Below are 55,756 nucleotides of genomic sequence, written 5' to 3' on the forward strand. Positions count from 1 at the left end.
ATGAAGGCTTTGTGTGAAAGGTAAGGGATCTTTAAGGATTTTCCGAGGTGGGAGATGTCACGCACGGGACAAGGTGTCACGTCGCACCGATATGCGGACATCCTGATCTTCAACACTTTGACAAGATCGCAAACGGCAGGCAAATGTGCGCCTGACTTCTGTTCATTTCTGCCGACAGCGAGGCCCTCGCCCATGAGGCCAGCCATCCATTCATCCCATTCCGGCCCCGGGGTCCGACACAGACGGCGAGCCACCGGCTCGCTCACGCTCCCCGTAGCCGGGGCCGTGTTGCTCGCCCTCGGTGGCACGCTGCTCGCAGGTCCGCCTGCGTATGCCGAAGACGTCCGCGGACACGGCCCCGCCGACAGTGCGTGGCCCGTTCCCGGCTCGAACCCCAACGCCGCCCAGGCAGCAGCTGTCGACGCCGCGAAAGCGCAGGCGAAGAGCAGCGGCAAGCCCGTGCTCATCGAGTACCTAACGACGGCCAACTCACAGACCTTCGCCACGCCGGGCGGCTCGCTCAGCACCGACACCTCGCCGGTGCCGCAGCGCGTCAAGACAGCCTCGGGCCAGTGGCAGGCGGTTGACGCCACCCTCCGGGCCAACGCGGACGGCACCGTGTCGCCGGTGGCCGTCCCCTCCGGGCTCAGCCTCTCCGGCGGCGGCTCCGGCCCCATGGCCACCATGACCACGGTGGACGGCAAGAAGCTGTCCCTCAAGGCGCCGTTCTCGCTGCCGAAGCCGTCGCTCAACGGCGACAGCGCCCTGTACGCCTCCGTCCTGCCGGGCGTCGACCTCGAGCTCAGCGCCACCGCCCTGGGCGGCTGGCGCCAGGTTCTGGTCGTGCGCACTCCGGAGGCGGCTGCCAACCCCGCCGTCAAGAAGCTCCAGCTTGCGGTCGAGGCCGAGGGCCTCACCGTGAGCGCGGACGGCGCGGGCAACCTGAAGGCCGCCGACGGCCAGGGCAAGACGCGATTCTCGGCCCCGACCCCGCTCATGTGGGACTCCGCCGGCGCGGCCGCCCCGGCGCCTGCTCCGCTCGCGAAGTCGGCGCAGACCCAGGCCGCCCGATCCGCCTCGAGCGAGACCTCCGCGACGCCGTCGAGCACCGACGGTCCCGGCACCGGGGCCACGGTCCAGAGCATCGCCACGACGGTGGACGCCAAGGGCATCCAGCTCGTCCCCGACGCCGGCCTCCTCGGCCAGGGCACCGGCCCGTGGTACATCGACCCGGGCTGGAACCCCACGCTCGACAACGCCAACCAGGCCTGGGCCCAGGTCCAGGAGGCCTACCCGGACACGAACGAGTACAACGGCACCCAGTACGGGCAGGACAAGCCGGCCGCCGGCTACTGCGGCTACATCGTGGGCAACCCGCCGTGCGACAGGGAGGGCCGCTCCCGCGCCTACTTCCAGATCGGCGTGGACTCCCGCCTCCACGGCGCCGAGGTCATCAACGCGACGTTCTACGCGGACGTCGTGTCCTCCTCCAGCCCCAGCACGGTCACCCCGATGGGCCTGTACTCCACCGGCTACATCAGCAACCCGACCAGCTGGAACCGCCAGCCCTGCGACAAGAACTCACGCATGGGCGGCTGCGGCAAGATCGGCACCGTCAACATGTCCGGCTCGGGCGACATCCAGTTCGGCGTCAAGGACCTGGTGAAGACCGCGGTCGCGAACAAGTGGCCAACCATCACGCTCGGCCTCGCGCCCGACGACGAGTACAACAAGTACTACCGTCAGCGGTTCACCAACACCCCGCACATCGTGGTCGAGTACGACATCCAGCCCACCGTGTGGTGGCCCCGGACCAGCCCCACCCCCGGCTTCGCGGACACGGCTTCCTACGCCGACTGCCGCACCCCCGGCACCGCCAACCCCTGGGACAGCCCGGGCTGGGTCGGTGCCAACAACAACATCACCCTCACCACCTCCACCTACTCGGCCACCGGCCAGCAGCTCTGGACGGCGTTCCAGTACTGGGACGACGACAAGGGGGGTGAGACGAAGTACGCAGAGACCGGATGGCAGAGCAGCTACGGCGCCGTCACGGTCGACGTCGGGCCGCTGACCGACGGCCACCAGTACGGCTGGCAGGCCCGCACCACGGACGGCACGCTCACCAGCGCCAACACCGAGATGTGCTTCTTCCGCGTCGACCGCACCCCGCCGACCGCGACCGTCACCTCCACCGACTTCCCCGCCTCCGGCACCATCGGCGCCCACCCCAAGCGTGCCGGAGAACCGGGCACCTTCACGCTTACCGGCACCGACACCGCCCCGACAGGCGGCGGCCGGACCTCGGGCCTGGCCTGCGCCCGCTGGACCACCGACCCGATCAAGGCGGCCGCCACCGGCTGGAAGTGCACCGACACCGCGGCCGGCATCGTCAAGCTGACAAGCGGCAAGGCCACCATCACCACCACGCCCCCGCACTGGGGCACGAACTTCGTCTACCTGCAGACCCAGGACAACGCGGGCAACATGTCCCAGCCGTTCGTCTACAGCTACTACGCGCCCTCCAACCCCGACACCGGTACCTCCGTCTTCGGTGACATCAGTGGAGACAACAAGCCGGACATCCTGCTGCCTGACACGGCTGGCGACCTCCGCAAGATCGGTGGCGGCGAAGACCCCTACGGCGCGCCCCGCGCCAAGATGGTCACCGCCCCGGGCAACAGCGGGAACTGGAACGGAATCCAGATAAGTCACCGTGGCAGCCTGGGGTACAAGACCGTCGACGACCTCTTCGCCCACCAGGCCAACAGCCCCTACCTGTACGTCTACGACAATGACGGCAACGGCGGCTGGTTCGACGGCCAGGCGGCCACCAACATCACCAAGCCCACAACTTGCCTGAAGTCCGACAGGACGACGGTCATTCCCTGCGCCACCAACGGCTACGGAACCGACTGGGCCAAGGTGACGCAGATCGCGGCGTTCGGCGGAGTCGCCGGCGAAGCCGGCGGCTCTCTCCCCCAGACGTCCCTGCTGTTCGTCGAGAACGGACGCCTGTGGCTCGCCACCGCCGGCACCGGCAGCAAGCTGGCACCGCAGGCGATCCTGCTGTCCGGGAACGACACCAAGTGGGACGGGTACGACCTGATCGCGCCGGGTCGCGCCCAGGGCACGGCATTCCCGACCCTGTGGGCCCGCTCCAAGACCGATGGCGGAACCCTGCACGCCTTCACCGTCAAGAGCGCCACTGATCTCACCGGGTTCACCGACCCAGCGACCGGCCTGATCGCGGGCACCATCGATCCAAAGACCTACCCCCGTATCGGCTCCAACGGAGACATCGATGGGGATAAGTTGCCGGACGTCTGGGCCGTCGACACCAACCAGCAGCTCGTCTCCTTCCAGGGCGCAGGAACCGCCCCGAACGGCGGAAGCATCCAGCACCCCACGGTCAGCGGGGTCAATGCCTCACCCGTCGTCCTGACCGATTTGAACCGGGCATCCGCCCAGTGGGGTCTCACCGGCCTGGTCGGCACCAAGGCCCGCGACGAAGTTGGATTCGACGCCGCCACGGCGCCTGCCGGTAGCAATCCCGCCACCCCGGCGGGCATCACCTTCGCCAAGGAATCAGTCGACGGTCGTGAGACCACTCACGCGGCGTTCAACGGCAAGGCTTCCAGCATCGTCAGCACGACCAAGGCCGTCGACACCCGCAGCAGCTTCACCATCACCACCTGGGCCAAGGCCGCAACGGCCAACGGCGGCATCATCGCCAGCCAGGACGGCACCCGCAGCAGCGCCTTCCTCCTCTACGCCGACCCCAACGGCCAGGCATGGCGCTTCGCCATCGCCCGCGGTGATGTCGACGGCCTGATGTACGACTGGACCGACCTCGCCATCAACAGCGCGGCCCGCTTCACCCCCGGCCAGTGGACCCGCATCTCCGCCGTCTACAACGCTGCGACTGGCGAGATGCGCCTGTACGTCAACGGCACTCTCGCCAGCACCGGCCACCACACCGCCACCACCAGCCAGGCCCCGACCGGTCCGCTGGTCATGGGCCGCTACAAGAAGGACGGCCAGCCCGCGCACCTGACCGATAGCGGGTTCGTCGGCGGCATCAGCAACCTGGCCGTCTACCCGTACGCCGCACCGGTCACCGCCCCCGACGCATCCAGCCCCATCCACCTGGCCGGCGCGGCGGCCAACTGCGTCGACAACGACTACGACCGCGACACCGACGGCAACAAGATCCAGATCGCCGGCTGCAACGGCACGAACGCCCAGCAGTTCCAGATCCGCAACGACGGCACGATCCAGACCCACGGCAAGTGCCTCAACGCCGCGGCAGCCGGCACCGTGAACACGACGCTCATCGAACTGCGTACGTGTGACGCGAGCGCCAAGAGCCAGCAGTTCCTCCCCCGCGCCAACGGCGCGATCTACAACCCCGTATCCGGACGCTGCATCGACCTGGGCAACTACGACACGACGCCCGGCCGGCAGCTCTGGCTCTTCGACTGCAACGGCTCCCCCGCCCAGACCTGGACCATTCCCAGCCTGGGTACGGCTCCGCTGCCCCTGCCGGTCCCGGTGCCGAACATTCCCAACCCGTAGCCATTCCACCAACGGAGCAGGGCCCGCCACCCCACACGGGGTGGCGGGCCCCGTGCCCTCCCACCACAAGACCAGAGACAGGGAGCCCCGTGCGCAAGCACCGACTCGTCATCACCGCAGCTGCCCTCGCGACCGGCATCGGACTCATACCCGGCGGCGTGGCCCACGCCCAGCCGACAGCACCCGATCCCCACAAGGCAGCCGCTCCTGACACAGATCCCACCGCGGCCGAAGCCTCCGGGGCCGAAGTCTTCAGCAGCGCCGAAGACCGCACCGTCCGCAACCCCGTGCCCACCGCCAAGGGCGGGGTGGCGTCCGCTGCGGACGCCTTGCCTCTGTCGATCAGATTGCACAGTTGGGGCACTAGTGCGCACGGAATGTTCCTGCATTCCACCTTCACGGGTGTGGAAGGTCCCCTCAGCGTGACCATCTCCTGGGGCGACGGGACCACCGACACGGTCACGACCTCTACCGAGAGGCCGTTGGAGAGCCAGCACTCCTACGCCGAGGTCGGCGACTACACGATCACCGTCACCGCAACCGCCCCCGCGAGCAACACGCAAGCCACAAACAAGGTCGCCGTGAGGACGAACGGCTCCGACTTCACCCCGCATGCACCCCTTCGGCTCCTGGACACCCGCAACGGCACCGGCGTGGCGAAGGGCAAGGTCCCCGCGAACTGGTCCACCAGCGTCAAGGTCACCGGTCAGGGAACCATTCCCGACAATGTCACGGCCGTGGTCCTCAACGTGACCGTCACCAACACCACGGACAGCGGCCACATCATCGCCTGGGACGGCTCGGGCCGGCCCAGGCCCGAAACGTCCAGCGTCAACTACGGGCCGGGGCAGACCGTCCCCAACCTGGTCATCATGCCGGTCGGCAGCGACGGACGCGTCAACCTCGACAACGTCGGTTGGGGTTCCGTCGACCTCATCGCCGACGTGACCGGCTACTTCACCCCCGCCGCGTCGAGCGGCTACAAGGCGCTGTCCCCGACGCGGTTCGTCGACACCCGCGAGGGCAAGGGCGCGCCCAAGGGCCAGGTGGCGGGTCAGAGCTCATTCGGCGTACAGATCGCCGGGGTGGGCGGGGTACCCAAGGGTGCCACCGCCGTCTCCCTCAACCTGACGGTCACCAACCCGCGCGAGGCAGGGCACCTGACCGTCCACCCCAGCGGGCAGGCCACGCCGACCGCGTCCAACCTGAACTTCACCACCGGCCAGACCGTCGCCAACTCGGTCATCGTCCCCGTAGGCCCCGACGGCCGGATCATCGTCCGCAACGGCTCCTGGCAGCCCGCCGACGTCGTCATCGACGTCAACGGCTACTACACCCCCGACAGCAACGCGGCCTACGTACCTGCTCACGCAATCCCGACACGCCACTTCGACACCCGCAAGGACGGCAAGCCTCTCGCGGCTCGCGCTTACGTCCCCCTGTTGGGTCGCCCTGGTGTCGAGGCGTACGTCCTGAACACCACCGTGACCAACACCACCGGCAGCGGCTTCCTGTCCGTGGCACCCGACCCCAACAGCCGCGAGCAGTACGAGAACGGCACCGCCACCCCGCCGGCGCGGCCGGTCGCGTCCAACCTGAACTGGACCACGGGCAAAACGGTCGCGAACCTCGTCCAGGCTCCCCCCGCGCAGGGCGGCATGGTGGCCTTCTGGAACCAGGGCTGGGAGGACGTCGATCTGATCGTCGACTTCTTCGGCCACTACGGCACCGACTGATGGACTTGCTGTGGGGTGGCTGCCGGCACACGGCACCACCCCGTCGGCTTCCGGATGCGGTAACCGCGAACGGCCGCCCCGTCTACCAATAGGTCCCCCGACCTGGCGCGGTCACCTCCGCCTACCGGACCAGCCCCACCCCCTTCATCCTCGCCCGGGACACCCTCTACCGGCGCTGGCCGGCCGTCGGAAGCCTCGCGGAGGAGTAGCGACAGTGGTTCCGCCACTTCGACCAGCGACTCGATGTCTGCATCGCCCTGGGCCTGCCCGCCCCGGCCCCCGTCTACAAACACGCCGTCTGCGGCCTGTACGTCCCGTTCACCGCACACCGCCCGCCCGACCAGGCCCTCCTCGACCGCCTACTCCCCCACAGTCTCGCCTCCTGGCCGGGTGGCACAGTGCCGAGGGGACCGCTCGCCGCTGGCCTGCCGGCTGCGGTGCGGCCCGGTCGGTCGGTCGGTCGGGGCCAGCACCGAACAGGGGGTCGAGCGGCTGGCCCTCGTACCCGACGACGAGGCAGGCCGCCGCAAGCGGCCCCTGGGAGACCTCCACCAGCCGGGCCAGGACCACCACCTCGGACGGCAGTCCGGCCGGATCGAGACCGAGCACCCGGGCCGCGCGGTCGCGTCGCCGGTCGAGGTCGGGCAGGTCCTCCCGGTACTCGTCAGCGACCGCACGGAGTTCTTCGGCCGTCCGACCAGGAGCGTCCCGCCACCACGGCGCCACGAGGCACAGCCGCACCAGCTCCGGCAGCCCGAGTGCGAGTGGGCCAGCCTCGCCGTGTACGGCGCGAAGGGCTTGTCGTTCACGACGAAGCCGGCCCAGGTCACGAGGCTGCCCCCGGACCCTGCTCGATGCGGTCCAGCAGGGGCTCCGCCCACTTCGGGAGGGCGGACGCCGCCGGGCGGGGCGGGCGGGGGTCGGAGGTGATGCCGATGCCTCCCGCCGGGTCGCCGTACACGAACCGCTGGGACCACCCCAGCCAGGAGCGGACGAACAGGTTCGCGCTCCACGCCAGGGCCAGCGCGCCGCGCAGCCCGGGGACCTCGTACCAGTAGCTGGTGAGCACCACGGCGCGGGAGACCGCCTCGTCCGGGTCCCCCGGCCGGGAATCGGCGGTGAGCCCGGCGGCCAGCACCGATGCCGCGAACCGATTGTCGGCGAGCAGCCCGCCGCTGTCGCAGACGATCGCGTCCAGCAGGTCCGCCGGGAGGCCGGCGGCGGCATGCTCCAGCCTCGCCAGCAGCGCGGGCAGGCCCGGATCGCCGACCGCCTCCGGGTCGGGAACCACCCTCAGGTCGGCCGGCAGCCGCTCGTCCCCCGTGCGGGCGGCCAGCAGGTGCACGTACGCCAGCGCGCGCAGGGTCTGCCAGCGGCAGAGCGTGTCGAGCAGCTCGGTCCGGGAGTTGCGGAAGGCGAGCCGCACCGGCCAGTCGGCCGCCCGGACGTCGTTGCCGAGCGCCCGCAGCTCCGCCGGCAGCGGGGCCGGGAAGACCCGGCTCTGGCCGGGGTCGTAGGACGGCTCGGCGCGGTAGCCCGGCCAGCCGGGTGCAGGATCGCGGGGATACCGCTGCGGCTACTCATTCACTTCGTCCCTTTTCGGGGTCCGCCACTTCGCGGTGTCCTTGCCGTCCCGCGGAGTGATGTAGTTGGAGAGGTCCTCCGGCTCGATGTGGTACGCGTGGATCATATGGTCCTGGCGGATGATGGCCACCGGCCTGGGCCTAGGAAGCCAGGGCGGCCTTCGCCGCCTCGTATAGGGCGTCGGGTGCGCCAGCGACCACGGTGCGGAGCGGCCGCCTGCTGCTCCTGGACGTCGGCGGTGACGTCCGGCACGGGGGCCTCAAGAACGGGTTCGTTCTCGAAGTGGCCGGGAGTAAACGGGTCCTCCTCGGCCGGGAAGGCGTCGGCCTCGGGGTCGGAGGGGTCCTGGTCGTGGGCGGCATGGAGGGGGGCAGGGACAACCGGCCGGGCCGCGGCGGCATCCAGTGCGGCGGTCTCCTCAGCCTCGGCGGCCGCGGCGGCCTCCCGAGCTGCCTGGCGGGCAGCGGCCTCCTCGCGGCGCGCGTTCTCCTCCAGGGCCTCCCCGTGCGCCTGCTCCCGCTCGTCCGCTTCCCCCGTCTCCGTTGCTGCTGACTCCGAGGAGCCGGCGGCGAAGCCGCCCGCAGCGGTCGGACTTTCAGGCGCCGCGCTGCCGGGCGCCGGAAGGGGGTCCTGCCTGGGGGCATGCCGAGCGGGCCGGCCGGTCCGGCAGGTACGCCGCCAATTCCTCCGGGGTGAGGTCGCGGCCGACGGCCCGGCAGATCCTCTCGATCTCCGCGGCGGGTTCGGGCAGCACCACGTTCCAGAGCCTCGCGGTCTTGTCGTCGCTGCCCGTGGCGAGGATGCGTCCGTCGGGGCTGAACGCCACCGACCACACCTCGTCGGTGTGACCGGTCAGAGTGATGCGCGTGGCGCCTTCACCCACGTCCCACAGGCGCGCGGTGTAGTCGTCGCTGCCGGTGGCGACCGTACGCCCGTCGGGGCTGAACGCGACGGCGTTGATTTCGTCGGTGTGACCGGTCAGCGTGCTGCGCGTTCTGCCCTCCCGGACGTCCCACAGGCGCGCGGTGCTGTCGTCGCTGCCGGTGGCGAGGGTGCGCCCGTCGGGGCTGAACGCGACCGACCACACCGGAGCGGTGTGCCCGCGCAGCACGGTGCGCTCCCTACCCGTTGTCACGTCCCACAGGCGGGCTGTCTTGTCGGGGCTGCTGGTGGCGACCGTACGTCCATCGGGGCTGAACGCCACCGCGTACACCTTGTCGTCGTGCCCGCGCAGCACGGTGCGCTCCCTACCCGTCGTCACGTCCCACAGGCGGGCTGTCTTGTCGTCGCTGCCGGTGGCGACCGTACGTCCATCGGGACTGAACGCCACCCCGTTCATCTCGCCGGTGTGCCCGCGCAGCACGGTGCGCTCCCTACCCGTCGTCACGTCCCACAGGCGGGCTGTCTTGTCGTCGCTGCTGGTGGCGAGGGTGCGCCCGTCGGGGCTGAACGCGATCGACCACACCGGGGCCGTGTGCCCGCGCAGCACGCTGCGCTCCCTACCCGCTGTGACGTCCCACAGGCGCACGGTCTTGTCGTCGGCGGCCGTGGCAAGCGTACGGCCGTCGCGGCTGAAGGCCACCGCGTTCACCTCGTCGGTGTGGCCGCTCAGCGTTCTGCGCGTCCGACCCGCGGCCACCTCCCACAGGCGCACGGTCTTGTCGGTCCCGCTGGTCGCGAGCGTGCGGCCGTCGGGGCTGAACGCGAGCGAATGCACTTCGTCGGTGTGCCCGCTCAGGGTGCTGCGTGTGATGCCTGCTGCCGCGTCCCACAGCCGGGCGGTCTTGTCGACGCTGCCGGTGGCGACCGTACGGCCGTCAGGGCTGAACGCCACCGCGTACACGGGCCCGGTGTGGCCGCTCAGAGTGGTGCGGGTCGCCCCGGACGCGACGTCCCACAGCCGAGCGGTCCTGTCCGTGCTGCCGGTGACGAGGGTGCGGCCATCGGGACCGAAGGCCACTGCGTTCACCTCGTCGGTGTGTCCACGCAGCGCGGTGCGCTCCGTACCCGCGGTGACGTCCCACAGGCGGGCGGTCTTGTCGTCGCTCGCCGTGGCGAGGGTGCGGCCGTCAGGGCTGAACGCCACCCCCCACAGCTTGTCGGTGTGTCCGCGCAGCACGGTGCGCTCCGTACCCGTGGTGACGTCCCACAGGCGGGCGGTCTTGTCGTCGCTCGCCGTGGCGAGGGTGTGGCCGTCAGGGCTGAACGCCACCGCCCACACGGGACCGGTGTGCCCGCGCAGGATGGTCCGCGTCGCGCCGGTGGCCGTGTCCCACAGCCGGGCGGTTCCGTCGGTGCTGCCGGTGAGCAGGGTGCGACCGTCGGGACTGTACGCCACCGCCCACACCTCGTCGGTGTGCCCGTGCAGCACGGCACGTGTCCGGCCTGCGGCCAGATCCCACAGGCGGGCGGTCTTGTCAGCGCTGGCGGTGGCGAGGGTGCGTCCGTCAGGACTGAACGCCACCGATGCGACGGTGCTGGCGTGGTCGGAGAGGCGTCGGTGCAGGGGGAGCGCTGCGGCGGTGTGCAGGGCGGCCGCGGACTCGGGGGTGTCGTCGGTGCGGTATGCCTGAACGGCGAGGAGGGAGGCGAGTTCCGGGTTGGTGCGGATGAGCGTGCTGGACTCCGCGGCGAGTTGCCTGGAAAGGGCCTGTCGCTGCTGGGCGACGGCGGTCCGGCGCTGCAGGAATGCGAACCCTCCCGCCAGGACGGCCACGACGAGCAAGGCGGCCAGGATCGCGTTGAGGCGTCTGCTGCGCCGGATCCCGGCCTGCTGGCGTTGCCTGCTGGCCGTGAGGTAGGCCGCGATGTCTCCCGGTAGGCGTCGCTGATGCGACCATTCCATGCCTTCGGCGAGGGCGGTTCCGCCGAGCAGGTCTCCCGGATCGTTTCCCTCGGTATAACGGGACTTGCGTTCGCGGGTACGGTCGAGCCACTGCTGGAACCGGTGGTCTTGGCCGACCCAGTCGCGCAGCGCGCCCCAGTCACGGATGAGGGCGTCGTGGATCAGCTCGGCCACCGGGCGGCCGGGCGGTGCGTCGTGCGCGTCGGGATGCTCGGGCGCCTGGAGCGTCTGGGTGGTGATGATGCGGTGCTGCGTGAGGGTGGCGATGACGGCGTCGGCGGCCCCGCCCTCGGGGTCGGATGCCAGGTCGCGCAGTTCGTCGAGCGGGATCTGCGCGCGGATCGCGGGAACGTTGTGGGCCCGGTCGGCGGGTCGTACCAGGGAGGTCAGGACGCGCTGCGCGATGGGTCGCTGCTCAGGGGACAGTTGGCCGAGGGCGGTGTCGCACCAGGTGGTCAGGCTTCCTGTCACCGCTCCGATCCGCTGGTAGGCGTCGTGCGTGAGGTACCCGTCCGCGCGCCGCTGCCACAGCTGACTGAGCGTGAGTTCTACCAGCGGGAGTACGGTGACGGGTGCCTGGCGGGCTGATGCCCCTTCGGGGGTGGTGGCCAGGACGTCGGAGATGATTTGCTCGGGCAGCCCGGTCTGGAAGTGGAGTCCCACGTCCTGGGCGGGCAGGGTGATGATGTCGTGCAGGTCCTGTCTGCTCAGGGTGCCCGGCACGTTGAGAAGTCCCGGCATGGCGGCTTCCAGCAGTCCCGGGGCCGAGGCGGCCAGCTGTGGGTAGAAATCGTCGCGCATGATCAGGATCACGTGGAGCTCGGTGTTCGAGGTGACCGCCGCGGTGATCTGGTCCGCGACGCCAAGGGGGGTGGCCGACTGGGTGAGGAGCTCTTCGAACTGGTCGATGACCAGCACGACGCGCTGACGGCTGGGTTCGGCCGCGAGTCGGCGGCTGACTGCCGCGGTGATCCCGTCGGTGGCGGCCCCGGCCAGGCCGGCGCGTTCCAGCTCTGCCGGCAGGTCCTGCCGCGGCCGGACGAGGACGGGTAGCCAGTGGTCGCTGCCCGCCAGCGCGCCGGCGGCCAGCGCCCGCAGCACACCTGCCTGGATCAGCGACGATTTACCCGAACCTGATGGTCCGAGCAGCAGGGTCAGGCCGTGCTGCCGGGCCAGGTTTGCGAGCACCTGTTCCACCGCGTCCTGCCGCCCCTCGAACCACTGGGCGTACTCCGCCGTGAACGGCTCCAGCCCCCGGTACGGGCACACCTCCCGCTCCGCGAGTTCCGGCCAGGTCTCCCGCAGCACCTGGGTGGGCGTGACGTAGGCGATGCCCTGCCCCCGTTTGTGCTCGTCGGGAGCGGTGATCTCGGTGAGCATGCCGATGACCAGGCCGGTCACCTCGTCCAGGACCGGCCCTCCGCTGAACCCTGTGGTGAGGTCGTTCGCCCCGGTCAGCTGAAGATGCGCACCCCTGTGCGCGGTGGCGGGCAGCAGGTCACCGGATACGCCGAAGCCGAAGTGCCCCTCCCGTGGGGCCTGGGTGGGGAATCCGAACGAGCGCACCTGATGGCCCTGGGACCCTGCCGCGGTGCCCAGCGGGAGCGGGGCCGTCCCCGGCGGTACGGCGGGAAGCCGGATGAGGGCCACGTCCTCCTCCCCCGGCTCGCGCCACGCTTCCGCCATGACCCGGCCCTCGGACCGAGCAGCGCCTGCCGCATGCGGGAAGACGAGCGTCACACTGTCGCCGGGGCTGCCTCCTGCGGCCCGGACCACATGCGCGCAGGTGACCAGGACGTCCGCGGTGACAAGGAAACCGGCCCCCGCGACCTCCCCGTCCGGGCCGAGGATCTGTGCGACGGCCAGGGGCAGTCTCGACGTACGGTCAGCTTCCACCGGATCAGCCCTCCCTCTCGCCCGGGCCGCGCCGGACGGACCCGGTCTGCTCCCATCTGACCGTCACGATCAGGTGGCAGTGGGCGCCCGTCTTGGTGATCACGGCCCCGGCCTCGACCGCGAGGTCGACTCCGAACTCGACGGTGATCTCGTCGGGCCCCGCCTTGCGCAGTTGTTCGAGTGCGGCGCGCGCGGCCCGGGTGACCGGTTCGAGGGCGTCTTCGAGGCTCCCCGGCAGATCGCGAATGGCGTCGCTGATGCGACCGGCCTTGACAGGTCCGTCCGGGGCGGCCGGGGCCTCGATCAGCACGAAGCCCCCGCCGTCCAGAGGAATCCGGGCCAGAGGTGCCACGGCTCCTCCTGCAACGCTGAAAGGCCCACGATGGGATCCCCATAAGCCTCGTCCGCCCCGCCGGGGAGCGCATCCGGGATTAGGCTGTACGCCTCCGGACATCTGGGCGCACCGTGCGGCTGCTGTGCCCCGTCGGAACCCCCTCACCCGCCGAACTCCACGCACTCACCCGCATCGCAGCCAGCGGCTGGCGCATCGCGGTGCGCGCCGACATCGACAACGCCGGAATCCAGCACGTACGCGCTGTCCTCGACACTGTTCCCAGTGCACGCCCCTCGCGATGAACGCGGAGGCGTACGCCAAGAGCCTTCACGCCGGCCCGCTCTGCCCCACCGTGCCGGACATCGCGCGCCTGCCCGACACCGAGTCCACGAACCAGGTGACCCACGGCCGACGCGCGGTGCCCTCTACATCGACCAGGACCGGGACCTGGACGTGATCGGCCTCCCAGACCTGGTTCCGCCATCCCCGCGGCCGGGCCAGGAACACATCATGCTTGCGGGCCTCACGCTCACCACCGGCAAGCCCCCGCCCGCTCCCCCGGCGTCAGATCACGCCGGATCGCGCGATGCAGCGTCGGAACCGACGGAGGGAAATCACCCTCCCCCCGGGCCGCGCGGGCGGTCAACTCACGATGGACAGCGGCGACGTTCCCCTTCCACAGCCCGAGCAGAGCCCGCACCTCCGCAGTGACCGTGAACCGCCCGTGATACCACTCCCCCGGCGCCGCAGCCGCAGCTGCGTCCTGTTCAGCCGCGGCCAGCCACCGCCACACCGCCCGCTCCCGCACCCCCAAAGCGTCCGCCGCCATCCGACATGCCGGGTGGTGAGCTTCCCTTCCCGGCGCAGAGCCAACAGACGACGTACTGCCGGCCCCCGCAACGCCCGGACCGATACGGCCGGCAAAGCAGCCCCCGTATCCCCGCCCGACCACGCCGGCGGCTGCATTCCTTCATCCACCCGCCGATCACACCAACCACCCGCCAGCCGGTGGATCAGAACTCACGAAACTGAGACAGCGTCATACCTGCCGCGATAAAGGCCCCCGACAGCGATCCCCCACCGATCTCTCACCTCCAAGACAGTGCCCCCACCCCCCGAAACAGCCCCCTACCAGCAACAACACACCCACACTCCACTGTCTCTCACACCACTGCCACCAAACCGAGAGATCGCACGGGCAGCGGGCCCTGATCTGGAGCACTCGATGGGGTGCACCTGGCTCACGAGCGAAACCGCTTCCACGGCAGGCCGGTTGCCGAGGACATGAACGCCGAGAACGTCATCACGATCGAGATCCAAGGCCACGAGTCGGCCGCAGTCGCAGCTGCGCAGCGGATCTCCGAGCTGTTCCTCTCCAGCGGCCCGTGCCGGCTGCGCCGCACCCCGGGCGAGGCCGAGGTGCAGGTGCTGGTGTACGCGGACGTCAGCCGGAAACCGGACGAGGGCGGCTACCCCTGCACCGAGGAGGATTTGGAGGAAGGAGCCAGGGCCCTGTGGTGACGTCCCGCCCCGTCCCTGGCGAGACTGGGTACCGGCCACGGCCGCCCCGCTCGCACCTCGGGGCCTGGCGATGGGGCTGCCACCCCGACCGACAGGGTGGCAGCCTTCAGTCCGTCGACATCGCTACGGGGCGGGGGTGAACTCCACGTCGGTGCCGCCGCAGCCGGCTGCGATCTCCAGCCGGTCCCGCTCCAGCTCATCGACAGCGAGACCCCAGCGGAGCTTCGTCGCGGTCCACTCGGCCCCGTACCGGCACACCGCGTCTGCGGACGGAGGCAGCCACTGCGCCGGGTCCTGGTCCGCCTTCGACCGGTTCAAACGGGCCGGTTATCCGGATGATCCGGGAAAGCGGCCCTTCGGCTTCAGTCCCGGCTACCATTTCCCGAAAGGCGTTCTCATCGCGAGCTCGGGAGCGGCACGTCGCAGCGCGGACCCAAAATCGGCGGCCAAGCCGGCGAGAAGTTCGAGCGCTGCCGCCCGCGACAGGACCTCCACCTCCGGATCCGGGCGCCACGCGGTGCCCGAGACGCAGCGGATCTCCGTGGTATCCCCGGTGGGCGTGAAGGTCAGGCGCCGTTCGATGCCCTGCCCGTAGAGGTCGATCTCGGCGGAACGGCCCGACTGCAGATTGTCGATCGCCTGGGGGAGCTGCTCGATAACCGATGAGAGGTCGTACGAAACACTCACCGGCCATTCTTCTTGGCCGAACCCCGAAACGAGGAAGCGTGCATCGGTTTCCGAGAGCAGCTGGCATGCATCCATCGCGAGCGACTCGTAGTCGCTATCGGAGAATTCGATTTCCACCAGGTCGGGAGCCAATTCCACCGAGGGGGACGTGAGGGACATCTTCATGCTCATTTCACCATCACTTCACTATGGGGAAGGCTGTTTTATAGGTTCCGTCAGGTTTGGGAACCATGCGGACGTGGGTCGGTTCCACGATCGAACCATCGGGTTTGATGACCTGCCCCATTCCCGGTGGGATCGGTACTTCGCGTACGCCGCCATCCGGATCGTGATGCGCCTTCAGAAACTCTACGGCCTTGGAGTTGTCCAGCCACTGCCCTTGGTCAGTGCCTGTGGAGCGGGCACGGTCCGTGAGGCTCTGTGTCATCTTCGTTCCCGCTCCGTGCTCACTGAATGTATGCCCGAAGGTGGGTCGACTCTTCTCGTTCCAGTTGAGATCCTCGGTCTTCTTCTTGCACGGTTTGAGGCCGAGCGGATCGGACCAGGTGTGAGGGTTGGACACGTAGGACCGAGGTGTGGGTGCAGGAGCCAGGCCCAAAGGATCCGGTGTCAGGTATTGCGCCACCTCCGGGTCGTAGTGCCGGAAATAGTTGTAATGCAGGCCCGTCTCCGGGTCGAAGTACTGGCCCGGGAACCGGAGAGGGGTATAGGTCGCACTGGTCGCGGCCCACGTGGTCGTGCCCCACAAGGTGCTGCGCATGCGCCAGGCCAGATTGCCCTCATCGTCGATCAGTTCACTCGGCGTGCCGATCAGGTCGGTGACAATGGAGAAGAACCGCTCGGCAACCAGTTCCCGTGGTGCGTCAGGTCCGAGGATGCGCTCCGTCTGGGCGAGCGGATGCAAGCCGTCGTGGTCCCACGTGAGCGCCACAGGGTGCGGCAGGGCCGCGCTCGTGGTCGTCTGTTCGCACAGCAGGCTGTCGTCCCAGACGAACGACACCCGCTCGACGATCGAGGGGCCGCTGTCGGCCAGGCGCTGCTTGGACACACGGCGGCCCAGGGCGTCGTACCAGTAACACCACACGGAGCCGTCCGGTGTGGTGACGGAGGTCAGCCGGTCCTCGGCGTCCCATGTGTAGTGCCAGGTATCGGCTTTCCGTGACAGGCGGGTCTTCTGCCGGAGGACGATCCGGCCTTGGGCGTCGCGCTCGTAGCGGACATTCCCAGCGCGGGTGATCTGCGTGCCGCTGTAGGAGCGGGGGCCTGCCGCGTCCTGCTGCGCGTGCGTTTCTGGCCATGAGGCATCGGTCTGGTTGCCGACCGCGTCGTAGGTGTACCGCTCGGTCCAGCCCTCGGCCCGAACCGCCGTGACCCGGCCGGCCGCGTCGAGGTCAAAGCGACGACGCCCGGCGAGTTCGTCGTCGATGCCGATCAGGTTACCGTCCGCCCGGTAGGCGTAGCCGCGGCGCTGGAGCGAGCGTCCGTGGCTGCTGACGCCCTGCTCGGTCAGGCGGCCCATCACGTCGTAGCCGTGTGACAGCGTGACCGCTTCCCCGACGCGGCGCATCACCTCCTGGCCGAGCGCGTCGCGTTCGAAGGTCATCGTGCGGCCAGCGGCAGTGAGCGATTCCGGTCGTCCGGCCGGGTCGTAGGTCCAGGAGCTGACGGCGCCGCTCGGTGTCTTCCTGCCGGTTCGGCGGCCGAGGAGGTCGTATTCGAAGGCGAGCGTCCGGCCGTCGACGGTCTCGGCCACGAGACGTCCGTGGCGGTCGCGCAGGCGCGTGAGGGTGACCTCAGGGGTCGTCGCCACGGCGAGTTCGTCGAAGACGTCGTACTCGAACGTGGTAACGGCCCCCGCGGCGTCCTTGCGGACGACCTGCCCGAGAGGGTTGTACTCGAACCCGATGCTCTGGCCCATGCCGTTCGTACGCGCGATCAGCCTGCCCGCCGGGTCGTAGCCGTAGGAGATGGTCCGCTGGTCGAAATCGGTCTCGGTGACGAGCCGCCCGACAGGGTCGTACTCGTACTGCCAGACGAGACCCTGTGGGTTAGTGACCTGCGTCAGCCGGAGGTTGGTGTCGTGGGTGAACCGGTACGCGAGCCCGTCCGGGCCGGTGCGAGAAGCGGGAAGGTCGAAGTCGGCGTACTCGTAGGTGGTGATCCCGCCCAGCGCATCAGTGTGGCTGGTGCAGTTGCCCTCGCCGTCGTATGTCCAGGAGTGTTCGGTGCCGTCCGCCTCGACGCGACGGGCGAGATGCCCCTCCACCGTCCACTGGAACCGGGCCGAATAGCCCAACGCGTCCGTGAAGGAGACCGGCCGACCGAATCCGTCGCGTGCGATCCGTGTCGTCGCGCCGAGGGGGTCGGTCAGCTCGACCTCCAGGCCGGCCCCGTCACTGCGGACGACGGTGACATGGCCGAAAGCGTCCGTGACGGAGACGAGGTTGCCCGACTCCTCGTAGTTGAAGTGGGTCGTGGCGCCGGACGGGGTGGTGACGGAGGTGCGGTTGCCGCGGTCGTCGAAGGTCTGGCGGGTCACCGCTCCATCGGCGCTCACCGTGCGCACGGGCCGTCCGGACGTGTCGTACTCCGCGCTCAGGGTCCGTCCGTCCGGCCTGACCACGGTGGTGAGACGGCCGGCCTCGTCGAAGGTGAATCGTTCCACGTTGCCGAGTGGATCGGTACGGGAGAGAAAACGGTTGTGGCGGTCGTACTCGAAGCGGGTGGTCCCGCCCAGGGCATCGATCTCGGCGACGATCCGGGAGCGCCCGTCGACAACGAACTGCTTCGTGTGCCCGAGGCCATCGGTGATGGACGTCGTCCTCAAGCCGGTGTCGGGATCGGTCTCGCCCCAAGTGAACCGGGATTCGACGTGGCCGTTGACGCCGGACTGGTAGGTGCAGCGATCGTGGTCGTCGTAGACGTAGTCGTAGTGGTTGCCGTTGGTGTCGGTCCACGCGGTGATACGGCCGTGCACGTCGCAGTCGAAGCGCAGCGGGCGGCCGGAGGAATTGGTGACCGCGGTCAGGTGCCCGTCGGTGTAGCCGTAGCGGAGGATCTCCTGGTCGCTGCCGTCCGCGGCCGCTCCCGCGAGGTGGAGGGCCGTCACCCGCCCCTCGCTCGTGGTGAGCTTCAGGTGGTAGCCGCCGTGGTGGACGATCGACGTCGGGGCGCCCGCTTCGTCGTGTTCGAAGCTGATCCAGCGGCCGTTGCGGTCTTCGATCTGGGCCAGGAGCGCGAGCTCGTCGCTGTGATCGACGAAGTGCCAGACCCTGCCGGTGTTGGGATCTGTCAGGGTGTAGCCGCCCTGGACCCGGTCCAGCGGCCACTGTCGGCCGTGCATCGGCAGAACCGGGATGCCGGGGGCCGGGTGGGGGTACGCCAGCAGGCTGCCCTCGTCGCAGCTGAAGACCACGCCTTTCGCGTCGATCTCCAGCCGCTGGTCCACCGTGCTCGACCAGGTCGGACCGAACCAGCGACCCGAGCGGCGTGAGGAGTCGAAGTTGCGCTGGAAAACGAGGGGCATCGATCCGGGAAGGGTGATGTCCGTCTGCGGCAGCAGCATACGGCCGGTCGCCATGTCCACCGGGTCGCCGTCGCAGACGTTGTCGCCACACTGGTTGCTGTTGTGGTTCGGATCCTTCTCGTGATCCTCGCGGCTGCCGCCCGGCTTCGTGTCGTCCAGGTGCTTCGCCTCTGAGCCGAGCCTTCGCCCGGCACCCATTCCCTTGCCGCCGAGGAAGTCCGGAATCATCCTGCCCACGCCCTCGTTCGAGTCCTTCATGAACTCGTCGAGCATCTGCTTGCCCGCGCCCCACGGGTCGTTGGCCATGGTGATCAGCCCTGCGGCCGTCGAGTTCAGGTTGGTCCGAAATTCGGCGGGGTGCGTGATGTTGTAGAGGTCGAGCGGGTTGAGCCCGCGGGCGAAGTTGAGTGTGCCGGCCGTGCCCTTGAGGACACCACCCACAAGGTGCGTCTTCGCGAGGTCGAAGTAGTCCATGCCGTCACTGAGCTGCTCCGCGTACGAGGGCTTCCTCGGGGCCTTGTCGCGGGCCGCGCAAACGGCCGTACGGACCGTCTCCGCGACTTCGTTGCGCTGCTTGCGGGCGCTGGTGAGTTTGTCCTGGGCTGCGGCGATCAGGGGCTTTCCGGGGTCGTCGAAGTCTTCGGGGTCGACCGGCCTCGGTGGCAGGTGGTCCTTCTTCGCCTTCACCGCATCGTTGTAGGCCTCGGCCTGCTTGCTGTAGGCGTCGCGAGCGTCTGCTGAGACCTTCTTCGCGTGGTTGTAGTCCGCCAGGGCCTCCTTCGCCTGCCCCTGCGCCCACTCCACCGTCTCGGCGAAGCGGCCCATGGCGTCGGCGGCCTTGCCGAAGGCTTCAGCGGCCTGGAACCAGCGCGGCGGCTCCTTGGCCACCGCCGTCCGGAAAGCATCCGCCGACTTGCCCTTGAGACCGTCGGGCTCCCCGATGCCCTTCAGACCGTTGCCGACCTGCTCGAAGGATGCCGTGAAGTCGTTCAGGTGCGATACCTGAGCCCGTATCTTGGCCACGCTGCCGTAGACCAGCTTCTTCGGGTCCTCTGTCTGGCCCAGCTCGAGTTCCTCCACGTCCGCGCCGAGCCGGTTGGCGGCGGATCGGCTCTTGTCCCGGATCCAGTCGCCGGCGTCGTCGAGGCCTACCTTCTCCGCCAGGCCGGCCGTCTTCTTTCCGATCCGCTCGATGGAGTCGCCGGCTTCCTCGACAAAGTCCTCGGCAAAGTCCTCGACCGGGTCGGGTATGAAGTCACTCCAGCCCATCAGTTACCGATCCCGTTGCCGTCCACCTGGTCCAGCAGATCCCTCAAGGAACGCACCCTGCCGGTGGAGGTCACCGTGTCCTTGGTCTCCGACCAGGTCTCCTTGATGTCCTTGTCGCTCTTCTCGAACGACTCGTCGCTGTAGTCCGGCTTGTAGACGTCCCACCGGAAGAGGTCTCCCCAGGCCTTCTTCTCGATGTCGTCCTCACTGGCATAGGGATTGCCGTACGCGGAGTTCACGACCACCTTGAAGGCACCCTGCATGTACTGGTCCTCCTCCCAGACCGTGCCCGCGGCGATCCCGAGGGACTGGGCGAGCGTGCTCGCATCCTGCACGAGGCTGCGTACACCCCACTCCCAGCGCTCGCAGAAGTCTTCGAAGTCGGTGGCCAGCCCGGCGTGCCCGGCTTCCATTCCTGTCATCGACAGGTCGCTGAAGCCAGCGCCCTGCGAGGCGCCGGCGGCATCCGAGGACTCACGCAGCTCCGAGATCGCCGCGCGCAGCCCGTTCTGGATGTTCTTGACCGCTGTCGGTGAGACCTCAAGGTCCCCGTCGCCCGCCATCAGGCCACGTCCACGGCGTCGACGGCGCACGCGTCAGGGACGATCCCCGCAACCGGCGGGAAGAAGATCGAGCCGACCTGGTCGGCGACGTTGACGGCTATGCCCGCAGGGCCGTCGACCATCGGGACCACGGCATCAACGAGTCGCGCGCCCAGAATGGAGAGGTACGGCCACTCCCGGTCGGCGGCGCCACGCGCCTCGGCGAACCGGGCCAGTGCCTCCTCGTCCGTGAACGCGTACAGCCAGCGAATACCGCCCCGGACGGCGGACATCAGGCCGCCATGGGAATCGGCGGAGGCGGCGGAACCGTCAGCAGGGACGGCGAGGGGCACAATCAATACAGCCCGGCGGAACTCACCCATCAGCCGCGCCGGATCACCCCTGCCATCCCGGACGGCTGCTATCTCCACGCTCAATTCCATGTTCCTCATCCCCCAAGTGCTGTTCAGCGCCCTGGAAGGAACCTTAACTTGGGTGTTTGCTCCGCCTTCAGGGGGATCTCTGCCATGTCTCCAACAGTCGGCCGAATATCAGTCAGGGCCAGCCCTCGCCCCCTCACCACCTGGCCCAGGAACCGGTTTACGCGCAGGGAGAGCCGCCCCCGGCTCGGGCGGGACGCACCGTTTCACAGCTCGTTCGGTGTTCTCACACTCGCTCCTGCGCGCTGTCATCTACCGCCCCCTGGCCTGCTCTGTCTGTCGAACGACCGTGGCAAGGGTTGCGGTCAGGTTTGACGGCTCGCGGGCCTGCGGCGAATCCCTGGCACGGCCCGCGAAGGGCCGTGCCAGAGGTCCGGGCAGGACGGGCAAGGTCACGCAGGGCATACCTCGTTCATGGGTGCCATCGCGACCAGGGGCCTCGCTTCCGGAGCGTCGGGTCCTGTCGGTGGCGACACAAGGTCCGATGGCGCAGGACACCTGACCTCGGTGTCCGTTGTCATCCAATCGAGGCGTTTTGACAGCGAACTCAGTCGTTGCGGCTTTTTGGCCAGCGAACCTAGGCCGTTCTGCACCAAGGAGACAGGTTGATCACCGAGTACCAGCAGCGCCTACGCGATCGCTACCTTGCTGCCCCCGTCATGCCGGTTCCAGCGCCCTGGCAGCCAGTCCTGGACCGCAGGACCCCCGGCGGCCTGCTCGGCATCGGCTTCGCGGTCCATCCGGACACCAGACACGACCTCGTCATGGTCGTATCCAGCGACGGCCACGGACTCTTCGATGCGGTCACCGGCGAGAAGATCGCACGCGACCGGGATCCCGATCCCGCCACCAGCACCCCCGACGCACACCGGGACCTCGCCTGCCCCGGCCTCGGTCCAGTCGCAGGGACCCCGGTCCGCATCGCCGGCCTCTTCGGCGGCGGTCTGCACAGCACCACCCCGGACGGTTGGACGCTGGACATCGTCAGTCCCGAATGGCCCCATGACCGCGTCATCCTCTCTGCCGACGGCGGAGCACACAAAGGACCGGCTGGAGGCACCTGGTGGCACGTCTTCCATTCCGAATACTCAGAGCTGCGCGCTGCCGGTTTTTCCCCGTCCGGTCTCACCCTGCAGTCGCCACCAGCAGCGACCTCACCCTCTGGACCCGCCCGGTGCTCCATATCGAGGACTGAGCGGACGCCGGGATGGCAGACTCGCGCATATTGCCACCGCACCTAGTCCACCCAGGTCAGGCAGTACTTTAAACGACTTGGATGTCAAAGGACACACGGCCCGCGAGTGTTCAACTTGGCCGCGGTGAGGTCACGCGCCGACCTCCTGCGGGCCCAAGCCGGCACACCAACCCTCGCCGCGTGGGTGTGGCGGCATTCGTATGCTCCGGGCATGAAACTCTTTCGGTGGCGCAGCCACAACGAAGCCGGTCGCACGACGAGAACCCCTTTGACCCAGGCCACGGCCCTGTACGGGGCGGGGCGTTATGCGGAGGCTGAGGCCGAGGCACGCTCCGTGGCTGCGTCCCGGTCCCGATCGCGCAATGACGCGTTCGCGCCGTTGGCACTGGGTATCGCCGCGCTCGCTGCGGGCGCTCAAGGCCGCCATGCCGATGCCGTCACCACATACGACGCACTGCTGCCGGTCGCCGGCAGGATCTTCGGCGCCGAACACCCGCAGACCCTCAAACTGCGCTCGGACCGCGCCCAGGCGCTGAGCTCACTCGCCCGGTACGCCGAATGCGAGGCAGAGTGCGCGGCCGTCGCCCAGATCGCAGCCCGCGGCACAGGGCCGGACATGCCGCTCATAGCAACGGCCGCCCGCAACGGGCAGATCTACGCCCTTACCGCGCTGGGCCGTCATTCGGAGGCAGAGTTGCTGGCACGCGAAGCACTGGCCGCCCATCGCATACCGGACCGCTTCACCCTGGTCCTGCGTCTCGCTCTGGCCCGTAGCCTCAATGGCCAGGACCGCCACGAGGAGGCTCTCGCCGAGGCGGAGCGCGCCGAGGAACTGGCCCGTCGTCTGCCCCAGGAGCAGCGCCGCCCGGAAACCGGCGCTGTCGAGCTGGCCACGGCCACCGCCCTTCTCGGCCTGGGGCGTGGCACCGAGGCCCGGTTGCTGGTCACAGCCGCCCAAGACGCCTGCCTGGCCGCCTTCGGACCGGACCACCGCCGGACCACCGAGGCCCACACCTTGCTCGCTCGCATCGACGACAGCGCCTGAGCAGCCGCGCCGCCCTGCATCGCCCCATGCGGGCGAGCGGCCACAACGACCTGGCGAAGGCCTCAACCGCCGGGTGAGGTTGCGCTACCCACCACGGGGTGTATGCAGGCGGTGGTACCACCACACACCGTTCCAGGGCCGCCGATCGGCAAAGGGGTCAGGCAGAGTGCGCTTGAGGAACACCCGGTCCAGGGCCATTATTCGGTGCCTCAGCTCAGCGCGAGCCCGAGGTGGCAGGTGGGCAAGGACCGCTTCGAGGAGATCGCGGGCGTGCCTGACATCGTCGAGGGCGTGGCTCGGGCAGCCACACTCTTCGGCCTGCGGGTAGAGGGGGCGACGGCCTGGAGGCCCCAGGAAGGCTTTATACCGTCGCAGTGCCAGGTCGATGGCACCCGGGTAGAGGAAGCTGGAGCCGAGCTCTTCGACGCGGTGGATCGCGGTGCTCGTGCGGGCAGAGAGCCCGTGGATCCGTGCCGGTGGCGGCTTGTCCCACCTTCGCGGCCGCCCAAGGTGTTGGGTGCGAAGCGCACCTGGCCGTCTACGCGGCATAGGCCTTTCGGTATGCAGTCATGACCAGCATTCTGCCAGCAGCCGTCAAGCTGGCCGAAGTAGGGCGCTGCGGACAGGAGTAACGGGACAGCTCCTTCGTGGGGGTGCAGGTTTCGGTGCCACAACGGCCCGGCTCGACAGGCCCACCCCGACCAGGTCCGCCTCCCGGACGCCCCGTACTCTCCTCCCGATCCACTCCCCATTTGAAGAGAGTCCCGATGCGCACCGCTCACCGCCTGACCGCCGCCGCCCTCGCCGGCGCCGCGGCACTCGGGCTCACGGGATGCCTGCCCAAGTCGTCCGACCCGTTTCCCGGCCGACCGGCATCCAAGGTGCTGGACGAGTCCTTGACCGCGCTGCGCGGCGCGTCCTCGTTCACCGTCAGCGGGAAGTCACCCGGCCCGGGCCTGCCCACGCAGGTGAACCTGTCGATCAGCGGGACCGGCGAATGCAAGGGCACGCTGTCGGCCCAGAGCGGCGGCAACATCGAAGTGATCCGCACCCGGGATCACGTGTTCGTCCGGGGGGACGAGGCCTTCATCCACACCCAGACGCAGGGAATGTCCGAGGATCAGGCGGGCCAGGTCCGCAAGGAGATGTCGGGCCGCTGGATGCGCATGGAGGCCTCGGCCCCCTCCATGAAGGGACTGGCCAGCCTGTGCGACCGGGACGGCCTGCTCAGGGATTTGTACGGCATCCCGGGCGCGGAGAAGGGCGGGCTGACCCGGATCGACGGGCAGGAGGCGGTCACGGTCAACACGGCCGCCGGGGTCTTCCTCGTGGCTACCCAGGGCGAGCCGTATCTGCTCAAGGCGACCACCAGCGGCCCGAACGCGCTCGATCTCGCCTTCACCGGCATCAACCAGCCGGTACATGTGGACGTTCCGGCCGACAAGGACGTCTACGACCCGGGCGCTACTGGCTGACGTGCCCGGCCCCACCCTGGCGACGCGCCCTTGCCGGTGCGGCAGAACATCTGGCCGAACCGGAGTGGAGGGGCCGGGTAACATCGCCGCCCTCGGCCGCGGCAGGGCGCGGCAATGACGTCGGGAACCGAGGTCCGGTCCACCCCAGAGGCGGTAACCGGGGGTAGGGAAGGCTGCACAGATCGACCCCTAGGGACGCAATCAGTAGCGGACTTGCGGCGGTGGTGAAACTTCGCGGCCCTTGGCAGGAGCCCGCCGGGGTGGGCCTACCTGCCGTCGTCGCGGACGGCGGCGCCCTTGATGGGTTGGACGGACTTGAGGCCCTTCTCCACAGTCTCCATAAGAGCGAAAGAGGGCATTGACCTCACCGCCCGAATCAGCCGGACCCTCCGCTGCCCCGGCCGGCAGCACTTGCTAGCCTCCGGACGTTCATCACCACATGCGGAGGCACCTTGAGCACGGCCCTCGTCCTGCTGACCGTCGGACTCACTCTCTTCGCCGCGGGCGGCTGGGTCTCACTGAACATCCGCGGCTCCGCCGCCTCGCTGGAACGCTGGGCTGCGGCCAACGCCGAACTCGCGATGCACGCCCGCGGGGATCTGGGTCCGGCCAGGCGGGTGGCATCCGCCGGGTTCTACCGGCTCGTGGGCACGGTGATCGCTCTGGGCGGGACCGTCCTCACCCTGGGCGGCCTGCTCGAAGCCCTCTGACGGGCACAGGTCGGAGCGCCCCTCCCGGACGGCGGGTCCTACCTGACCCGGGTGAGCCGCCCACCGGCGAGAACCGGTTCTACGCGGTGGCGTGCAGGGCGGGAAGACCGTCGTACTCGGTGTACGGGTCGGCGACGCCGCGGTGCTCGGTGGTCATCAGGTACTCGTCTCCCTCGCGCGGTGGTCGGCGACGAGCTCGTGCTCCTGGTTCTCGTCCGCACTCACCCAGCTCCAGTGGATGTACCACCGGGCAGGAAACACCGTGGTTCCCCTCCGGTGAGTCAGGCGCTCCGGCGCGGCTTCCCCTTCGCGGTGGCCTTCTTCGAGGCGGCAGCGCTGGTCTTCTTCCTGGCCGTCGTCGCCTTTTCGGCGGGCATCGGGTGCACGGTGGCGGGTTCACCGCGGGTGGGTTTCGCGTCCTGGACGGACTGCTCGAGCATGGCCATGAGGTCGACGACCTCCGCCGAGGCGGGCGCCGGCTGCTTGGCGGGCGCCGGCTGGTTCCCTGCGGTCTTCAGGGCGATGACTTCCTCCAGCGCATCCCGGTATTCGTCGCGCAGTTCCCCGATGTCGCCGCCGGTGAGGGTTTCGGCGAGCTGGACGGCCGCGTCCACCTCGTCGTCGGTGACGGCCACCTCGGGGACGGGCACCTGGGAGGCGGATCTGATCTCGTCGGGCCAGCGCAGCGGGGCCATCCCTGCCGTGATGACGTCTCTGAGGGCGGCCAGTCCTGACCTCACCTGGCTGGGGGTGAGGTCGCTGGCGCGGGTGATGCGGAGCCCCTCTGTTACCCGTCTCTTGCAGTGCTAGAACGGGGATGAGAGCCCTTCCCTCACTGCCTGTGCCTGAATGACGGCTGAATCTTTCGCAGACAGGTGAGAGGACTGCGTCCTGTCCGCGCACATGATTGTGTAGTTGTATCCGCCGTCGTCTTCTTCGGCGAGCTGGACGCACATGTGCAGCGGGCAGTCCCGGCCTTGTGGTGCCTGTTCGCGGTGGAGATGTCGGCGCAGTGCGGCGAGTCGGTGGTTCGTGGGCAGAGTTCGGCGGGTGCGGCATTGTGTGCACCGCAGGAGATGTGCCGTGCTTCCCTTGAGGGTCAAGAACTCCTTGCCATGGCCTTCCATGGTGTTGCAGCTGCCGCACAGGGGGCCGCGGACCAGGCCGTGGTCGTGGCAGTGGTCCCAGGCAGCGGCCGAGCGCGGGGGGGCGCACAGCAGGCACAGGTAGTCCTCGGCCCGGGGTCCGCTCTCACGGATCCTGGAGTAGATCCTGCCCTGGAACTGCCCGCCATAGCTGAGCAGTGTGGTCTGCGCGCAGGTTGGGCACAGCGTTTGTCTGCCGCCGGTGGTTGCCGCGCGCCGGCCAGGGTCGGTGACCATGGTCCCGCAGACCTTGCAGGGGGTGGGCGCGCGGCCGAGGGCCTCCTCGGTCTCATCGCGGCCGTCGAGGATGACTGCGAGCGTCCGCGGAATCATCCATGTGTCCTTCGTCCACACCAGGGCAGGCACGGGCAGTACGCAGGCCATCGTGTACTCGCTGTACTGCTGGCGCAGGGTGTCCTCGGTCAGGCCGCACCGCAGGCTCCAGCTCTTCTCGTGCCCGTATCCCCACCGGGTGTCGCATGAGCAGCCGCTCTGATCGTGTGCGGTACGGGCGTCGACCAACCCATGAATACGGGCCCGCCACCCTGTGGGCTCGAGAAGACTTCCGCCCTGCGTGCTGGGGCCGCCTGAACGGGGGTCGACCAAGTCGTCCGGGTCCCATGACAGGGCGGCAATGGCACGCCCGGCGGCCCGGACCTCAGGCTCATGAAACATCCACCGGTTGGACTGCTTGTACGCGCGGACCGGCTGGTGACCGAAGAAGACGAAGTCATGCCTGGCGTCCCGGTTGTACCTGTACTGGAAGCGGCCGGGCGCCAGAGGAATGGGACAGCGCCTCATCTCATCGGCCAGGCATGCCGCAGCCAGCTGTGGAGTGATCACCCCGCCAGCCTTGCACCCACCACTGACAACCGGGGGCCCTGCAACCTCAGTAAGGGTTGGTTCGGAAGGAAGCTTTTTGGCATGGTCGAGCACGGGTGCCGGGTTCCTACACCGACTCGGGGCCTTCGGACGGCTCCTCGCAAGCATCCGCCATCGTCACAGCGCGCCCCACTCGCCGAACTCGGCATCGGCTGGGCCCGGTAGGTGAGGCAGCTGAAATCCCATGGAGCCCGCGGACGATCCTCTGGGAAGATCCCCACCATGCCGAGTCCCACCGCAGAAGAACTGCTCGCCTCAATCAGCGGGCTGTCCCCCGAGCCGGCACAGCAGGCAGCCGACCGCATCGATGAATGCAGAGCCCTCCTCGCGGCAGGCATCGACATGGACACCGTCCAGCAGCACCTGAAGGACCAAGGCGTCCCCCTCATGAACGCAGTGCTCATCACCACCAGACTGATCGGCGACCACCCCAGCAAACTGAAGGCCGCACGAGAAATCGTCGAATGCAGCCCAGCACGCACCCCCGACAGTGCACGAAGCACGCCACGGCACTGACCGAAACCTGCACCAGGTAGCCGCAAAACACCCCGCCGCAAACCGGATCACCACTCGCAAAAGCGCCGCTCGGACAGCCCCGGCGCGCCACCGCGCTCGCCCTCGCCAAGCCGGTGGCGTCCCGGGCCCGGGCCGTCGTCGAGCGGCTCCCCGACGACAGTGAGCACCGCACCGGCACCGACACGCGCCAAGGTGGCGTCAGGCGGGCTGCGGGGCGGGCGTTGCCGGAGCGGCCGCGGCGTTGCGGGTCTCGCGCATGATCAGCAGGCCGTTGACCACCATCAGTGTCGCGGTCAGGCCGTGGACGCCGAGTGCGGTGGCCACGGAGCCGTGGTGGGCCAGCACGTTGGTCATGTCGCCGTACGCGGCGAATGCTTCCACCAGCAGCGCCCAGCCCAGCGCCCGGCGGTGACCCGTCACCAGCAGGATGCCCAGGACCAGGGCCAGGACGACGTCGCGGATTCCCTTGATGATCAGGAAGCCGCCGCCGTCGCCGGGCGGCCAGCTCGGCAGGCCGTAGCCGGGCGCCGTTGTCTCCGGGCTCAGGATGTACTCCGTCCCGAACCAGAGGATGAAGAGAATGAAGGCGGCGGCCAGGACGGTGTTGATCTTCTTCAGCGACATTGATCTTCTCCATGCGAGTCTTCGTCAGTTTGGTGAGCTTCGTGGAGCTTGCCGAGTCGTGTGGGGCCTGATCAGGCCGCGCGGACGCGGCTGACCGACCCGGATGTCGGGAGTTCGAGGGCCCGCTGGCGGGCGGGGAGCGGGGGGCGTGCGCTGCGGTGCGGGAGTGGCGTGCGGGCTCAGGCGAGGGCTGTGACGAGCAGGGCGAAGGCGGCGATGATGACGGCGACGCGGACGTAGTGGAAGCGGTCCCAGCGGTTCATCTGCTCCTTCCAGTCGGCGGGCCGGTTCTCGGGGGTCCACGTCTTGGTCCGGTTGTTGATCGGGACGAGCAGCAGAATCGACATGACCACGCTGAGGAGCAGCAGTGCGCCGGCGGTGACGACGAGGCCGGTGGGGTGGTGGTGCCGTCCGGCGATGGCCCAGGCCGCGACGAGCGCGAGCGAGGTGATGTACCAGACGGGCATCACGGCGCCGAGCATCCGGCCCCCGTGAGCGCGGCCGAGTTGACCGCTGTCCTCCGGGAGGGCGCTGAGGATCGGGTTGATGACGAAGGCGACGGAGAACTCCACCCCCACCATCACGCCGACGACCACGGTGGTGAACACCTCGAGTGCGTTGAGCATGACGGCCTCTCTCGCATCTAGCGTTGCTAACTGATGGGGCAACGCTAGTACTACTGCCGCTTGATTGTCTAGCGGTGCTAGGATCGAATCATGTCGGTACAGGAACGCAAGCAGCGCGAACGGGCGGAACGCGAGCGCCTCATCGTGGCGACGGCCCGCGAACTCGCCGAGCAGCAGGGGTGGGACGCGGTCACCACCCGCCGGCTCGCCGAGCGCATCGAATACAGCCAGCCCGTCCTCTACAGCCATTTCCGCGGCAAACGGGAGATCATCGGCGCCGTCGCCCTGGAGGGCGCCGCCGAGCTGGCCGCGGCGGTGCGTGCCGCGACCGCCGCCGCAGGCGGCCCGCGCGAGCGGGTGTCCGCCCTCGCCCGCGCCTACCTCGACTTCGCCGCACGCAACCCGGCGGTCTACGACGCCATCTTCCAGCTCGACGGCGGCCTGGCGTACGCGCAGGAGGACACCCCGGAGCCTCTCAAGGACGCTTTCGCCGCGCTGCTGGAGTGCCTCGGCGAGGTCGCCGGGGACGGCGTCGACCCGGGGCTGTTCACCGAGACGTTCTGGGCGGCCCTGCACGGGCTGGCCACCCTGACCCGAGCCGGACGACTGCCGCCGCAGGACACCGAGCAGAGGGTGGAACTGCTGGTGGACCGGCTCTCCATGGTCTGACACACCATTGCGCCGGCAGCGCCGGCCCACCTCGCTTCGGAGTGGGCAGCGGTGTGACGCTGCCCCCTTTCCTCAAGCCCCCATAGTCGTCAGCGCGAGGAGACCCCCGTGCCGGACTGCGACGAGGAGGCCGTGTGGGAGGCCATGGCCGCGGTGGTGGGTTCGGCCGCGGGGTTGGAGCCGGGGGTGACCGGCGCGCTCCGGGCGCGGCCGGCTGCAGGGTGAGGACGGGAGCCGAGGCGCCGTGTCCGCCGCCGGTGGACTTCTCCGGTTCGATCCAGCGGTCGGCGCGGCCGTCGTCGCTTCGTGGTGCCGGCCGAGGCGGACTCGGACTCCGCGACGAAGCTCGGGGTGACGTTGCGGGCCAGAACGCGGGCATCGTCCGCCTCGACCTCCACATGCGCCGAAGCGGTGCGGCCGAGGCCGCGAAGGCCGCGATCAACGCGGCGGCGAGCACGGCGGGGCGGGCTTGGGCACGGGACATGGTGCTCCCCAGGGTGCGGTGAGGAGGCGTCGTGCACGGCCTGCGACGCTCCCTGGGCAGATCCAGGGCCGTCCGCGCGCGGGATGGGGGGCATGGTCGATCTGTCACAGGGCGGGGTGTGAATGCCTCATCCCCCGGGCGGGGCTGGTCTCGCGTACGCCCCGGGATCGGGCAGGGGCCGAGGCGGGGCTTCGGGGGCGTCAGGCGGGTTCGCGGCGCAGGGCGTTGGCCCGCCGGTAGTACTCGTGGAGGCCGTCGAAGAGGGGGTTGGCGACGGCCAGGGTGCGGGTGTCGTCGCCGGTCATGGACAGGCCCCGCAGGACGATGTCGAGGCCGGGGACTTCGGGGACGTGGAAGCGTTCGTCGTGGTCGCTGGGGCAACTCCATGGTCACGCAGCTGTTGCGGCCACCAGATCCGGGAAACGATCTTTCACCAGCGATCCGCGGCAGGTCTGCAACACCACTCGCCCGCCCGGGGAGGCGGGGGTGAACACCCGGGGGATCGCCCAGGGGATGCCGTCCGGTTCGACCGGACCATCGTGGCCGCCGGGCGCCGCTAGGGCTGCAGCCGGACCCTCCACAGGCACTGGAACAAGGAGCTCATTGCGAGCGACGCGTGCACCACCCGCAAGGGGGTCACCCGGGCTGGAGCCGTCGAGACGCCCGCGGTAGCGGCCAAGGTCGTGCGGCCTGCGTGAACCGGCCTGTGGGCTGTTGCCTGGCAGGCGCCGTGAGGGGCCCGGGAACGCATTGGCGGGCCCCTCGCAGTTCGGTGGGGCAGCGGATCGTGCGGCGCGGTGCGCGAGGGTCGGGGGCTCGTTGGTGTCCCGGCCCTCGCGTGGGTGCTACTTGAGCGCGCTCGCCCCCGTCGTCGTCGCCAGCGACGTCGGGAGGTTGCTCGCCGAGGCCTCCAGGCCCGTCGTGAGGATCGGGGTCCAGTTGACCGTGGTCTTCAAGTCCTTGGACGAGGCGGCGTTGTAGGCGGCGACGAGGTCGGTCACCGTGCCGTTGACGAGGTTGCCGGAGCCCTTGACCGAGCCGGTGCCGTCACCGCTGAGGAGCTTGGCGGCCTTCGCGCCGGACGGCAGCTTCCAGTAGTTGTTCTCCGCGACGACCTGGGCCTTGGCGCGGGAGTTGATGGTGTACTGCGGCGTGTACCCGTTGAGGGGTGTGACGTCGTAGTAGTTGTTGTAGATGTGGATCTGGCCGATGCGGGCCAGCGGGGCGCGCTGCATGATGCCCTTCCACACGTTGTGGTGGATGGAGACGCGCAGCTTGCCGACGCTGTCGGTGTCGCTGCTGCCGATCAACATCGTCTTGTCGTGGTTGGTGAACTGGTTGCGCGAGACGGTCACCAGGTCGGATCCCTTGGTGATGTCGAGGGCGCCGTCGTGGATCTGGTACTCGCGGCCGAAGTACTTCGGGTTGGCGCTGTCGAAGTGCGGCGCGTCGGTGAACGTGTTGTGGTCCGCCCACACGTGGGTCGCGCCGCGCAGGGACACCGAGTCGTAGTTGGAGTTCCAGTTGCCGTCGTCGCCGTCGGTGGGGTCCCACTGCGGGAAGCAGTCCTCGGTGGCGGCGAAGGTCAGGTTGCGGACGATGACGTTGTCCACGTTCTGCAATTGGAGCATGGCCCCGGTGAGGCCCGCGTTGGTGCCGGGGACGCCGACAATGGTCGTGTTGGCGGAGACCTTGAAGACGATGTTCTTGCCCTGCTTGGCCTGGGCGGCGGCGCGTGCCGTCTCCTGGGTGCCGGAGGGCAGCTTGGAGCGGCCGTAGGTGGCCGGGTCGTAAGCCTTGAGGTAGGCCGGCAGTGAGTAGCCGGTACCGAGGGCGTAGTCGGCGCAGGTCAGCTTCTTTCCGCTGTCGTCGGTGTTGGCGTCGATCATGCCGTTGATCTTGATGATGCGGGGCGTGGTGTCGGAGGCCGAGCCCAGCGCCTTCACGAGCTGCGCACGGGTGGAGACGGTGACGGTGTGGGCGGCGTCGGCCTTCGTGCCACCGGTGGTTCCCGTACCGGAGGCCGCCCAGCCGTCCTTCGCGGTGAGCGTCTGGTGGTACAGGTCGACGGTCCCGGCGTTGGCGTTCATCACGACAGCACCTGAGCCGACGCATGCGGCCGCGACGGCCGTGCAGATGACGGCGGCACGACGGGAGCGGAGGGACCGGCGGTGGGAGCGAGCAGCCACGGGGCTTCCTTTGCAGGGGGGAGGAACGGGGTTACGCCCTGTCAGTGGCCGCCGCTCCGTGAAAGGTTGCCGCGTGCGGGGATCTTTTTTTGCAGGCCGGGTCAGCAACCGAACCTCATTCGGGACGAAGAGGTCGTGGGTACCCATCCCGCCACCGTCAGACCCGATGAGGCAGGTGGAGGTCAGCTGCCGGAGGTGGCTACCTCTGTCTTTGCATGCGCGTCCGAGACGCCGTCCACGGTCTCGGTCCGATCGCGCATCGATGCAGCCGATCGTCTTGGCGGCTGCGGGCGCCCCTGCCCGTCCGTGCTGGGACCTGCGCCCGCCGGTCGAGGCCGGGAGTGCCGTCGGGTGGCAGGGATTGCTGACCAAGCGCTTGCTCACTGCTACTCTTGCGGATCTCGTCCGGACATCACATGTCGCACACATAACAGGCAGGCGCCCGGTTCCGGGCCCCGAGGTCGCTGCGAGGAGGCATCGCCCGTGGCCGCAGTCGTCGATGACGCCGCCTCCGTGGAGTTCCATGCCTTCTTCGAGCGGCACCACGCCGAATTGGCCCGGCTCGCGCGCCTGTTGACCGGCGAAGCGGACGCCGCCGACGACCTGGCCGCGGATGCGCTGCTCGCGCTGTGGCACCGCTGGGACCGGGTGCGGGCGAGCGAGCAGCCGGTGGCGTACGCGCGGGGCGTGGTCGCCAATCTGGCCCGGACGCGGATACGCAGAGCGGTGCGCGAGCGGCGGCGTGTCGCGCTGTTCTGGGCGCAGCGGGAGGAGAAGACAGAGAATCCGGACGTGGCCGGGGTGGTCGACGTACAAGGGGCGCTGCGCAGGCTGCCGTTCCGGAAGCGGGCGTGTGTCGTGCTGCGCCATGCGTTCGACCTGTCCGAGAAGGACACCGCGATGGCCCTGGGCGTGTCGGTCGGTACGGTGAAGAGCCAGACGTCGAAGGGGATGGCCGAGCTGCAGCGGCTGCTCGGCACGCAGGACGCTCCGCGTAAGGTGCACGCGGCGATGGCGCGTACCGGGAATGCCGGAGGAAGGAACCGATGAGCATGCGGCGGGACGTGCACGACGAGCTGCGCACCCGGCTGCACGAGGCGGCCGGGGCGCACCGGCCCGACCGCGCGCGGATCCTGGCACGCCTCGAACGCGGCATGGCGCAGGAGGACCCGCCCCGCTCCCGTGCGGGCCGCCCTCCCCGGTTCGGCTGGGTGCGCGTGGCGGGCGTCACCGCGGCGGTCGCGGGGATCCTCGCCGCCGGCGGCTACGGCGTGGCCTCCGTGGTGAACGACGAGCCTCCGCAGCAGACGGTCGCGGTCCCGCCGACGCCCGCCCCCACCTCCACGCCCACCCCGTCGACGGACGCGACGCGCCGGGCTCCTTCGCCGGTGGACCCGACGCCCGCGGAGCCGACACCGAGCGCCCCCCGCGAGCCCCGCGAGCCGAGCGTCTCCCCGCCGCGTACGCCCGATACCGGCGCGCCCGCCGCCGGCGAGCAGGACGGGCCGCTGTGGTCGGACGGCTCGGTGGACCCGCACAGCAACGACTTCTGGGCGCAGAGCAACGTCACCCTCAAGACGCGCGAGGAACTTACCGCGCTGACCGTCGAGTTGCGGATCGCCCAGACCGGCGGGGTCGCCTCCGCCGGGGCGTGGCGGTCGCTGCCCGAGGCCGACTTCACGCTGACGGTCGCCGAGAAGGACGGTTACCTCGTCCACACCTGGGTGCTCAAGCAGGGTCGTACGGTGCCGACCGGCCAGTGGATGTTCGCCGGGCAGTACCACCACGCCCGCGGCGGCCGGGACGCCCGGGACGACCGCTACGCGGCCACCGCCCGGACGCGGAGCGAACCGCTCGCCGTGTCGGGCGACTTCGCCCGGCACAACGACTGATGACGAAAATGCGGCAACGTTTTTTCCCCCCGTGGCGATCAGAAGGCGCAAGGTCTTCCCCACGCAAGGAAGGGACATGACTGCACGAGCTGACCGGTGCGGCGATCGTCACCACGCCGGAGGCCTACGGCGACTCCGATCCGGCCCCAACGGGTGGGCACGGGGCCTGACCCGCGCACCCCGCTCTCTGGGGGTCATGTGCTCCGGGGCAAGGGATCGGGCCACCTCGCGCCGGATCCTCCTGGATATATCCGGAGGCGAGGACGCTTCCCAGAGCAGGTCCTCGATCGCCATCCGTTCCACGGCAGTCGCTTGGCCGCTGGCCAGGGCGCGCTTCGCCACCGTGGGAAGGTCGCTGACAGCCAGCCGTGAGCCATGAGCCCGGTGATCGCCTTTCGCTCGCTGAATGCGGCCATCCTGACCGGGTTCAACGAGCGGCCACCGTGATCGCGGGTGATCCAACCCAGACCGTGGCGCCGTCCGAGGTGACGGTCACACCGTGCTGGCCCACGCAGGGGCCGGCCGAACTCTTCCCACCGGCTGAATGCGGCAGTGATCACCCGCGCAGCGGCCCGGGTGCCGTCGTGGACGGGAGCTTCGGCGAGGTCGGCCACCTGGGGCATGCGGCTCCGTCGGGTCGACGACGCTGCTTCACAGGAGCAGTCGTGGCGGCCAAGCACTTCCTCGTGTTGGTGCGCTCCCGGAGGGGCGGTCGGTCACCGCCCCTTATCCTTCTTGCCCTTGGCCTTTCCGGGGATCTCCTGCGTCTTCGCCGCCCCCGGAGCCTTCGACGGGCGTTCTGTGACCTGCCGCGCCGAAGAGGTACTGGTGCGTGCCTGGAGTTCTTGTGGAGTCGAGGGCGCTGCGGCCGGCGAACGCGGGGTGGACGTCTCGGCTGCGGGGAGCGACGTCGCGGGCGGCCCTGCTGGTGAGGATCCTGCCGGGGCTGCCATCTCGGTGTTCTTCGGTGCCGCGGGCTGCTCGTGCGTGGGAGCGGTGACGGGTGCGTTGTTGCCCGCTTGGATGCCGCCCATCACCAGCACGCAGGTGCCCGTGACGCTCGCCGCCGCAAGGCTCCACCAGAGCGGGCGGCGCCCTCGGGCAGCCCCAAACGGATCGGGCGTTCGCACGGCAGCAGCGGCAGAGGGCAAGAAGTGGGAGCGACGTGTGGTGGTGCCGTTGAGCGTGGCGCTGGCTGGGGTGCGGGGGCGCGGTGCTTGCGCCATGTCCTGCAGGCATTGGTGGACTGCGGCGGCGTCGGGACGTGCCGCAGGAGCCTGGTCGGTCATCTTTTCGAGCAGGCGGGCGAGGTCTTCCGGTAGTTCTTCGGGTATGTGGGGCCGGCGCAGGAGGTGGGCGGTGCCGATCTCCATAGGAGTTCCCTGGTACTCGCGCCGCCCGGTGAGAGCCTCCAGGAGAGTCACTCCCAGGGCGTAGATGTCGCTGGCCGTACTCGCGCCTTCGCCCAGGAACTGTTCCGGGGCCATGTAGGCGACGGTGCCGACGAGGGTGTCGGGCGCGCTGTGGGAGCGCTCGTGGACGGTCCGTGACAGCCCGAAGTCGGCCAGGTGGGGCGAGCCCTCTGCGCCGAGGAGAATGTTGGAGGGTTTCACATCGTGATGGATGACGCCGTGGGCGTGCACGTGGTCGATGGCCGAGGAGATGGCGGCGCCGAGCCGCATGAGCTGGACGGGGCCCAGGGGGCCCGCGTCCATTCGGGTGCGCAAGGTGACGCCGCGGATCAACTCCGTGACCATGAAAGCGCCTTGGCCGTGTCGGCCGGCGTCATAAACGGTGACGAGGGCGGGATGGGAAAGACGGGCCAGTGTGCGGGCCTCGTCGCAGAAGCGGTCGGCAGTGACGGTATCCGTGCCCACGCGGAATACCTTGACGGCCACCTCACGGCCCAGCACCTCGTCGACACCATGGAACACGTCCGCCGTACCGCCCGACCCTATGAGGCCCTGGAGCCGATAACGGCCGCCCAGGACGGTGTCGCGTAGAGGCGGTCCTCCGTACTCTGGGACGGACAGGGCCGACATGGGTCCTCCTCTACTCGCTGGCAGTGACGCGCGCCTACCCTTCGGAAGTCGCGCTACTCACCGGGCTCCGGGAGCCCCTACCCAGTACACGGGACACAGTGCCGCCAGCAGCTCACCGCCCTCGCAAAGCTGGGCGTGGACTGGGCGTGAGATGTCAAAGCCCTCGGAGAGCAGCGCTTCGCTCTCGGCCGCCGCCTCCAGGACGTGGCTCAGGACCGCCAGATCGGCGGGCCCGCGTGGGCACGCCGTTCGGCGAAGCCTGTTTACCTGCTGCCTTCGCCTCCGACCACGGCCGGCGCCCTGCCGTCATGACCCGCCAGCCCGAGTCCGCCCGGAGGCAGGCTTTGACCCCCGAGGTCAGCCCTCGACTCCTGTGGAGGTGCGCGGGCCCCGACAGGCTGGGACTCCGGGGGCCGTCAGGCGACGCCGCCCTCCATTCACCGATCGCCCTGAAACGGACATACGTGGCACCGGGCAAGGGAAACCTCCTCTCTTCCAACGACCTTGATTTCCGTGCGGCGGCCGCGGGTCATGGCGGCCGGTGTTCCCGGTGCCCAAAAGGTGGAGCGGGTGCCACCCGCTCCCTTGCAGACCGTGTGGTCGGTGATCGGTTCGCGATGGCCTCGAGCCTTCGGCGGTGCTCAACCCAGCGCCGTCCACGGACCGGATCAGCCGGCATCAGCGGCTCGATCCGGCCCCACATCGCATCAGTGATCACTCATCGGGCAGACACATCCGATCGACTGACCAACTCATCAAAGAGCCACGCGCTAGCCCGCCCGAGTTCAGAAACAGGGGTCCAGGAGCCGCCACGCGGTGAGCGCGATCCTGGCCCGTGTCAGGCCGGTAGGTTCGGTGAGTTCGATGTCGAGGGTCTTCGCGATGTGTTCGAGGCGGCGAGCGATGCTGCTGTGGTGCAGGTGGAGCACGTCGGCGGCCCGGCGCAGCGATCCGGTGGTGCAGTAGGTGTCCAGCGTCTCCAGATCCTCGGAGTTGCCGGCGATGCGTGCGATGGCGGCCACGTCGGCGTTCTCCCGTGCGGTCTGCGGGGGCACTTCGGCCAGGAGCGCCAGCGCGCCCAGGTCGGCGTGGCGGATGACGGGTTCGCGCGGGGTCGTGAAGCGGAGGGCGGTGCGGGCCTGCCGCCAGGACCGGTCGGGGCTGTCGGCGGCGCCGATGCCCGCGCGGACGTCTGCCGGGAACCGGGCCGGGTCCACGAAGGTGGCCAGGATGACGCCGACGTCGGCGAGCGGCGCTGCCTTGACGGCCCGGGCCGGGCAGATCAGGCCGCCGATCCGGTCGAGGGGCAGCTGCGAACGCACGGCGAGGACGTGGAGGGGCAGTTCGGCTGCGAATCCCAGGAGCCGGAGGGCCCGGGCTCGGGCCGCGTCGTCGCCGTCCGAGCTGATCGCCAGTTCGACGAGGGCGGGGTCGGCCATGGTGGTGCGGGCCGGGCCGTACCGCTCGGCGACGGCCGCCGCGGCGATGGCGAGCCTGTCGAGGAGCACTTCGTCGAGCGGGTTGGGCCGGCCGGGGCGTTCCAGCCACACCCTGCCGATCTCCTCCTCGTCGAGCGTGATCGGCGCCGTGGTGGACGCGGGCGCCGGCGGGGCGGACGCGGGCCTGCCGTCGGGCGCGACGCGGGTCGCCCGCCCCGCGCCGTGGAGCCGTATGCCGGCCACGCACTCGGCCAGTCCCGCCGAGGCCCGGGCGAGCGCCGGGAGATCCACCCGTCGGCGCATCAGGGTGTCGTAGAACGCGACGATGCGCATCGCCCCGTCGACATAGGGATCCAGTCCCGACAGCCGAACCGCCAGTGCCTCCATGGCAGAAGGATAGAAGGGCGGGGGTGCGCCGACCGGTGCGTGATCGGGGCGGGATGCGCGACGGATGGCGGGTGACCCCCTCGGGTGAGGACCGTGAGGATGGTCGCCATGGACGCCGAACTCGAAGCATTCATCCCGTTTCTCCCGCAACTCGACATGAACGAACCGGTCACCGCGCGCAAGGACTTCGCCGAGCGTGCGGCTGCGGCGCCGGCACCGGACACCTCGGACATGGAGGTCGAGGACCGCACGGTGTCCGCCGATCCGGACGTGGCGGTCCGGGTCTACCGCCCGCACCGGGCACAGGGCGCCGTCGTCTGGCTGCACGGCGGCGGCGGAGTCTTCGGTGACCTGGACACCGAGCATCCGTGGGCCGCCCGGGTCGCGTCCCTTTCCGGGGCGGTGGTGGTCTCGGTGGGCTACCGCCTGGCGCCGGAGGACCCGTTCCCGGCCGCCTTCGACGACGCCTACGCCGCACTGGCCTGGACGGCCGAGCACGCCGGCGAGCTCGGTATCGACCCGGCGCGGATCGCGGTCGGCGGTCACAGCGTGGGCGCGAACCTCGCGGCCGCGGTGACGTTGCGGGCGCGTGAGGAGCAGGGACCGGCGGTCCGCTTCCAACTGCTCAACCAGCCGGGGCTCGACGACCGGCAGGAGACGTGGTCGGCGCGGAACTTCACCGACACGCCCTGGTTCGACCGCGACAAGCTTTCCGCAGCGTGGCGGCACTACCTGGGCTCCCGGCCCGCCACACCGTACGCCGCCCCCGCCCGGGCCGCCGATCTGTCCGGGCTGCCACCGGCCTACATCGCCACCGCGGAGTTCTGTCCGAACCGCGACGAGGGCATCGCCTACGCGCTGCGCCTGATGCAGGCGGGCGTGTCGGTCGAGCTCCACCAGTGGCCCGGCACCTTCCACGGATCGCAGGCGCTTCTGTCCGCCGAGGTGTCGCAGCGCCAGAACGCCGAGCTCGGCGCCGCTCTGCGCCGCGCCCTGGCCTCTTGAGCCGTGGACGTCCTAAGGCACGGGGAGCGTCCCCGCCGCCTGCACTCATTGATCACGAAAGGACGACTGTCTTGAAGATTCGACTGGCGATGTGGGGAAGTGTGGCCGCGCTGGGCGTCTGCGCGGGCACGGTGGCGGCAGCTCCCGCGCCCGGCGGGCCGCATACCGTGACGGCCGGCGCGAGCCCGTCGTCCCCCTTCCGCCCCGCCGAGCTGAAGTCCGCTCTCGATGGTGTCCATCGCGCGGGTGTACCAGGGGTGTACGCCGAGGTGCGCGACGGCGGCCGGACGTGGCGGGGCGCTTCCGGGGTCGCCGATGTCACCACTGGCCGTCCCGTCACGCCCGACATGCGGCAGCGCGTCGGCAGCATCACCAAGACCTTCACGGCCGCCGCGGTCATGCAGCAGGTCGAGCAGGGCCGGATCGAACTCGATGCGCCGATCGGCGACTACCTGCCGCAGCTGGTGCCGGGAGAGCGGGGCCGGAAGATCACGGTGCGGATGCTGCTCAACAACACCAGCGGCATCCCCGATTACATCCGGTACGCCTTCCCGTCCCTCCAGGCCGGCTCGCCCCAGAGCCTGGACGACAACCGGTTCAGGCAGTTCCGCCCGGCCGAGCTGATCGAGTTGGGCCTGAGCGCGCCTCCCGCCGGCGAGCCCGGAGGCCCCACCGGTGTGTACTCCAATACCAATTACCTCCTCCTCGGCCAGCTCCTGGAGCACGTGACCGGTACCCCGGCCGAGGAGTACATCACCCGGAACGTCATCCAGCGGGCGGGCCTGCGGCACACGGGGTTCCCGACCGGGACGCGGATCCGGGGGCCGCACTCACGGATGTACGAGGCCCTGTGGGGACTGCTCGATCCGCCCCGCGACTACAGCGTCTACAACATGTCCTGGACGGGGACGGGGGCCGCCCTGGTGTCGACCACGGATGATCTCAACCGTTTCTACCGCAAGCTGCTCGACGGCGAGATCGTGAACCGGTGGTCACTGGAGCAGATGCAGCGCACGGTCCCGGTCATCGCCCTGGACGGATCGACGATCCAGTACGGCCTCGGTCTGCACAAGGTCGACATCACGGATTGCGGTGTCTTCTGGGGCCACGACGGCACGGTCTGGGGGGCCGGAACGATCTCCCTGACCCGAGCCGACGGCAAGCGTCAGATGTCGGTCGCGGTCAACCTCCAGAGGTGGAACGCGCCCGACTCCTCGGGGAAGCCGCAGCACCACCCCATCGACGACGCGCTGGAGACGCTGTACGGGCAGGCGATGTGCGGCGACGGTCAGGCCGCGCGGCAGTAGCCGTCCGGGGCGAGATCGAGGCGGCGGCCGCGGAGGCGTTCGAGGCCACGGAGGGGGCCCGCCGCGCGGGAGTTCGTCCGCGCCGGCGAGCCGGACCCGGTGCTCATGGCGAACGTGGCTTTCGCGACGTTCCCCGAGGCCTGATCAGGCGGGCTGGCAGTAGAAGTCGCCGGCGCCGGTGGGCGGGGTGGCGTCGCAGGCGTGGCTGGTGCCTGCCGAGCCCATGGCGACCAGGACGGTGAGGGCGAGTGCGGTCAGGGTCCTGCGCAGTGCGGTCATCGAGTTGTCCCCCTATGGCTGGCGTGTGCCGGACGGGACTCGGAGTCCGTCCCGGAAGGGAGGCTAAGGCTTGTCCCGTAACTGCTGGTCACGGGTGAGATGATCTTGGTGTGGCTGGTGTAATCACGGCTTCGGAGCCGTCTTGGATAGCCCCGTTCACGGGGCTGAGTCCGCGCTGTTTCGGGAAGCTGGTGACCATGTTGCGGCGCGAGGAGCCTGGCCGCTTGGCTCGCGAAGCGGCCAGGGGTCGAAGTGGTCTGCCGCGATCGGGCACCGTTCTTCGCCGAAGGTGCCACGGCCGGGGCACCGCAGGCGGTGCAGGTGGCGGACCGGTGGCATCTTTGGCACAACGTGAGCGAGGCTGCAGAGCGGTGCGTCGCGGACCACCGCGGTTGCCTGCAGGTCCTGGCGCCAGATTCGGCCCAACCTGCCCCCGAGCCGGAGAAGTTCGAAGACCCCTCCGGTTCGCCCTGGCCGAGAGGGCACCGCTTCGCTGACCGCACCCGCGTCAACCACGCGGCTGTCCACGATCTACTGGCAGCAGGGCTCAGCCGGAGGGCGATCGGCCGCCAACTCGCATGACCTCCCGGACCGTCAAACTCTTGGCCGACGCAGCCAACCCGGAGGAACTGTTCCACGGGCAGTGGCAGGGTCGGCCATCCAAACTCGACGTCTTCAAGCCCTACCTGGATGACCGCTGGAACCAGGGCTACACGAACGCCTGGAGGGTGTGGGAGGAGATCGTGCCGCTCGGCTATCAGGGCAGCTACCAGCGGGTTCGAGCCGATTTCCGGGAGAAGCGGCTTTCGTCAGGTCCCGTCACGGCTCGGCCACCGTCACCCCGCCTCGTCGCCGGATGGGTCCATCGCCGGCCGGAGACCCTCAACGAGACGGAGCACCTTCGGCTCAAAGCGGTTCTGGTCCACTGCCCGGAACTGGACGCCCTCACCGGCCACGTCCGCTCCTTCGGCCAGATGCACTGAGCGCCAGGGCGAACGGCTGCCGCAGTGGCTCGATGCCGTCCGGCGAGATGACCTCCCCGGCCTCCACACACTCGCCGCAGGCATCGACCGTGACCGCGATGCGGTCAACGCCGGCCTCACACTGCCCTGGAGCTCAGGCGCCGTCGAGGGCCACGTCAACCGAATCAAGATGCTCAAACGCCAGATGTTCGGCCGGGCCGGCTTCGCCCTTCTCCGCAAACGCGTCCTGCTCTATTCGTGAAGCACAGGTCAGACCCCATCCTCAAGGAGCCCGAAGCCTTCCGGGAACCCTTCCAGGAACTCGCGCCGCGCCGGATCGGACTCGGCGTCGGCCATCGTCCCAAGCAGTTTGATCAACTCGTTCCGCTGGTCGCTCGACAGCTCGCTGACCAAGTGGGCGACGCCCTCCATGACCTTGACGGCGTCGTCCGGATCCATCTGCTCGTCTTCACTGCCCTCGACGAACCACAGGACATCGACCAAAGCCTGGGCCAGAGCGTGGGTCAGAGACGAGTAGACAGGCATCAAGGCAGACTCCCAGCAGGTCACGGCAGCAGAGTCCGGCCATCCCACCACACACCACTGACATCACACTCAGTCAGCCCTCCACGGAAAGTGCGCCAGAACCCGAGTTCGGGAGGCGCACACCGTTGACCCGACGGATTCGCCAGGAATGCACCACCGCCAGCCGGTCGAAGCATCTGCGGCGAACGGTTGAGCCCCAGCGAGGCAGGCCGGACTCTTCAGCCGGGTGTTGATATGCCTACAGCACGTTCACGTATGAGGCGTGAGCTGTCTCACCAGGACCAGCGAAAGCAGAATTCTGTGCTGAAGAAAGCCCTTGTGGCCGCGGCGGCTGTCACGATGATGTGCGGTACGGCCGGAATCGCACACGCCGACTCGGACCTGCGCATCGTGCAGGGGCCCGAGGTCACGATTCCCCCGGCCACCGGCAGCTTCGCCGGCAACGCGTCGGCCTCCGCTAGCTGCCCTGCCGGGGAAACCCTCACGGGCGGCGGAGCCAATGTGACGTCCGGGAACTCCTACACCCAGAACTACAAGCTCGTCTCCAGCTTCCCGAACGGCAACCAGCAGTGGTGGGCCTACGCCACCAACATGGACCCCAACACCGCGGGCAAGCTCAGGGCCTACGCCATCTGCGCCAAGGTCACCAACGTGGACGTGGTCACCGCCCCGTAGGGAGCGCGTCCTGCCTCGACGTCGACCACGATGGCGGATCGCGAATCCCGTCGTCTCAGGAGTGAGTCGACGGGATTCGCTCCGCGCGTGCTGTCAGGCCGTCGGGGCAGTCGCAGCGGCCGTCCCTCCCCGGAACCACGAAACCGCTCCCCCGTCACGGCGCAGGGCGGCTTCGGGACTTCGCCCCGTGAATGGCCCTCCAGCCCTTCGCCGGGCCATGAGTGACTCCCGAACTCATCGACATTGATCAAGATGCTGGGCTACGCCGTGACTCCCGGAGCCGTCGACAAATGACTCCCGATCTCGTGTACAGAGCCATCGGCAGGTAGGCCTCGATGGCATCGCGCAGGACGTCGGCCTTCTCGTCATCCGTCATGACGGTCAGTCTGCCCGCCCAGCGACGGCCGCGAGGCGGCGTGACCGGGACAGGTCGGTGCAGCGGATCCCGCCGCCGGGGTGCCACTCCACCACCGGCGCCACCGCGTCGCCGTGCTCGGCGCACCAGGGGACGGGCACCACGCCGCCGCAGTCGTGCCGCGCGCAGACGCAGGCCTCGCCCGGACCCGCGTACGCGACGCCGTGGTGGACCACCCCGCCCGCCGGCCCCGAGGCGGCGGTGCCCCGCAGGCCGGCAGGCCACGCCAGCGTGAGGCGTAGGCCTCCCGATCCCGATCGCCTGCCGCGTCGTCGGCCAGGGCCAGCCACGGGTCATCGAGGCGGAACCGGTGCGTGGCGCCTCCGGCCCCTACAGCGGTAGGGCCATTCCGATCACACGACAGATGGGGGCCACCATGGCGGCGCCGGGCAAGATCGAAGTGGTGCAGGCGTTCTGGTACGGCTGCCCGCACACCCATCGCTTCGAGCCCCCAGTGGCCCCGTGGGCCGAGAAGCTCCCCAACGACGTGGCGTTCCGCCGGGTCCCCGGCGATGCTCGGCGCCCAGGACGCCCACGGGCAGATGTTCCTGACCCTCGAAGCCATGGGCGCGGAGGGCAAGGTCCACGCTTCCGTCTTCGACGCCATCCACAACTCCTTCGCCATCAAGGGCCAGGCGAACCAGGCCAGGGCACTGACCAAGAAGTACGAGATCGTCGCCACCCCCTCGATGGTCGTCAACGGCAAATACCGCTTCGACCTCGGAACGGCCCGCGGTTCCGAGGGCGTCCTGGAGGTGACTGACCACTTGATCTCCAAGGAGCGCACAGCGCAGGGGTAGCGATCGGATCCGCCACCGTGTGTCCAGCAGGCGTTCCACCTGACCCCTCATCGGGCACAGAGGGCCGTCAGGGGCGCCCTGCGGGGCTTGTGCGGCACGGTGGCGGCATGCGCCGCTGGCCCCTGCCCCTGCGTCTTGGCGTACTGCTCGTGGCCTGGCGGGTCAGTGACCGGCGTGTCCGTCGTGGTGTGCAGGGGCCGTGGAGGTGGGAAGGGGCCGGGGGGAGGTGTGGGGCGCGGGGTCGTCGGTCGGGGAGGAGCCGGTGGTTGGGGTGTGGTCGTCTGCGGCGGGTTCTTTGGCGTTGCCGTGGCTGTGGCCGCCGCCGGGCGTGGCCTCCATGGACGCCGCTATTTCGCGCAGGCCGAAGAAGGCGAGGGCCGCGACCGCGAGAACGGTCAGGCCCAGGACGCTGAAGATGCGGCGGGTGGAGGTGTCGGCGTCTTTGATCACGTAGGCGACGAAGGAGACGACGATGCCGGCGGGTACGAGGACGGCGCCGCGGGCGGGGAAGTCGTCGAAGTGCTGGAGCCCGCCGCTGAGCATGCCGATGCCGAAGGACAGCAGCAGCGAGGAGCCGATCACGACGAGCATGCGCGCCGGTCCGGGGCGTTCGCGGGTAAGGAGGAACTCGTTGAGGACGGTCGCGGCGAGGAAGACGAGCGCACCGTAGGCGGCTATGCGGGTGTAGCGGTCGGGGTCGAGGGGGTGGTGGACGACGGCGCCGCTGATGAGGCCGGCGCCGACGAAGTAGCCGACGTAGCCGAGGTAGCGGGCGGCCAGCGAACGCTTGCGGGAGGACTGGGCTTTGCGCCGCGCGGCCCGCCCGGCAGCGGGAGCTTCCGGCGGGGTCTGCGGGGTCTGCGGGGTGTGCGCGTCGAGGAGCTGGGCGGATGCCATGTGCGGGTTCCTTGGGGTGGGTGCGTGGCTCATCACCCGGCCGGCCGCGGTAGCGGCGGTCCGGGGCGGCGATGAGAGTCAGGGCAGATCGGGGCAAAGGGCCCGGGACTACACCTGCTGCACCACTGAACCGAGGGAACTGTGCGAGGGAGGTAGACCGCAGGGCGGGATCTGGATCCACTGCTGCGGTGTCATCGCGGCGAAGGCGGCAGTCCGCACGATGACGGCAGTCTGGTGCGGGCCGGGCAGGTCGTGGCCCTGCTGCGGGTGTCCGGTGGCGCACGCCTCCGCGGGGTGCGAGTGGCCGCCGTCGGCGTCGCCGTCGTGGCGGTCGGGCTGTTGGGTGTCGTGGGGAGGGAGGTCGCCGGCGCCGGCGGTCGCCAGATGGGGGACCGCCACGGCGCCGCCGGTGATGTGCGCGGTGGCGCTGTCGGCGCCGGCGGCGTGGGCGTAGAGGAACGCGAGCAGCAGCACGGTCAGCCACAGCAGCCGCAGCGGGCCCGCCGGATGGCGGGTCCGCGTCGTGTTGAAGGCTGGGCGGGCCGTGATCACGCCGTGACCCTATCCGGCGGCCGGGAGGCGCTCGCCGGTGACCCCGGTGTCGATCACACGAAGCGGCGGCCCGGGCGGGTTCAGGGAACCGGGCGCAGGCCGTCGAGGGTGACGGCGACCAGGCGGGTCACCGCGGTCTGGGAGCTGAGGGTGGCCGCGGCGGTCAGGGCGTGCAGGCAGTACTGGGCGAGCTCGGCGGGTGGGACGTCGCAGCGCAGGTCGCGGGCTTCGATTGCTTCGGCGATGAGGTGCTGGAGCATGCCGTGCAGGTGCCGCTCGGCATGGGTGACGTGCTCGCCCTGGTGCAGGAGGGCGGCGAGTTCACCGCCGTGCCGCTGCCGCGCGATGCCCGCGTACGCCTCCAGGACGGCGTGCAGGCGCTGCACGTGCCGGTCTGGTCGCGGATGACCGCGAGTTGCTGGAGGTGGGCAGTGACCTGGCGCTCATGCCAGGCCAGCAGCACCGCCTCGACGTCGGGGAAGTACTTGTAGAGCGTCGCGCGGCCGACCAGTCGCGATCGCGCTGATCGTGGTGTTCGTGGTCGTGCACCTGGCCGGCGGCGGCATGGCGGGGCACGGGTCATGAGCCCGTTCCCGCCTCGGCTGCGCAAGCTGGCCCTCACACTTCACGTGACCGCGTCGGTCGGCTGGCTGGGCGCGGTAGCGGCGTTCCTCGCCCTGGCCGTGGCAGGTCTGACCAGCGGCGCGCCCCAGACGGTGCGGGGCGCCTACCTGGCCATGGACGTGGTCGGCTGGTGCGTGATCGTCCCGTTCAGTGCTGCCTGCCTGCTGACCGGACTGGTGCAGTCGCTCGGCACGGTGTGGGGGCTGCTGCGCCACTACTGGGTCATCGCGAAGCTCCTGATCACTGTCGTCGCGACCGTTCTGCTGCTGGTCCACATGCAGCCGGTCGGTCACCTCGCGGACGCGGCCGCCCGGGCGGCCCTTGCGGGCGGCGAGCTGGAGGGCATGCGCGTCCAGCTGATCGCGGACGCGGCCGCGGCCCTGCTGGTCCTGCTCACGGCCGCCGCCTTGTCGGTGTTCAAGCCGCGCGGGGTGACCCGCTACGGGCGCCGCCGCCAGCGCCGGCAGATCCCGCGGCCGCGCTGACTGGCCCCCGGGTCCGTCAGCCGAGTGCGCCGAGGAGTTCGTTGCACTCCTGTTCGCAGGAGCGGCACGCTTCGGCGCGGAGGCGGCAGTGCTCGTGCATGTCCGCGTGGCGTCCGCATTCGTCGCCGCACGCCTTGCAGACCACGGAGCGCGCCTTGAGGATCGCGGCGGTGATGTGGGCGTCGTAGCCGGTGTGGCGGGAGAGGACCGCGGCGGTGGTGGTGCGGATGTCGGCGCAGTCCATGTCGGTGCGGATGCACTTGGCGCGATCGCCGACCATGCCTTCGGACAGGCAGGCGTCAGCGCACGCCGTACACGCCTGTGCGCAGGCGATGCACTCCTCGATGCAGCGAGTGAGTGTGGCCTGGTCGATGTCGCCGAGGTCGGCCGGGTAGGTGGCGAGCATGTCTTTGACGGTGCTGGACATCGTCGGCGCCTCCGTTCCCCCGCGGGGCCGGCGATCCGGGGCGGCCGCCAAGGCCCCGGTACCTCCAGCCAGCACCTCCAGACGCGTAGGCGCCCGGCCGCACCGTGAGGTGCGGCCGGACGCGGGGCCGCACGGCTGCGGTCAGTGGTAGGCGTGGACGACGGCGTGGCCCTTGCCGCGGCCGATCATCCACTTGTTCACCGGCGTCGTGATCGCGAAGGCCACGGCGAAGCCGCCCAGCAGCGCCGTCCAGAACAGCGCGTCCGACAGGTGGGCGTCCATCGCCCCGGGGACCAGGGCGATGATCCCGTTGTCGACGAGCTCCATCACCGCGATCGAGACGGTGTCAGCGGCCAGCGCCACCTTCACAGCCGTCTTGAAGTCCAGGCCGGCCTTGCGGACCGCGAACAAGGTGAACGAGTAGCCGAAGACGAACGCCAGGGTGATCGCCAGGATCATCGTCTGGACGTTGCCCCACATCAGGGCGGTGCCGATGACCATGCCGAGGATCTCACCGATCGCACAGCCGGTCAGGCAGTGCAGCGTCGCCTTCGCCGCGGCCCCCCACGTCACCTTGCCCCTCTGATGCCCGGCGTGACCGGCGTGCGCCTGGTGCGCGGCGTGGTCGTGCGCGGCGGCTGTGTGGTGTGCGCTGTGGTCCATGACCGTCATCCCCAATCCCGTCCAGTGTGACCCCGCGCCCGCGGACTCACACCCACCACCGTATACCCCCTGGGGGTATATGCAAGAGGGTTCTTGGTTCCTCCATCGGGCGGGAGCCTTGCTCCTTGCCTCTGTGCCGCTGCGTGGGGAGGGCCTTGCCCAGCTCCTTCGGGCTGTGGCCGAGGGAGCATCATCAGCAGGGTCATCGAGGCAGGGGCGATCAGCGCGCCGCCCACCCCCTGCACGGCCCGGCCTGCGACCTCCGCCCAGGCGCTTTGTGCGGCCGCGGCCACGAGGAGCCGGCGATCAGGACGCTCCAGCCGGCCACGTCCCTCAAAGGGGGTTGGCGTTCGGGCCCTCGCCTCGCCGCCCGCGGAGGGAGCCGCTTACGATGCGGGCATGGACGGTCAGGTGGTGCGAGCGGTGAAGCCCTTCGGGCTGCGCTCCTCCCTGCTCCTTGTTCTGGTCGTTCTGGCGGGGCTGGTGGCCATGCACGGCCTGGGGCCCGCCCCCATGGCGGCCGCCGCACACGCGGCGGCGATTTCGCACCACGCGTCGGCCGTCGGCCACGAGAAGGCGATCGCCGACGGTGTCGCGTGCCGGGACGGGTGCGTCCATGCCGACGATCCGGCCGGCAACGGAGGCGGCGGACACGCCGAGCACGCCGATGCGACGTGCGCCGCCACCGGCACGGCCGGCGCCCCGGTTCTGCCCGCGCCCGCGGTCCTGCCCGGCCACGCCGAGGCCCAGACGGTCCTGGCGCACGGCGTCATCCCCGGCGCCACCGCCTGCGGACGGGCACCGCCGTCCCTGAGCGAACTGCAACTCCTGCGCATATAGGGCGGCCCCTGGCATGCCCGGCCTCCCAAGGGCCGGCCAGCCTCTCGGCCCCGCCTTACTTCCGCACGCCCGCCGACGCGCGCGTGCCGCACAGCAGGAGTTGCACCATGAGCACCAAGCGTTCCCTGATCCGCCGCGCTGCCGCCGTGGCCGCGGCTGCCACCGCCGCCCTCGTCCTCGCCGCCTGCGGCGGCAACGGCGATGACAGCGGCTCGGCCCACAACGGGCACAACGCCGCCTCCCCGTCCGCCTCCGCCCCCGCGCAGCAGGGCGACCACAACTCCGCCGACACCGCCTTCGCCCAGGGGATGATTCCCCATCACCGTCAGGCCGTCGAGATGGCCGACCTCGCCGCGACGCGCGCCGAGTCGGCCGAGGTGAAGAAGCTGGCCGATGAGATCAAGAAGGCTCAGGACCCGGAGATCAAGACCCTGTCCGGCTGGCTGACCTCCTGGGGCGAGCAGGTCCCGGCAGAGGGCGCCGGCCACGAGGGGCACGACATGTCCGGGATGATGACGGGCGAGGAGATGAAGCAGCTGGAAGCCTCCTCGGGCAAGGCGTTCGACACCGCCTTCCTGACGTTGATGGTCAAGCACCACGAAGGTGCCGTGGCCATGGCCAAGACCGAACAGGCCGAGGGCGCCTACCAGCCCGCCAAGGGCATGGCCGGTCAGATCATCACGTCCCAGAGCGCGGAGATCGCCCGGATGAACGCCCTCCTCGGGAAGAGCTGAGCCGCATCAGCACACCTCGGGTGCGGGGAGCCGGCAACGGCTGCCCGCACCCGGGCCGGACAGCCTTTCTTCCCCTTCGAGCGTTCTGGACCTCAGCCATGACCATCCGGGCACCTGCACGGTCTCGGCGTCGACCCGGCCGACGGCACCCTCTACGCCGCCGGGCACCTCGGCGGCTTCCTGAGCGCGCTGGCCGCCAGCACCATCCTGACCGGCAGCGACGGCACGTCCTTGGACCGAGCGCGGCCGCCTCCCCAAAGGCGCACGGCCGGCCGTACTGACTGCGGCCAGCCCCACCCGCCTCCTGGCCTCCGACACCAGTGACGCCGTCCACGAGTCCAGCTGGAACCCCTCCCGGGTGTGCTGTGCGGCTGGCGGACGAGTCATCGCCAGCCCCACCACCGCCGCCGGCAGCGCCTCCAGCAGGCCGAGGACGACCTGCCGGCGGTTGCCGGCGACCGTGCCTTCGCCCCGCAGGAGCTGCTGCTCGCGCCGGCCGCTCACCTGCCTCGGCGCAATCCTCGACTGCCGATGAACGGGGTGTGAGCCAGGCCCCGGACGGTAAGCGATCCGCGCAGCACTCTCGTCAGGCGTGCGACGCCCGTCGCGTAGGCGATGCCGAAGAGGAGCGAGGCGAGGAACGCCAGGTGCCGGGAGAACCCGTCGATGAGTGGGAAAATCTGCCAGTGGGTCAGGTAGATGTACAGGGAGCTGGTCGCGAGGAGACCTGCCAGTTGGTTGAGGCGCTCGCGGCTGGGGACGGTGGGCACCCACACCAGAAGCGCGAAGCCGGCCATGATGATCGCTTCGCGTCCCGGGTCGCCGGGAAAGAAGCCCGGCACGGTGGCCAGGGCCGCTGCGGTGACCAGCAGGCGCTGTCGCACGGTGGTGGCCTTCGCCGCCGCCCAGCCGAGGGCGAACAACCAGAAGACGGTGATCGCGTCGGGTATCTGCTCGCGGTCCGGCAGGCCGACGAGGTCGTAGCGCGTGAGCAGCCCCAGGCCGGCGAGGGCCAGGGGCAGGGCGTACGGGAACCGGCGCTCAGCACGGTCCACGGCCGGGAGGCCGAGGACCGCGACGGCGGCGATCAGGATGTAGACGAGGGCCTCGATGAACCAGAACTGCATCCCGGTCTTGAGGTCTTGCGGCCCGAGGACACTGTCGAGCAGGAAGAGGTTGGCGAGCGTGTAGTCGTCGTTGAGGAGGAGGATCAGGCCGATCCAGGCCATGCTCGGCAGTGCGACGCGGGCGATGCCGGTCCAGACCCGGCGTACGCGTACGCGCCGTTTTGCGGCGGTGAGGTGGAAGCGGGCGAAGTTGTATCCGGCGACCGCGAGGAGGACGTGCGCCCCTCCCTTGATGCCGAAGACATGGATATGGGATCCGACGATGCAGAAGATCGCCAGGGCGCGGAGCGCGACGCTGGTCTCCAACGCCCGCTTGCGGGAGGAGGTAACCGTCTGCTCAGGCTGGCGGAGGTCCCGGATCGGTGTCGTGTGCCAGTTGGCCGGCAGGTGGCCGAGTCGCTCTTCGAGGTGGATCGACATCTCGACGTACGAGAGCGAGTCTCCGCCCAGGCTGACGAACGAGCTGTCCTCCGTCACGTCCGTGCGGTCGAGAACTCTCGCATAGAGCAGGCAGAGGCTTTCCGGGATGCCGTCCGGGGTGGCCCTGGGGCCGGTGGCGGTGTCCGGCGCCTGGCGGCACAGTTCGCGGACAGCGTGGTAATCGGGCTTGCCCGTGGGCAGGCGGGGAAGGTCCGGGAGGATACGGACGCGGACCGCACGGGCCGGCAGACCGCACTCTTTGGCCACGAGCCTGCCTGTCGTTCGGGCTTCTGAGTCGAGGGCACCGACCGCTACGACATACAGGGCCTCGTCGTCGCCGGTACACAGGGCGGTGGTGTCGTGCCGTGCGAGCATCGCCTCGACCTGCCCGGGGTCGATGCGCAGGCCGAGGATTTTCGCGAAGCGGCTGCTCCGGCCGAGGATTTCGTAGAGCCCGTCGGGGGTGCGGCGTGCGATGTCGCCGGTGTGGAGTTCGTGCACGGTCCGGCCCAGGGCGAGGTCGCCGGATGTGTGGGCGTAGCCGAGCATGACATTGGGGCCTGAATAGACCAGTTCGCCGGTGTTGTCTTCGGGGCGCTCGGGCAAGGGGTGGAGGCGGAAGGAGCCGCCGGGGATGGCGATTCCCGCTGCCTCGGGGCGGGATTCTGCGAGGTGCGGCGGCAGGTAGGCCATGCGGGCCGTCGCCTCGGTCTGGCCGTACATCACGAAGAGCTCCCAGCCGGCGGCGCGGCCGAGTGCGGCGTAGCGCCGGACCTGGTCGGGAGCCAGGCGGCCGCCGGCCTGGGTGACATAGCGCAGGTGGGGCAGTTCCATGTCGGCGAAGCCGACCCGGTCGAGCAGGTCGAAGGTGTACGGAACCCCGGCCAGGGACGTCCCCCGCGCGGCCTTGAAGAGCTCCCAGAAGCAGGTGTCCGCGACCGACAGGTCGGTCAGGATCAGTCCGGCGCCGCGCAGGAGGTGGCTGTGGACGACGGACAGGCCGTAGCAGTAGTGCAGGGGCAGGGTGGTCGCGGCGCGGTCGGTGTCCCGGATGTCCAGGTACTGCGCGATGGACTCGGTGTTGGCCTGGAGGTTCTCGTGCGACAGCCGGACGAGCTTCGGCGATCCGGTCGAACCGGAGGTGCTGAGCAGCAGAGCGAGGTCCGGATGCAACGCGTGCGCCGAGACCGCGCGCCGCTCCTCGATCAGCATGTCCCCGCCTTCGGGGCGGGCCACGACGTCCGGATCGTACGCCTCGATCAGGGACTTGACTGCTTCGGGGTGGTCGCCCGGCACCAGGAGGAGGGGGTGGCCGGCCGCGAGGGCGGCGAGGTGGACGACGAGGGCATCGAGGGTGTTGGCACCGACCAGCAGGACCAGACGGCGCTCCCTGCCGAGGCGGCGGGCCGCCCTGTCCACGCGCGCGGCCAGCTCGACGTAGCTGACCGGGCCGTCGGCCGTGATGACGGCGGTCCGGTCGCCGTGGGCGGCGAGGCCGTGGGCGAACGGGACGGACTTGGCGCCTGGAAGCTGGTCGGGGAGGACTGTCACGGGCGCATCTTAGGAAAGGCTTACCTCGCCGGACAGTCACAGGAAAGTCACAAGTGGCCCATTGAAGATCCACAGGAAAATAAGCGGTAGGGTCGGCTCCGCCGATCCGCGGGCCGGTCGATTTGTTGCGTGCGTCACTCTTGACCTTAGGTTAGCTTTACCTTACTTATGGGGTGTTCCCGGTTCTCCGCTGCCCTTGCAGGAAGGCTTCCCATGCGACGCCCCTTGGTCCGACGCTTGACCGCGCTCTTCGCGGCGGCACTTCTCCTCCCCGCCGTCGCAGGCTGCGGTGTCGACGAGGACGACGCAGGGCTCGTCATCTACTCCGGCCGCAACGAGAAGCTGGTCAAGCCCCTCCTGGACGAACTGGAGAAGGCCGTCGGCACCACGGTCGCCGTCCGCTACGGCGAGAGCGCCGAACTCGCCGCGCAGATCCAGGAGGAGGGCGGCAAGACCAAGGCCGGCCTGTTCTTCTCCCAGGACGCCGGCGCTCTCGGGGCCCTGTCCACCAAGGGGCTGCTGGAAAAGCTTCCCCAGGCATCCCTCGACAAGGTGGACGCCGGATTCCGCGGGGGCGCCGGTGACTGGGTGGGCACCTCCGGCCGCGTCCGCGTCCTCGCCTACAACCCGGGCAAGGTCACCAAGGTTCCCGACAGCGTGCACGACCTGGTCAAGCCGGAATGGAAGGGCAAGATCGGCTACGTCCCGACCAACGCCTCCTTCCAGGCCTTCGTCACCGGGATGCGCGTCCTGGAAGGCGACGACGCCACCCGGGCCTGGCTGAAGGGCCTGAAGGCCAACGAACCGAAGGTGTACGAGAACAACCTGAAGGTCCTGGACGGCGTCGGCAAGGGCGAGGTCTCCCTCGGCCTGATCAACCACTACTACTGGTACGAGCAGGTCGCCGAGAAGGGCGAGGCCAAGGTCAAGGCGAAGATCCATTTCCTTCCCGGCGGCGACCCCGGCGCCCTCGTCAACACCGCCGGCGTCGGCATCGTCAAGGGCAGCGACCAGGCACCTGCCGCCCAGAAGGCCGTCGACTTCCTGCTCTCCGAGAAGGCGCAGAAGTACTTCGCCGACGACACCAAGGAATACCCGCTGGCCGCCGGCGTGACCAGCACGGTCACGGGCCTGCCGCCGCTGGCCTCCCTGGACGCCCCGAAGATCGACCTTGGAAAGCTGGAATCTCTTCAGGAGACCCTGAAGATGCTCCAGGAAGCCGGGATGGTCTGACCCCTCATGCCCTCCACGGATCCCGTCACGCCGACGGATCCGGCCCCTGCCCACCGCCCGGCCGGCGCCACCGCGCCGACCGGGCGGTGGCGCGCCGGACGCCGGCCACCCACCATCCTGCTCGTTCCTGCGGCCGTCGCCGCCGTGTTCGCCCTGCTCCCGCTCGGCTACCTCGCCGTCCGCTCCCTGGAGCGCGGCCCGGCCTTCGCCTGGGACGTCATCGCCGACGAGCGCACCGCCCAACTGCTCGGCCGCAGCCTCGCACTGGCCGCCGTGGTCGTCTCGGCCTGCCTGGTTGTGGGCGTATCGCTGGCCTGGCTGACCGTACGGACCGACCTGCCCGGCGCCCGCGCATGGTCGGTGGTGGTCACCCTGCCGCTGGCCGTGCCGAGCTACGTCGCCGCGTTCGCCTGGCTGTCCGCCTTCCCGGAACTGGCCGGCTTCACCGGGTCGGCCCTCGCGCTGACGCTGGTGAGCTTCCCGTACGTCTATCTCCCGGTCACCGCCGCCCTGCGGGGTACCGATCCGGCGCAGGAGGAGGTCTCCCGCTCGCTCGGCCACGGGCCGCTGAAGACCTTCCTGCGGGTGACGCTGCCGCAGTTGCGGCCCGCGGCCGCAGGCGGGGCGGTACTCGTCGCGCTGTACGTGTTCTCCGACTTCGGCGCCGTGTCGCTGATGCGCTACGACACCTTCACCCGCGGCATCTACACCTCCTACCGGGCCAGTTTCGACCGCACCCCGGCCGCCGCGCTCAGCGTCGTCCTCGTGGTGGTGACGATCGCCCTGGTCTTCGCCGAGGCGCGGACCCGGGGCCGTGCCGGCCACGCCAGGACAGGCGGCGGTACAGCGCGCCCCGCCGTCCCCGCCGAGCTGGGCCTGTGGCGGGTGCCAGCTCTGACCTGGTGCGCGGTGGTCACCGGCGCCGCCGTCCTCACCCCGCTGGCGACGCTCGGCTACTGGCTGGCCGTCGGCAACTCCGCGACCTGGGACCCCTCCACACTCCTCGACACCGCCGCCACCACCCTCGGCGTCGCCGCCGCGGGCGCGGCCCTCACCACCCTGCTCGCCCTGCCGGTCGGCGTGATCGCCGCGCGCTACCGCGGCCGGACCGCTCAGCTGCTGGAACAGTCTGCCTACGCCGGCCACGCCCTTCCGGGCATCACCGTGGCCCTGTCCCTGGTCTTCTTCGCGGTCCGCTACGCCGAACCGATCTACCAGGAACTCCCGCTGCTGGTCTTCGCTTACGCCGTGCTCTTCCTGCCCGTAGCCGTCGCCGGCACCCGCGCCGCCGTACTCCAGTCCCCGCCCGTCCTGGAAGACGTCGCACGCTCCCTCGGCCGCTCCCCGCTGAAGGTGCTGCGCGAGGTGACCGTGCCGCTGGCCGCCCCCGGAGTCGCAGCCGGAGCAGCCCTCACCTTCGTCGTGTGCATGAAAGAGCTGCCGGCCACCCTCCTGCTGCGCCCCACCGGCATGGACACCCTGGCCACCCGCCTGTGGACGGAGACCGGTACCGGATCCTTCGCCGCCGCCGCGCCCTACGCAGCCGCGCTGATCCTGCTGGCCGCCATCCCGTCCTACCTCCTCGGAAGGCACCGCACATGACCGACCTTCAGATCACCGGACTGGGCAAGGCGTACGGCCCCGGCGGGCCGGTCCTCGACGCACTCGACCTGACCGTCCCCGGCGGCGCACTGGCCGCCGTACTCGGCCCCTCCGGCTGCGGCAAGACCACACTGCTCCGCATCATCGCCGGATTCCTGCGCGCCGACGTGGGCACCGTCACCCTCGGCGGACGCACACTCTCCGGCCCCGGAGTCCACCTGGCGCCCGAGCGCCGCCGCATCGGCATCGTGCCGCAGGAAGGCGCGCTCTTCCCCCACCTCAGCGTGGCCCACAACGTCGCCTTCGGCCTGACGGATCTTGACCGGGCCGCGCG

General features: G+C 69.8%; 52 protein-coding genes and 6 pseudogenes (1 of these 58 only partly in view). 28 read left to right on the forward strand and 30 right to left on the reverse strand.

The genetic code is table 11. From position 1 onward, the window contains the following. The first annotated feature begins 285 nt into the window (after positions 1–285). Positions 286–4,578 (forward strand): ricin-type beta-trefoil lectin domain protein, encoded by a 4,293-nt coding sequence (locus ACZ4VT_RS24430; RefSeq protein ID WP_467952666.1) that lies wholly within the window; start codon positions 286–288, stop codon positions 4,576–4,578. A gap of 89 nt (positions 4,579–4,667) precedes the next feature. Continuing rightward, positions 4,668–6,314, forward strand: a complete 1,647-nt coding sequence (locus tag ACZ4VT_RS24435) for a PKD domain-containing protein (RefSeq protein ID WP_467952668.1) — start codon at positions 4,668–4,670, stop codon at positions 6,312–6,314. A gap of 459 nt (positions 6,315–6,773) precedes the next feature. Here the strand turns inward: ACZ4VT_RS24435 and ACZ4VT_RS24440 are convergent. The 3 genes and pseudogenes from ACZ4VT_RS24440 to ACZ4VT_RS24450 form a co-directional block, all read right to left on the reverse strand. Beyond that, a pseudogene (locus ACZ4VT_RS24440) lies at positions 6,774–7,103 on the reverse strand (hypothetical protein); the annotation flags it as partial. A gap of 37 nt (positions 7,104–7,140) precedes the next feature. Further along, positions 7,141–7,740, reverse strand: coding sequence for a hypothetical protein (locus ACZ4VT_RS24445; protein WP_467952670.1), 600 nt, complete (start codon positions 7,738–7,740; stop codon positions 7,141–7,143). A gap of 150 nt (positions 7,741–7,890) precedes the next feature. Continuing rightward, complete coding sequence (locus ACZ4VT_RS24450; RefSeq protein ID WP_467952672.1) at positions 7,891–8,028, reverse strand: hypothetical protein; 138 nt, start codon at positions 8,026–8,028, stop codon at positions 7,891–7,893. 71 nt (positions 8,029–8,099) lie between these two features. Between ACZ4VT_RS24450 and ACZ4VT_RS24455 the strand changes: the two genes are divergently transcribed. Continuing rightward, positions 8,100–8,450 (forward strand): hypothetical protein, encoded by a 351-nt coding sequence (locus tag ACZ4VT_RS24455; protein WP_467952673.1) that lies wholly within the window; start codon positions 8,100–8,102, stop codon positions 8,448–8,450. A gap of 43 nt (positions 8,451–8,493) precedes the next feature. On the opposite strand, the gene ACZ4VT_RS24460 is transcribed toward ACZ4VT_RS24455, so the two are convergent. Together ACZ4VT_RS24460 and ACZ4VT_RS24465 are read right to left on the reverse strand one after the other, a co-directional pair. Then, positions 8,494–12,639, reverse strand: coding sequence for an nSTAND1 domain-containing NTPase (locus ACZ4VT_RS24460; RefSeq protein ID WP_467952675.1), 4,146 nt, complete (start codon positions 12,637–12,639; stop codon positions 8,494–8,496). A gap of 4 nt (positions 12,640–12,643) precedes the next feature. Beyond that, complete coding sequence (locus tag ACZ4VT_RS24465) at positions 12,644–12,991, reverse strand: CU044_2847 family protein (RefSeq protein ID WP_467952676.1); 348 nt, start codon at positions 12,989–12,991, stop codon at positions 12,644–12,646. Between the two features lie 113 nt (positions 12,992–13,104). Between ACZ4VT_RS24465 and ACZ4VT_RS24470 the strand changes: the two genes are divergently transcribed. The 3 genes from ACZ4VT_RS24470 (at position 13,105) to ACZ4VT_RS24480 (ending at position 14,494) form a co-directional block, all read left to right on the forward strand. Beyond that, positions 13,105–13,275: a DUF2399 domain-containing protein gene (locus tag ACZ4VT_RS24470; RefSeq protein WP_467952678.1), complete on the forward strand. Its 171-nt coding sequence runs from the start codon at positions 13,105–13,107 to the stop codon at positions 13,273–13,275. Further along, complete coding sequence (locus tag ACZ4VT_RS24475) at positions 13,272–13,430, forward strand: hypothetical protein (RefSeq protein WP_467952679.1); 159 nt, start codon at positions 13,272–13,274, stop codon at positions 13,428–13,430. Before ACZ4VT_RS24470 ends, ACZ4VT_RS24475 begins: the two co-directional genes overlap by 4 nt. A gap of 827 nt (positions 13,431–14,257) precedes the next feature. Then, on the forward strand, positions 14,258–14,494 hold the full coding sequence (locus ACZ4VT_RS24480; RefSeq protein WP_467952681.1) for a DUF6207 family protein: 237 nt from the start codon (positions 14,258–14,260) through the stop codon (positions 14,492–14,494). A 123-nt stretch (positions 14,495–14,617) separates the two neighbouring features. On the opposite strand, the pseudogene ACZ4VT_RS24485 reads toward ACZ4VT_RS24480, so the two are convergent. The 5 genes and pseudogenes from ACZ4VT_RS24485 to ACZ4VT_RS24505 all read right to left on the reverse strand — a co-directional run. After that, a pseudogene (locus tag ACZ4VT_RS24485) lies at positions 14,618–14,818 on the reverse strand (HNH endonuclease); the annotation flags it as partial. Positions 14,819–14,866: 48 nt separating this feature from the next. Further along, positions 14,867–15,352 (reverse strand): hypothetical protein, encoded by a 486-nt coding sequence (locus tag ACZ4VT_RS24490; RefSeq protein ID WP_467952683.1) that lies wholly within the window; start codon positions 15,350–15,352, stop codon positions 14,867–14,869. A 7-nt stretch (positions 15,353–15,359) separates the two neighbouring features. After that, positions 15,360–19,976, reverse strand: a complete 4,617-nt coding sequence (locus ACZ4VT_RS24495) for a putative T7SS-secreted protein (RefSeq protein ID WP_467952685.1) — start codon at positions 19,974–19,976, stop codon at positions 15,360–15,362. Beyond that, positions 19,976–20,539, reverse strand: a complete 564-nt coding sequence (locus tag ACZ4VT_RS24500) for a hypothetical protein (RefSeq protein WP_467952687.1) — start codon at positions 20,537–20,539, stop codon at positions 19,976–19,978. Before ACZ4VT_RS24500 ends, ACZ4VT_RS24495 begins: the two co-directional genes overlap by 1 nt. After that, positions 20,539–20,961, reverse strand: a complete 423-nt coding sequence (locus ACZ4VT_RS24505) for an SseB family protein (protein ID WP_467952689.1) — start codon at positions 20,959–20,961, stop codon at positions 20,539–20,541. The genes ACZ4VT_RS24500 and ACZ4VT_RS24505 overlap by 1 nt, the downstream gene beginning before the upstream one ends. Before the next feature lie 602 nt (positions 20,962–21,563). Between ACZ4VT_RS24505 and ACZ4VT_RS24510 the strand changes: the two are divergent. The 4 genes and pseudogenes from ACZ4VT_RS24510 to ACZ4VT_RS24525 all read left to right on the forward strand — a co-directional run bounded on the left by ACZ4VT_RS24510 (position 21,564) and on the right by ACZ4VT_RS24525 (position 25,383). Further along, a pseudogene (locus ACZ4VT_RS24510) lies at positions 21,564–22,153 on the forward strand (hypothetical protein). 211 nt (positions 22,154–22,364) lie between these two features. Beyond that, positions 22,365–23,198: a tetratricopeptide repeat protein gene (locus tag ACZ4VT_RS24515; protein ID WP_467952691.1), complete on the forward strand. Its 834-nt coding sequence runs from the start codon at positions 22,365–22,367 to the stop codon at positions 23,196–23,198. A 767-nt stretch (positions 23,199–23,965) separates the two neighbouring features. Next, on the forward strand, positions 23,966–24,673 hold the full coding sequence (locus ACZ4VT_RS24520) for a hypothetical protein (protein ID WP_467952692.1): 708 nt from the start codon (positions 23,966–23,968) through the stop codon (positions 24,671–24,673). 452 nt (positions 24,674–25,125) lie between these two features. After that, positions 25,126–25,383, forward strand: a complete 258-nt coding sequence (locus tag ACZ4VT_RS24525) for a hypothetical protein (RefSeq protein WP_467952694.1) — start codon at positions 25,126–25,128, stop codon at positions 25,381–25,383. 79 nt (positions 25,384–25,462) lie between these two features. On the opposite strand, the gene ACZ4VT_RS24530 is transcribed toward ACZ4VT_RS24525, so the two are convergent. From ACZ4VT_RS24530 to ACZ4VT_RS24540, 3 genes are all read right to left on the reverse strand, one after another. Then, entirely contained in the window at positions 25,463–25,540 is a 78-nt protein-coding gene (locus tag ACZ4VT_RS24530) for a DUF6420 family protein (RefSeq protein ID WP_467952782.1), read from the reverse strand. A gap of 124 nt (positions 25,541–25,664) precedes the next feature. Then, the gene (locus ACZ4VT_RS24535) at positions 25,665–26,078 is read right to left on the reverse strand and encodes a hypothetical protein (RefSeq protein ID WP_467952696.1); all 414 of its coding nucleotides are present in this window, start codon (positions 26,076–26,078) and stop codon (positions 25,665–25,667) included. 111 nt (positions 26,079–26,189) lie between these two features. Further along, positions 26,190–27,371, reverse strand: coding sequence for an endonuclease domain-containing protein (locus ACZ4VT_RS24540; protein WP_467952697.1), 1,182 nt, complete (start codon positions 27,369–27,371; stop codon positions 26,190–26,192). A 261-nt stretch (positions 27,372–27,632) separates the two neighbouring features. Here ACZ4VT_RS24540 and ACZ4VT_RS24545 point away from each other — a divergent pair, with 261 nt between their 5' ends. Beyond that, positions 27,633–27,926 carry a hypothetical protein gene (locus ACZ4VT_RS24545; protein ID WP_467952699.1) on the forward strand — a complete coding sequence of 98 codons (294 nt, stop codon included), beginning with the start codon at positions 27,633–27,635 and terminating at the stop codon, positions 27,924–27,926. A 198-nt stretch (positions 27,927–28,124) separates the two neighbouring features. Here the strand turns inward: ACZ4VT_RS24545 and ACZ4VT_RS24550 are convergent, their stop codons facing one another. Further along, positions 28,125–28,550, reverse strand: coding sequence for a DUF4267 domain-containing protein (locus tag ACZ4VT_RS24550; protein ID WP_467952701.1), 426 nt, complete (start codon positions 28,548–28,550; stop codon positions 28,125–28,127). 179 nt (positions 28,551–28,729) lie between these two features. Further along, positions 28,730–29,176, reverse strand: a complete 447-nt coding sequence (locus ACZ4VT_RS24555) for an anthrone oxygenase family protein (RefSeq protein WP_467952702.1) — start codon at positions 29,174–29,176, stop codon at positions 28,730–28,732. A gap of 90 nt (positions 29,177–29,266) precedes the next feature. Between ACZ4VT_RS24555 and ACZ4VT_RS24560 the strand changes: the two genes are divergently transcribed. Next, positions 29,267–29,845: a TetR/AcrR family transcriptional regulator gene (locus tag ACZ4VT_RS24560; RefSeq protein ID WP_467952704.1), complete on the forward strand. Its 579-nt coding sequence runs from the start codon at positions 29,267–29,269 to the stop codon at positions 29,843–29,845. A gap of 1,329 nt (positions 29,846–31,174) precedes the next feature. Here ACZ4VT_RS24560 and ACZ4VT_RS24565 read toward each other — a convergent pair. Then, on the reverse strand, positions 31,175–32,518 hold the full coding sequence (locus ACZ4VT_RS24565; protein ID WP_467952706.1) for a pectate lyase family protein: 1,344 nt from the start codon (positions 32,516–32,518) through the stop codon (positions 31,175–31,177). Positions 32,519–33,001: 483 nt separating this feature from the next. On the opposite strand from ACZ4VT_RS24565, the gene ACZ4VT_RS24570 reads away from it, so the two are divergent. Together ACZ4VT_RS24570 and ACZ4VT_RS24575 are read left to right on the forward strand one after the other, a co-directional pair. Further along, entirely contained in the window at positions 33,002–33,568 is a 567-nt protein-coding gene (locus ACZ4VT_RS24570) for a SigE family RNA polymerase sigma factor (RefSeq protein WP_467952707.1), read from the forward strand. Continuing rightward, on the forward strand, positions 33,565–34,410 hold the full coding sequence (locus ACZ4VT_RS24575) for a hypothetical protein (RefSeq protein ID WP_467952708.1): 846 nt from the start codon (positions 33,565–33,567) through the stop codon (positions 34,408–34,410). The genes ACZ4VT_RS24570 and ACZ4VT_RS24575 overlap by 4 nt, the downstream gene beginning before the upstream one ends. A 716-nt stretch (positions 34,411–35,126) precedes the next feature. Here the strand turns inward: ACZ4VT_RS24575 and ACZ4VT_RS24580 are convergent. The 3 genes and pseudogenes from ACZ4VT_RS24580 to ACZ4VT_RS24590 all read right to left on the reverse strand — a co-directional run bounded on the left by ACZ4VT_RS24580 (position 35,127) and on the right by ACZ4VT_RS24590 (position 38,278). After that, on the reverse strand, positions 35,127–36,452 hold the full coding sequence (locus ACZ4VT_RS24580; protein ID WP_467952710.1) for a serine/threonine-protein kinase: 1,326 nt from the start codon (positions 36,450–36,452) through the stop codon (positions 35,127–35,129). A 613-nt stretch (positions 36,453–37,065) separates the two neighbouring features. Further along, a pseudogene (locus tag ACZ4VT_RS24585) lies at positions 37,066–37,155 on the reverse strand (IS5/IS1182 family transposase); the annotation flags it as partial. Positions 37,156–37,237: 82 nt separating this feature from the next. Continuing rightward, entirely contained in the window at positions 37,238–38,278 is a 1,041-nt protein-coding gene (locus ACZ4VT_RS24590; RefSeq protein WP_467952712.1) for a helix-turn-helix domain-containing protein, read from the reverse strand. 108 nt (positions 38,279–38,386) lie between these two features. Between ACZ4VT_RS24590 and ACZ4VT_RS24595 the strand changes: the two genes are divergently transcribed. Together ACZ4VT_RS24595 and ACZ4VT_RS24600 are read left to right on the forward strand one after the other, a co-directional pair. After that, a complete protein-coding gene (locus tag ACZ4VT_RS24595; RefSeq protein ID WP_467952714.1) occupies positions 38,387–39,283 on the forward strand; it encodes an alpha/beta hydrolase in 897 nt (298 codons plus the stop codon). Positions 39,284–39,354: 71 nt separating this feature from the next. Next, positions 39,355–40,590, forward strand: coding sequence for a serine hydrolase domain-containing protein (locus ACZ4VT_RS24600; protein WP_467952715.1), 1,236 nt, complete (start codon positions 39,355–39,357; stop codon positions 40,588–40,590). Between the two features lie 144 nt (positions 40,591–40,734). On the opposite strand, the gene ACZ4VT_RS24605 is transcribed toward ACZ4VT_RS24600, so the two are convergent. Beyond that, positions 40,735–40,869 (reverse strand): hypothetical protein, encoded by a 135-nt coding sequence (locus ACZ4VT_RS24605; protein WP_467952717.1) that lies wholly within the window; start codon positions 40,867–40,869, stop codon positions 40,735–40,737. A 110-nt stretch (positions 40,870–40,979) separates the two neighbouring features. On the opposite strand from ACZ4VT_RS24605, the pseudogene ACZ4VT_RS24610 reads away from it, so the two are divergent. The 4 genes and pseudogenes from ACZ4VT_RS24610 to ACZ4VT_RS24625 form a co-directional block, all read left to right on the forward strand. Beyond that, a pseudogene (locus ACZ4VT_RS24610) lies at positions 40,980–41,081 on the forward strand (IS5/IS1182 family transposase); the annotation flags it as partial. Positions 41,082–41,121: 40 nt separating this feature from the next. Continuing rightward, the gene (locus ACZ4VT_RS24615) at positions 41,122–41,451 is read left to right on the forward strand and encodes a hypothetical protein (protein WP_467952719.1); all 330 of its coding nucleotides are present in this window, start codon (positions 41,122–41,124) and stop codon (positions 41,449–41,451) included. A gap of 20 nt (positions 41,452–41,471) precedes the next feature. After that, positions 41,472–41,852: a hypothetical protein gene (locus ACZ4VT_RS24620; RefSeq protein ID WP_467952788.1), complete on the forward strand. Its 381-nt coding sequence runs from the start codon at positions 41,472–41,474 to the stop codon at positions 41,850–41,852. Between the two features lie 16 nt (positions 41,853–41,868). Then, positions 41,869–42,093: a transposase gene (locus ACZ4VT_RS24625; RefSeq protein ID WP_467952784.1), complete on the forward strand. Its 225-nt coding sequence runs from the start codon at positions 41,869–41,871 to the stop codon at positions 42,091–42,093. 8 nt (positions 42,094–42,101) lie between these two features. Here ACZ4VT_RS24625 and ACZ4VT_RS24630 read toward each other — a convergent pair whose 3' ends face one another. Then, positions 42,102–42,377 carry a hypothetical protein gene (locus tag ACZ4VT_RS24630; RefSeq protein WP_467952720.1) on the reverse strand — a complete coding sequence of 92 codons (276 nt, stop codon included), beginning with the start codon at positions 42,375–42,377 and terminating at the stop codon, positions 42,102–42,104. 300 nt (positions 42,378–42,677) lie between these two features. Here ACZ4VT_RS24630 and ACZ4VT_RS24635 point away from each other — a divergent pair, with 300 nt between their 5' ends. After that, positions 42,678–43,052 (forward strand): hypothetical protein, encoded by a 375-nt coding sequence (locus tag ACZ4VT_RS24635; protein ID WP_467952721.1) that lies wholly within the window; start codon positions 42,678–42,680, stop codon positions 43,050–43,052. Positions 43,053–43,433: 381 nt separating this feature from the next. Here the strand turns inward: ACZ4VT_RS24635 and ACZ4VT_RS24640 are convergent, their stop codons facing one another. Further along, positions 43,434–43,643 carry a hypothetical protein gene (locus tag ACZ4VT_RS24640; RefSeq protein ID WP_467952723.1) on the reverse strand — a complete coding sequence of 70 codons (210 nt, stop codon included), beginning with the start codon at positions 43,641–43,643 and terminating at the stop codon, positions 43,434–43,436. A 336-nt stretch (positions 43,644–43,979) separates the two neighbouring features. On the opposite strand from ACZ4VT_RS24640, the gene ACZ4VT_RS24645 reads away from it, so the two are divergent. After that, on the forward strand, positions 43,980–44,267 hold the full coding sequence (locus tag ACZ4VT_RS24645; protein ID WP_467952724.1) for a thioredoxin domain-containing protein: 288 nt from the start codon (positions 43,980–43,982) through the stop codon (positions 44,265–44,267). A 162-nt stretch (positions 44,268–44,429) separates the two neighbouring features. On the opposite strand, the gene ACZ4VT_RS24650 is transcribed toward ACZ4VT_RS24645, so the two are convergent. The 3 genes from ACZ4VT_RS24650 to ACZ4VT_RS24660 all read right to left on the reverse strand — a co-directional run bounded on the left by ACZ4VT_RS24650 (position 44,430) and on the right by ACZ4VT_RS24660 (position 46,102). Next, positions 44,430–45,164 carry a hypothetical protein gene (locus ACZ4VT_RS24650; protein WP_467952726.1) on the reverse strand — a complete coding sequence of 245 codons (735 nt, stop codon included), beginning with the start codon at positions 45,162–45,164 and terminating at the stop codon, positions 44,430–44,432. 108 nt (positions 45,165–45,272) lie between these two features. Next, on the reverse strand, positions 45,273–45,716 hold the full coding sequence (locus tag ACZ4VT_RS24655) for a hypothetical protein (protein WP_467952727.1): 444 nt from the start codon (positions 45,714–45,716) through the stop codon (positions 45,273–45,275). Between the two features lie 80 nt (positions 45,717–45,796). Beyond that, positions 45,797–46,102 carry an SbtR family transcriptional regulator gene (locus ACZ4VT_RS24660; protein WP_467952728.1) on the reverse strand — a complete coding sequence of 102 codons (306 nt, stop codon included), beginning with the start codon at positions 46,100–46,102 and terminating at the stop codon, positions 45,797–45,799. 195 nt (positions 46,103–46,297) lie between these two features. Between ACZ4VT_RS24660 and ACZ4VT_RS24665 the strand changes: the two genes are divergently transcribed. Continuing rightward, the gene (locus ACZ4VT_RS24665) at positions 46,298–46,825 is read left to right on the forward strand and encodes a hypothetical protein (RefSeq protein WP_467952730.1); all 528 of its coding nucleotides are present in this window, start codon (positions 46,298–46,300) and stop codon (positions 46,823–46,825) included. 16 nt (positions 46,826–46,841) lie between these two features. Here ACZ4VT_RS24665 and ACZ4VT_RS24670 read toward each other — a convergent pair whose 3' ends face one another. The 3 genes and pseudogenes from ACZ4VT_RS24670 to ACZ4VT_RS24680 all read right to left on the reverse strand — a co-directional run. Then, positions 46,842–47,252, reverse strand: a complete 411-nt coding sequence (locus ACZ4VT_RS24670) for a four-helix bundle copper-binding protein (protein WP_467952732.1) — start codon at positions 47,250–47,252, stop codon at positions 46,842–46,844. Between the two features lie 141 nt (positions 47,253–47,393). After that, on the reverse strand, positions 47,394–47,915 hold the full coding sequence (locus ACZ4VT_RS24675; protein ID WP_467952734.1) for a DUF4396 domain-containing protein: 522 nt from the start codon (positions 47,913–47,915) through the stop codon (positions 47,394–47,396). A gap of 148 nt (positions 47,916–48,063) precedes the next feature. After that, positions 48,064–48,243 (reverse strand): annotated as a pseudogene (locus ACZ4VT_RS24680) (MFS transporter); the annotation flags it as partial. Between the two features lie 71 nt (positions 48,244–48,314). On the opposite strand from ACZ4VT_RS24680, the gene ACZ4VT_RS24685 reads away from it, so the two are divergent. Together ACZ4VT_RS24685 and ACZ4VT_RS24690 are read left to right on the forward strand one after the other, a co-directional pair. Next, positions 48,315–48,755 carry a DUF6153 family protein gene (locus tag ACZ4VT_RS24685; protein WP_467952735.1) on the forward strand — a complete coding sequence of 147 codons (441 nt, stop codon included), beginning with the start codon at positions 48,315–48,317 and terminating at the stop codon, positions 48,753–48,755. A gap of 107 nt (positions 48,756–48,862) precedes the next feature. Then, a complete protein-coding gene (locus tag ACZ4VT_RS24690; protein WP_467952737.1) occupies positions 48,863–49,489 on the forward strand; it encodes a DUF305 domain-containing protein in 627 nt (208 codons plus the stop codon). Positions 49,490–49,495: 6 nt separating this feature from the next. On the opposite strand, the gene ACZ4VT_RS24695 is transcribed toward ACZ4VT_RS24690, so the two are convergent. Further along, complete coding sequence (locus tag ACZ4VT_RS24695; protein WP_467952741.1) at positions 49,496–49,993, reverse strand: hypothetical protein; 498 nt, start codon at positions 49,991–49,993, stop codon at positions 49,496–49,498. Continuing rightward, the gene (locus tag ACZ4VT_RS24700) at positions 49,990–52,587 is read right to left on the reverse strand and encodes an AMP-binding protein (protein WP_467952743.1); all 2,598 of its coding nucleotides are present in this window, start codon (positions 52,585–52,587) and stop codon (positions 49,990–49,992) included. Before ACZ4VT_RS24700 ends, ACZ4VT_RS24695 begins: the two co-directional genes overlap by 4 nt. Positions 52,588–52,800: 213 nt before the next feature. On the opposite strand from ACZ4VT_RS24700, the gene ACZ4VT_RS24705 reads away from it, so the two are divergent. The 3 genes in view from ACZ4VT_RS24705 to ACZ4VT_RS24715 are tightly spaced (at most 6 nt apart) and all read left to right on the forward strand, a layout consistent with a single transcriptional unit that may run on beyond the window. Beyond that, positions 52,801–53,820, forward strand: a complete 1,020-nt coding sequence (locus tag ACZ4VT_RS24705; protein WP_467952745.1) for an iron ABC transporter substrate-binding protein — start codon at positions 52,801–52,803, stop codon at positions 53,818–53,820. A 6-nt stretch (positions 53,821–53,826) separates the two neighbouring features. After that, positions 53,827–55,422, forward strand: a complete 1,596-nt coding sequence (locus tag ACZ4VT_RS24710; protein ID WP_467952747.1) for an ABC transporter permease — start codon at positions 53,827–53,829, stop codon at positions 55,420–55,422. Further along, positions 55,419–55,756, forward strand: the start of a protein-coding gene (locus ACZ4VT_RS24715) for an ABC transporter ATP-binding protein (protein WP_467952748.1). It continues 709 nt past the right edge of the window; the window shows 338 of its 1,047 coding nt (coding positions 1–338); it begins with the start codon at positions 55,419–55,421; its stop codon lies off the right edge, out of view. Before ACZ4VT_RS24710 ends, ACZ4VT_RS24715 begins: the two co-directional genes overlap by 4 nt.

The sequence above is a fragment of the Streptomyces sp. NPDC029164 genome, assembly GCF_055563995.1.

Bases quoted from the DNA above. Each gene is read 5' to 3' on its own strand.
- ACZ4VT_RS24575 (WP_467952708.1), top strand. From the start codon at position 33,565: ATGAGCATGCGGCGGGACGTGCACGACGAGCTGCGCACCCGGCTGCAC.
- ACZ4VT_RS24475 (WP_467952679.1), top strand. From the start codon at position 13,272: ATGAACGCGGAGGCGTACGCCAAGAGCCTTCACGCCGGCCCGCTCTGC.
- ACZ4VT_RS24520 (WP_467952692.1), top strand. From the start codon at position 23,966: ATGCGCACCGCTCACCGCCTGACCGCCGCCGCCCTCGCCGGCGCCGCG.
- ACZ4VT_RS24505 (WP_467952689.1), bottom strand. From the start codon at position 20,961: ATGGAATTGAGCGTGGAGATAGCAGCCGTCCGGGATGGCAGGGGTGAT.
- ACZ4VT_RS24690 (WP_467952737.1), top strand. From the start codon at position 48,863: ATGAGCACCAAGCGTTCCCTGATCCGCCGCGCTGCCGCCGTGGCCGCG.
- ACZ4VT_RS24710 (WP_467952747.1), top strand. From the start codon at position 53,827: ATGCCCTCCACGGATCCCGTCACGCCGACGGATCCGGCCCCTGCCCAC.
- ACZ4VT_RS24650 (WP_467952726.1), bottom strand. From the start codon at position 45,164: ATGGCATCCGCCCAGCTCCTCGACGCGCACACCCCGCAGACCCCGCAG.
- ACZ4VT_RS24645 (WP_467952724.1), top strand. From the start codon at position 43,980: ATGCTCGGCGCCCAGGACGCCCACGGGCAGATGTTCCTGACCCTCGAA.
- ACZ4VT_RS24595 (WP_467952714.1), top strand. From the start codon at position 38,387: ATGGACGCCGAACTCGAAGCATTCATCCCGTTTCTCCCGCAACTCGAC.
- ACZ4VT_RS24500 (WP_467952687.1), bottom strand. From the start codon at position 20,539: ATGGCGGGCGACGGGGACCTTGAGGTCTCACCGACAGCGGTCAAGAAC.
- ACZ4VT_RS24685 (WP_467952735.1), top strand. From the start codon at position 48,315: ATGGACGGTCAGGTGGTGCGAGCGGTGAAGCCCTTCGGGCTGCGCTCC.
- ACZ4VT_RS24550 (WP_467952701.1), bottom strand. From the start codon at position 28,550: ATGTCGCTGAAGAAGATCAACACCGTCCTGGCCGCCGCCTTCATTCTC.
- ACZ4VT_RS24555 (WP_467952702.1), bottom strand. From the start codon at position 29,176: ATGCTCAACGCACTCGAGGTGTTCACCACCGTGGTCGTCGGCGTGATG.
- ACZ4VT_RS24495 (WP_467952685.1), bottom strand. From the start codon at position 19,976: ATGGGCTGGAGTGACTTCATACCCGACCCGGTCGAGGACTTTGCCGAG.
- ACZ4VT_RS24675 (WP_467952734.1), bottom strand. From the start codon at position 47,915: ATGGACCACAGCGCACACCACACAGCCGCCGCGCACGACCACGCCGCG.
- ACZ4VT_RS24590 (WP_467952712.1), bottom strand. From the start codon at position 38,278: ATGGAGGCACTGGCGGTTCGGCTGTCGGGACTGGATCCCTATGTCGAC.
- ACZ4VT_RS24705 (WP_467952745.1), top strand. From the start codon at position 52,801: ATGCGACGCCCCTTGGTCCGACGCTTGACCGCGCTCTTCGCGGCGGCA.
- ACZ4VT_RS24490 (WP_467952683.1), bottom strand. From the start codon at position 15,352: ATGAGCATGAAGATGTCCCTCACGTCCCCCTCGGTGGAATTGGCTCCC.
- ACZ4VT_RS24670 (WP_467952732.1), bottom strand. From the start codon at position 47,252: ATGTCCAGCACCGTCAAAGACATGCTCGCCACCTACCCGGCCGACCTC.
- ACZ4VT_RS24630 (WP_467952720.1), bottom strand. From the start codon at position 42,377: ATGCCTGTCTACTCGTCTCTGACCCACGCTCTGGCCCAGGCTTTGGTC.
- ACZ4VT_RS24665 (WP_467952730.1), top strand. From the start codon at position 46,298: ATGAGCCCGTTCCCGCCTCGGCTGCGCAAGCTGGCCCTCACACTTCAC.
- ACZ4VT_RS24530 (WP_467952782.1), bottom strand. From the start codon at position 25,540: ATGACCACCGAGCACCGCGGCGTCGCCGACCCGTACACCGAGTACGAC.
- ACZ4VT_RS24605 (WP_467952717.1), bottom strand. From the start codon at position 40,869: ATGACCGCACTGCGCAGGACCCTGACCGCACTCGCCCTCACCGTCCTG.
- ACZ4VT_RS24560 (WP_467952704.1), top strand. From the start codon at position 29,267: ATGTCGGTACAGGAACGCAAGCAGCGCGAACGGGCGGAACGCGAGCGC.
- ACZ4VT_RS24545 (WP_467952699.1), top strand. From the start codon at position 27,633: ATGCCGAGTCCCACCGCAGAAGAACTGCTCGCCTCAATCAGCGGGCTG.
- ACZ4VT_RS24580 (WP_467952710.1), bottom strand. From the start codon at position 36,452: ATGTCGGCCCTGTCCGTCCCAGAGTACGGAGGACCGCCTCTACGCGAC.
- ACZ4VT_RS24535 (WP_467952696.1), bottom strand. From the start codon at position 26,078: ATGGCCCCGCTGCGCTGGCCCGACGAGATCAGATCCGCCTCCCAGGTG.
- ACZ4VT_RS24515 (WP_467952691.1), top strand. From the start codon at position 22,365: ATGAAACTCTTTCGGTGGCGCAGCCACAACGAAGCCGGTCGCACGACG.
- ACZ4VT_RS24480 (WP_467952681.1), top strand. From the start codon at position 14,258: ATGAACGCCGAGAACGTCATCACGATCGAGATCCAAGGCCACGAGTCG.